This is a genomic window from Sulfuritalea sp. (genome assembly GCF_031426875.1).
Taxonomy (GTDB): domain Bacteria; phylum Pseudomonadota; class Gammaproteobacteria; order Burkholderiales; family Rhodocyclaceae; genus Sulfuritalea.
The window spans coordinates 112495-169168 of the sequence record NZ_JASJPC010000003.1; the positions used below are offsets into that span (position 1 = coordinate 112495).

The 56674-nt window shown below is 65.2% G+C and carries 47 protein-coding genes and 1 tRNA gene (1 of these 48 cut by a window edge); 26 read left to right on the top strand and 22 right to left on the bottom strand.

All coding sequences use genetic code 11. From position 1 onward, the window contains the following. Positions 1–279: 279 nt before the first annotated feature. The 5 genes from RMO95_RS01490 to RMO95_RS01510 all read right to left on the bottom strand — a co-directional run bounded on the left by RMO95_RS01490 (position 280) and on the right by RMO95_RS01510 (position 5516). Positions 280–1074: a thioesterase family protein gene (locus RMO95_RS01490; RefSeq protein WP_310448812.1), complete on the bottom strand. Its 795-nt coding sequence runs from the start codon at positions 1072–1074 to the stop codon at positions 280–282. A gap of 257 nt (positions 1075–1331) precedes the next feature. Continuing rightward, positions 1332–2810, bottom strand: coding sequence for an AMP-binding protein (locus RMO95_RS01495; RefSeq protein ID WP_310448813.1), 1479 nt, complete (start codon positions 2808–2810; stop codon positions 1332–1334). Beyond that, positions 2807–3904: an acyl-CoA dehydrogenase gene (locus RMO95_RS01500; RefSeq protein ID WP_310448814.1), complete on the bottom strand. Its 1098-nt coding sequence runs from the start codon at positions 3902–3904 to the stop codon at positions 2807–2809. Before RMO95_RS01500 ends, RMO95_RS01495 begins: the two co-directional genes overlap by 4 nt. Before the next feature lie 10 nt (positions 3905–3914). After that, complete coding sequence (locus RMO95_RS01505; protein ID WP_310448815.1) at positions 3915–5081, bottom strand: acyl-CoA dehydrogenase family protein; 1167 nt, start codon at positions 5079–5081, stop codon at positions 3915–3917. A 9-nt stretch (positions 5082–5090) separates the two neighbouring features. Then, complete coding sequence (locus RMO95_RS01510) at positions 5091–5516, bottom strand: PaaI family thioesterase (RefSeq protein WP_310448816.1); 426 nt, start codon at positions 5514–5516, stop codon at positions 5091–5093. Between the two features lie 348 nt (positions 5517–5864). Here RMO95_RS01510 and RMO95_RS01515 point away from each other — a divergent pair, with 348 nt between their 5' ends. The 10 genes from RMO95_RS01515 to RMO95_RS01560 all read left to right on the top strand — a co-directional run bounded on the left by RMO95_RS01515 (position 5865) and on the right by RMO95_RS01560 (position 13393). Further along, entirely contained in the window at positions 5865–7298 is a 1434-nt protein-coding gene (locus RMO95_RS01515; RefSeq protein ID WP_310448817.1) for a DHA2 family efflux MFS transporter permease subunit, read from the top strand. An 8-nt stretch (positions 7299–7306) separates the two neighbouring features. After that, positions 7307–8269, top strand: coding sequence for a nitronate monooxygenase family protein (locus tag RMO95_RS01520; RefSeq protein WP_310448818.1), 963 nt, complete (start codon positions 7307–7309; stop codon positions 8267–8269). A gap of 1 nt (position 8270) precedes the next feature. Further along, the gene (locus RMO95_RS01525) at positions 8271–9104 is read left to right on the top strand and encodes an IclR family transcriptional regulator (RefSeq protein WP_310448819.1); all 834 of its coding nucleotides are present in this window, start codon (positions 8271–8273) and stop codon (positions 9102–9104) included. A 27-nt stretch (positions 9105–9131) separates the two neighbouring features. Beyond that, positions 9132–9569, top strand: coding sequence for an LIC_13387 family protein (locus tag RMO95_RS01530; RefSeq protein ID WP_310448820.1), 438 nt, complete (start codon positions 9132–9134; stop codon positions 9567–9569). Next, positions 9566–10114, top strand: a complete 549-nt coding sequence (locus tag RMO95_RS01535; protein WP_310448821.1) for a cysteine hydrolase family protein — start codon at positions 9566–9568, stop codon at positions 10112–10114. Before RMO95_RS01530 ends, RMO95_RS01535 begins: the two co-directional genes overlap by 4 nt. 57 nt (positions 10115–10171) lie before the next feature. Next, on the top strand, positions 10172–10795 hold the full coding sequence (gene pssA / locus RMO95_RS01540) for a CDP-diacylglycerol--serine O-phosphatidyltransferase (protein WP_310448822.1): 624 nt from the start codon (positions 10172–10174) through the stop codon (positions 10793–10795). A gap of 63 nt (positions 10796–10858) precedes the next feature. Then, positions 10859–11650 (top strand): hypothetical protein, encoded by a 792-nt coding sequence (locus tag RMO95_RS01545; protein ID WP_310448823.1) that lies wholly within the window; start codon positions 10859–10861, stop codon positions 11648–11650. A gap of 56 nt (positions 11651–11706) precedes the next feature. Next, positions 11707–12177: an OsmC family protein gene (locus RMO95_RS01550; protein WP_310448824.1), complete on the top strand. Its 471-nt coding sequence runs from the start codon at positions 11707–11709 to the stop codon at positions 12175–12177. 42 nt (positions 12178–12219) lie between these two features. Further along, positions 12220–12624 (top strand): DUF2784 domain-containing protein, encoded by a 405-nt coding sequence (locus tag RMO95_RS01555; protein WP_310448825.1) that lies wholly within the window; start codon positions 12220–12222, stop codon positions 12622–12624. A gap of 130 nt (positions 12625–12754) precedes the next feature. Continuing rightward, positions 12755–13393: a bacteriohemerythrin gene (locus tag RMO95_RS01560; RefSeq protein ID WP_310448826.1), complete on the top strand. Its 639-nt coding sequence runs from the start codon at positions 12755–12757 to the stop codon at positions 13391–13393. On the opposite strand, the gene RMO95_RS01565 is transcribed toward RMO95_RS01560, so the two are convergent. From RMO95_RS01565 to RMO95_RS01610, 10 genes are all read right to left on the bottom strand, one after another. Further along, complete coding sequence (locus RMO95_RS01565) at positions 13390–14310, bottom strand: alpha/beta hydrolase (protein ID WP_310448827.1); 921 nt, start codon at positions 14308–14310, stop codon at positions 13390–13392. The genes RMO95_RS01560 and RMO95_RS01565 overlap by 4 nt on opposite strands. A 152-nt stretch (positions 14311–14462) precedes the next feature. Then, positions 14463–15275, bottom strand: coding sequence for a crotonase/enoyl-CoA hydratase family protein (locus RMO95_RS01570; RefSeq protein ID WP_310448828.1), 813 nt, complete (start codon positions 15273–15275; stop codon positions 14463–14465). 11 nt (positions 15276–15286) lie between these two features. Further along, complete coding sequence (locus tag RMO95_RS01575; protein WP_310448829.1) at positions 15287–16882, bottom strand: class I adenylate-forming enzyme family protein; 1596 nt, start codon at positions 16880–16882, stop codon at positions 15287–15289. After that, complete coding sequence (locus RMO95_RS01580) at positions 16882–17364, bottom strand: MaoC family dehydratase (RefSeq protein WP_310448830.1); 483 nt, start codon at positions 17362–17364, stop codon at positions 16882–16884. Before RMO95_RS01580 ends, RMO95_RS01575 begins: the two co-directional genes overlap by 1 nt. An 18-nt stretch (positions 17365–17382) precedes the next feature. Beyond that, positions 17383–18114 (bottom strand): 2-phosphosulfolactate phosphatase, encoded by a 732-nt coding sequence (locus RMO95_RS01585; RefSeq protein WP_310448831.1) that lies wholly within the window; start codon positions 18112–18114, stop codon positions 17383–17385. A gap of 7 nt (positions 18115–18121) precedes the next feature. After that, positions 18122–18574, bottom strand: a complete 453-nt coding sequence (locus tag RMO95_RS01590) for a PaaI family thioesterase (protein ID WP_310448832.1) — start codon at positions 18572–18574, stop codon at positions 18122–18124. Next, entirely contained in the window at positions 18571–19353 is a 783-nt protein-coding gene (locus RMO95_RS01595) for an enoyl-CoA hydratase (protein WP_310448833.1), read from the bottom strand. The genes RMO95_RS01590 and RMO95_RS01595 overlap by 4 nt, the downstream gene beginning before the upstream one ends. 178 nt (positions 19354–19531) lie before the next feature. Then, positions 19532–21328 (bottom strand): acyl-CoA dehydrogenase, encoded by a 1797-nt coding sequence (locus tag RMO95_RS01600; protein WP_310448834.1) that lies wholly within the window; start codon positions 21326–21328, stop codon positions 19532–19534. 2 nt (positions 21329–21330) lie between these two features. Continuing rightward, on the bottom strand, positions 21331–22455 hold the full coding sequence (locus tag RMO95_RS01605; RefSeq protein WP_310448835.1) for an acyl-CoA dehydrogenase family protein: 1125 nt from the start codon (positions 22453–22455) through the stop codon (positions 21331–21333). Between the two features lie 12 nt (positions 22456–22467). Further along, positions 22468–23688 (bottom strand): acyl-CoA dehydrogenase family protein, encoded by a 1221-nt coding sequence (locus tag RMO95_RS01610; protein ID WP_310448836.1) that lies wholly within the window; start codon positions 23686–23688, stop codon positions 22468–22470. Between the two features lie 353 nt (positions 23689–24041). Between RMO95_RS01610 and RMO95_RS01615 the strand changes: the two genes are divergently transcribed. Beyond that, a tRNA-His gene (locus tag RMO95_RS01615) sits at positions 24042–24117 on the top strand. 413 nt (positions 24118–24530) lie between these two features. Further along, on the top strand, positions 24531–26774 hold the full coding sequence (locus RMO95_RS01620) for a cyclic nucleotide-binding domain-containing protein (protein WP_310448837.1): 2244 nt from the start codon (positions 24531–24533) through the stop codon (positions 26772–26774). Here RMO95_RS01620 and putA read toward each other — a convergent pair. After that, positions 26771–30400: a bifunctional proline dehydrogenase/L-glutamate gamma-semialdehyde dehydrogenase PutA gene (putA, locus tag RMO95_RS01625; protein WP_310448838.1), complete on the bottom strand. Its 3630-nt coding sequence runs from the start codon at positions 30398–30400 to the stop codon at positions 26771–26773. The two genes, RMO95_RS01620 and putA, sit on opposite strands and share 4 nt — an antisense overlap. 197 nt (positions 30401–30597) lie before the next feature. Between putA and rocD the strand changes: the two genes are divergently transcribed. The 5 genes from rocD (at position 30598) to RMO95_RS01650 (ending at position 39124) form a co-directional block, all read left to right on the top strand. Beyond that, entirely contained in the window at positions 30598–32706 is a 2109-nt protein-coding gene (gene rocD / locus RMO95_RS01630; RefSeq protein WP_310448839.1) for an ornithine--oxo-acid transaminase, read from the top strand. A 9-nt stretch (positions 32707–32715) separates the two neighbouring features. Further along, complete coding sequence (locus RMO95_RS01635) at positions 32716–34236, top strand: aldehyde dehydrogenase family protein (RefSeq protein ID WP_310448840.1); 1521 nt, start codon at positions 32716–32718, stop codon at positions 34234–34236. A 112-nt stretch (positions 34237–34348) separates the two neighbouring features. Further along, positions 34349–36271, top strand: coding sequence for a PrkA family serine protein kinase (locus RMO95_RS01640; protein ID WP_310448841.1), 1923 nt, complete (start codon positions 34349–34351; stop codon positions 36269–36271). Positions 36272–36324: 53 nt separating this feature from the next. Further along, positions 36325–37590, top strand: coding sequence for a YeaH/YhbH family protein (locus tag RMO95_RS01645; RefSeq protein ID WP_310448842.1), 1266 nt, complete (start codon positions 36325–36327; stop codon positions 37588–37590). A gap of 7 nt (positions 37591–37597) precedes the next feature. Continuing rightward, positions 37598–39124, top strand: a complete 1527-nt coding sequence (locus RMO95_RS01650) for a SpoVR family protein (RefSeq protein WP_310448843.1) — start codon at positions 37598–37600, stop codon at positions 39122–39124. Between the two features lie 115 nt (positions 39125–39239). Here the strand turns inward: RMO95_RS01650 and RMO95_RS01655 are convergent, their stop codons facing one another. After that, positions 39240–40010 carry a zinc-dependent peptidase gene (locus RMO95_RS01655; RefSeq protein ID WP_310448844.1) on the bottom strand — a complete coding sequence of 257 codons (771 nt, stop codon included), beginning with the start codon at positions 40008–40010 and terminating at the stop codon, positions 39240–39242. Then, positions 40007–40936: a DMT family transporter gene (locus tag RMO95_RS01660; RefSeq protein ID WP_310448845.1), complete on the bottom strand. Its 930-nt coding sequence runs from the start codon at positions 40934–40936 to the stop codon at positions 40007–40009. Before RMO95_RS01660 ends, RMO95_RS01655 begins: the two co-directional genes overlap by 4 nt. Here RMO95_RS01660 and RMO95_RS01665 point away from each other — a divergent pair. Both RMO95_RS01665 and RMO95_RS01670 read left to right on the top strand, forming a co-directional pair. Further along, entirely contained in the window at positions 40935–43151 is a 2217-nt protein-coding gene (locus RMO95_RS01665) for a bifunctional (p)ppGpp synthetase/guanosine-3',5'-bis(diphosphate) 3'-pyrophosphohydrolase (RefSeq protein ID WP_310448846.1), read from the top strand. The two genes, RMO95_RS01660 and RMO95_RS01665, sit on opposite strands and share 2 nt — an antisense overlap. A gap of 62 nt (positions 43152–43213) precedes the next feature. Continuing rightward, the gene (locus tag RMO95_RS01670) at positions 43214–44353 is read left to right on the top strand and encodes a diguanylate cyclase (protein ID WP_310448847.1); all 1140 of its coding nucleotides are present in this window, start codon (positions 43214–43216) and stop codon (positions 44351–44353) included. Here the strand turns inward: RMO95_RS01670 and RMO95_RS01675 are convergent. Both RMO95_RS01675 and murI read right to left on the bottom strand, forming a co-directional pair. Further along, on the bottom strand, positions 44350–45120 hold the full coding sequence (locus tag RMO95_RS01675) for a metallophosphoesterase family protein (RefSeq protein WP_310448848.1): 771 nt from the start codon (positions 45118–45120) through the stop codon (positions 44350–44352). The genes RMO95_RS01670 and RMO95_RS01675 overlap by 4 nt on opposite strands. A gap of 15 nt (positions 45121–45135) precedes the next feature. After that, a complete protein-coding gene (gene murI, locus RMO95_RS01680; protein ID WP_310448849.1) occupies positions 45136–45897 on the bottom strand; it encodes a glutamate racemase in 762 nt (253 codons plus the stop codon). Positions 45898–46088: 191 nt separating this feature from the next. Here murI and RMO95_RS01685 point away from each other — a divergent pair, with 191 nt between their 5' ends. From RMO95_RS01685 to RMO95_RS01710, 6 genes are all read left to right on the top strand, one after another. Next, a complete protein-coding gene (locus RMO95_RS01685) occupies positions 46089–46253 on the top strand; it encodes a hypothetical protein (protein ID WP_310448850.1) in 165 nt (54 codons plus the stop codon). Between the two features lie 31 nt (positions 46254–46284). Further along, entirely contained in the window at positions 46285–47193 is a 909-nt protein-coding gene (locus RMO95_RS01690; RefSeq protein ID WP_310448851.1) for a cation diffusion facilitator family transporter, read from the top strand. A 288-nt stretch (positions 47194–47481) separates the two neighbouring features. After that, entirely contained in the window at positions 47482–48507 is a 1026-nt protein-coding gene (locus RMO95_RS01695; RefSeq protein ID WP_310448852.1) for a TRAP transporter substrate-binding protein DctP, read from the top strand. A gap of 71 nt (positions 48508–48578) precedes the next feature. Next, entirely contained in the window at positions 48579–50552 is a 1974-nt protein-coding gene (locus tag RMO95_RS01700) for a TRAP transporter large permease subunit (RefSeq protein WP_310448853.1), read from the top strand. Then, positions 50549–51685, top strand: a complete 1137-nt coding sequence (locus tag RMO95_RS01705) for a serine hydrolase domain-containing protein (protein ID WP_310448854.1) — start codon at positions 50549–50551, stop codon at positions 51683–51685. The genes RMO95_RS01700 and RMO95_RS01705 overlap by 4 nt, the downstream gene beginning before the upstream one ends. A gap of 95 nt (positions 51686–51780) precedes the next feature. Then, complete coding sequence (locus RMO95_RS01710) at positions 51781–52788, top strand: helix-turn-helix domain-containing protein (protein WP_310448855.1); 1008 nt, start codon at positions 51781–51783, stop codon at positions 52786–52788. A gap of 200 nt (positions 52789–52988) precedes the next feature. On the opposite strand, the gene RMO95_RS01715 is transcribed toward RMO95_RS01710, so the two are convergent. Continuing rightward, positions 52989–54509 (bottom strand): fumarate hydratase, encoded by a 1521-nt coding sequence (locus RMO95_RS01715; protein WP_310448856.1) that lies wholly within the window; start codon positions 54507–54509, stop codon positions 52989–52991. Between the two features lie 10 nt (positions 54510–54519). Next, on the bottom strand, positions 54520–55038 hold the full coding sequence (locus RMO95_RS01720) for a TIGR00645 family protein (protein ID WP_310448857.1): 519 nt from the start codon (positions 55036–55038) through the stop codon (positions 54520–54522). A gap of 273 nt (positions 55039–55311) precedes the next feature. Between RMO95_RS01720 and acs the strand changes: the two genes are divergently transcribed. After that, positions 55312–56674 carry the 5' portion of an acetate--CoA ligase gene (gene acs / locus RMO95_RS01725; RefSeq protein WP_310448858.1) on the top strand. It continues 620 nt past the right edge of the window, so the window shows 1363 of its 1983 coding nt (coding positions 1–1363); its start codon is at positions 55312–55314; the stop codon falls past the right edge of the window.

Here is a 56674-nt window from a genome sequence, read left to right on the forward strand (position 1 = left end):
ATGGGTTACGGATTATTCGGAAAACTTTTTAGCCACAGAGGACACAGAGCACACAGAGCACACAGAGAGAATCAAAGCTCAAAAATTGGAATCGGAACACTAGTACGCAGACATGTTGAAACCGATGGATGTAGGAGCGAGCTTGCTCGCGATAGCGGCTTATCGCGAGCAAGCTCGCTCCTACAGGGAATGCGCCTTTTCCTTGTTGACTGACTACTAGCTGCTGTTTTTCCTCTGTGATCTCTGTGTCCTCTGTGGCAAATGCCTTGGCCTTTGATTTCATTCCTTGTACCAGACCAGTTGCTGGGTGGTGGCGAGCAGTGTGCCATCGGCGCTCCAGACGTGGCCGTGGTGGTCGAAGTGGCCGTCGCTGAAGGCCTGGGCCTGGGCCACGGTCAGCACCGGTGCGGCGCCGTGGCGGGTCAGAGCTGCTTCGCCGGCATGGAAGTAGATGTTGATCGAGACCGTGCCGATCGGCACGAAGTCCGGCCGGCGCAGGAAGATGCGCGGCAGGAAGGAATCGCACAGCGCGGTCAGCGAAGCGAAGTCGAGCGGGCGCGGCGGCACGTCGGAAACCCAGACATGGGAGAGGCTGTCTTCGTTCACCGCGAAGGGTGTGCCGCGCACGATGCGGAACTCATAGCGCTGGAGGAAGCCCGTGGCCTTGCGCGGCGGCGCCGGCGGGCATTGCTCGGGCGGCGGCACCTCGGGCGGCGCGGCTTCGACCAGGCTCCAGGTTTCTCGGCGCAGGGCGCAGATGGCGATGGCCTGGGCCAGCACGCGGCCGGCCTGCGAGAGGCGGATGGCCCAGTGCTGGCTATTGCGGTTGGCGCGCACCAGTTCGGTGTCGATCGCGTAGTCGCCGGCGTTGATCGGCGCCAGGAAATTCAGCGTAAAGGCCAGCGGCGTGCCGCGCCGCTCGGGATGGTCGAGCATGGCCTGCATCATGGCGCCGGCCGTGACGCCGCCATAGGGGCTGACCATGTTCCAGTAGTCGTCGCTGGTGCGGCCCCGCCAGCGGTCGGGCGGCTCGTGTGTCAGCGCGATGGCGGTGTCGAAGGGATGCGGATTCATGCCGTCACCTGATCCCCCTCTCCCTTGACGGGCGTGTGCGCTAACCTAACCGTGCCGATGCACGTCTCCCTCCCCTTCAAGGGGAGGGCTGGGGTGGGGATGGGGGAAAATGTTGTGGATACTTGCCCCATCCTCCACCTAACCTCCCCCTTGAAGGGGGAGGAACAGGATAAGGTAGCGCTTATGCCTTTACGGGAAGGGCTGGAAAGGGAAGCATTGGCAGGCGTTGGGCGGCTTGTCTTCATGGTCAATCAGGCTCATATCCTGCGCGAACGGCCGCCCCAATAGACATCGCGGATCTTGCGCTTCTGCACCTTGCCGTTGTCGTCGCGCGGCAGGGCGTCCACGATGTCGATGCGGCGCGGCACCTTGTAGCCGGCGATGCGCTCGCTGAGTGCCATGCGGATGGCTTCGGCATCGAGCGTGGCACCGGCTTCGGCCACCACCTGCGCCGCCAGCGACTCGCCGAATTCGTCGTCGGGGATGCCGACCACGGCGCAGTCGATGATGCCGGGCAGAGTGATCAGCACGTGTTCGATCTCGGCCGGGTAGATATTCACGCCGCCCGAGATCACCATGTCCGCGGCGCGATCGCAAACGTAGAGAAAGCCGTCGGCATCGAGATAGCCCATGTCGCCGACGCTGATCAGGCCTTCGCGCTCGATGGCGCGGCGCGCGGCGTCGTTGCCGTGGTAGCTGAAGTCGGAATAGGCCGGTTGGTGCGCGTAGATGGTGCCGATTTCGCCGTTGGGCAGGGTATGGCCGTTGTCATCGAAGATACGGATTTCGGCGCGACCGACGGCGCGGCCCGCGCTGCCGGGTTTGCGCGCCGCGTCCTGCGGGGGCATCACGGTGATGTAGCCGGTTTCGCTCGACGCATAGGCCTCGTAGATCACCGGGCCGAGCCATTCGATCATGGCGCGCTTGACCTCGGGCGCGCAGGGCGAGCCGGTCGAGGCGACGAACTTGAGCGAGGACAGGTCGTAGCGCGAGCGGACTTCGGCCGGCAGGCGCAAGAGGCGCACGTACATCGTCGGCACCAGGTAGACGGTGTCGATGCGGTGGCGCGCGATCAGGGCCAGCGTGGCCTCGGCGTCGAACTTTTCCTCCAGCACGAACAGCGAACCCTGCAGCAGCGATTGCTGGGCGAAGGAACTCGGTGCGCTGTGGTAGAGCGGCGCGGAGACCAGGCTGCGCACGCTGGGGTAGATGCCCAGCGCATCCTTCACGACCTGTGCGGCCAGGGCCTGCTGCTGCGGCGTGGGCGGCAGGCGGCGCACGCCCTTGGGCCGGCCGGTGGTGCCCGAGGTGTAGGCCATGTGGCCGCGCGGCGTGCGCGGCGCTCCGGCGTAAGGCGCCTGCGCGGCGAGCCAGGATTCGTATTCGCCTGCGGCGTGATCCGGATCGATGACGATCACCTGCACCTCGGCCGGGATCGCGCCGGCTATGGCGGCCAGCAGTTCGGGCTGGATGAACAGCACGTTCGCGCCGCAGTCGTTGAGGATGAAGCCGGCCTCGTCGCGCTTGAAGTGCCAGTTGATCTGGCAGTAATAGGCGCCGGCGATGCGGCAGCCCTGGATGATGTCGACGTAGGCCGGATGGTTCTTCAGCATCACGGCGACGGTGCCGCCATCCTCGACGCCGAGGCGGGCCAGCGCGCCGGCCAGTCTTGCCGCGCGCCGGTCGATTTCGGCGCCGGCGCGTTCGAGCGTGCCGCAGACCAGCGTTGCGGTCATGCGGCGGGCGACGCCTGTGACAGGTTCGTGGCGAAGCGCTGCAGATGGAAATCGGTATCGCCGAATGTCATTTCGATGACGGTCAGGCGCTTGAACCAGTGGCTCAGGATCAGCTCGTCGCTCATGCCCATGCCGCCGTGCAGTTGCACCGCGTTTTGCGCGATGAAGCGACAGGCCTGGCCGATGGTCACCTTGGCGGCCGAGAGCGTGCGCTGGCGTGCGGCGGTATCTTCGTCGGTGCAATGCATCGCGGCAAGATAGCTCATCGAGCGCGCCTGTTCCAGATGCAGCAGCATGTCGGCCATGCGGTGCTGCAGCGCCTGGAAGCGGCCGATGGGCTGGCCGAACTGCTGGCGCGTCTTGAGGTAGTCGGTGGTGGCGGTGATGGTTGCGTCCATGATGCCGACCGCCTCCGCACACAGCGCGGCGAGGCCGATGTCGAGCGCCGCCTCGATGGCATGCGCCGTGTCGCCAGCGCCAACTCTTGTGGCCGGCGCATTGCTCAGCACCAGATCCGCGGCGCGCTGGCCGTCGAGCGTCGGGTAGTCGCGCAGGTGCACGCTCTCGGCGCCCGAGGTCACGGCAAAGAGTCCCGTACCGCCGTCGGCGGTGCGCGCCGACACCAGCAGCAGGTCGGCGCAGCCGCCGTGGGCGACCACCGCCTTGCGCCCCGACAGGTTGCCGCCGATTTCCGTGACCGGCTCGTTGCGCGCATCGGCATGGGCCAGCACGACGATGGATTCGCCGGTGGCGATGTTCGGCAGCCATCGCTCCTGAAAGTTGGCGCTGGCGGTACGGCGAATCAGCGCCGGTGCGATCACGGCGCCGGCCAGATAGGGCTCCAGCAGCAGGCCGGCGCCGAAAGCACCCATCACCAGCCCGGTTTCCTGCGGTCCGTAGCCGAGCCCGCCGTAATCCTCGTCGATGTTGAGCGCCAGCACGCCGAGGTCGGCCAGCCCCTGCCAGACCTCGCGGCTCCAGCCGGGTTCGGCATCGCGGATGGCGCGGCGCTTCTCGAACGTGTATTCCCTGGCGACGAAGCGCTGCACGGTGTCGGCCAGCGCGCGTTGGTCTTCGCTGTAGTCGAAGTTCATGCCCGGTTCCTCACAGCCCCAGGATCATCTGCGAGATGATGTTCTTCTGGATTTCGTTGGAGCCGCCGAAGATCGACAGCTTGCGCAGATTGCAGTAGCCGGCGCCGAGGTTGGCGGCATAGTCCGGGCCGACGTCCTGCTGGCCGAAGGGCAGGGCGTAGGGACCGACGGCCTGCATCATGAGTTCGGCGATGGCCTGCTGGATTTCCGTGCCCTTGATCTTGAGGATCGATGCTTCCGGGCCCGGCGCCTTCTTCGCACGTTCCGCGGAGAGCACGCGCAGATTGGTGATTTCCAGCGCCATCAGGTCGATCTCGATCTGTGCCACGCGCGCCGCGAACAGCGCATCGGCCAGCCGCCCCTCGGCTTCGGCGATGCGCTTGAGGCGCGCCAGCTCGCGCTTGGCGATGCCGATGCCGGCGATGTTGGTGCGTTCGTGGCCGAGCAGGAATTTGGCGTAGGTCCAGCCCTTGTTCTCCTCGCCGATCAGGTTCGCCGCCGGCACCCTGACCTCTTCGAGCCAGACTTCGTTCACTTCGTGCGCGCCGTCCAGGGTGATGATCGGCCGCACCGTGACGCCCGGCGATTTCATGTCGATCAGCAGGAAGGAAATGCCGCTTTGTTTCTTCGCCGCGGGATCGGTGCGGACCAGGCAGAAGATCCAGTCGGCGTACTGGCCCAGCGTGGTCCAGGTCTTCTGGCCATTGACGACGTAGTGGTCGCCTTCAGGCGAGTTAACCCTTACCGCCCGCGTTTTCACCGAGGCGAGATCGGAGCCGGCGCCGGGTTCGGAATAGCCCTGGCACCACCATTCCTCGCCGGCCATGATCTTCGGCAGGAATCTGGCTTGCTGCGCCGGCGTGCCGAAGGCCATCAGCACCGGCGCGATCATCTTGAGGCCGAAGGAAATCAGGCGCGGCGCACCGGCGGCGGCGCATTCCTCCTCGAAGATGTATTGCTCGGTCGGCGTCCAGCCGGGGCCGCCGAATTCCCTGGGCCAGCCGGGGCCGCCCCAGCCGCGCTGGTGCAGGGTGCGCTGCCAGAGTATGTGGTCGACGCGATTCAGATGCACGCCGTTCATCACCTTGTCGCGGATGTGCGCGGGCAGTTTTTCGCCGACGAAGTTGCGGACTTCGGCGCGGAAGGCGCTTTCTTCGGGACTGAAGTTCAGATCCATGGGCTGGCCCTATTCCGGCGCAGCGCCGAGCGGCACGATGGTGCCCTGCGCCGTGGCGCAAAGTTTCTCCTCGCCCTGATTGACGGCAAACACATCGCAGCGGCAAACGGCCTGCGTCCGGCCGGCGTATTGCACGCTGGCACGGGCGACCAGGGTTTGGCCGATGGCGGGACGCAGGTAATTGATCTTGTATTCCGAGGTCACCACGCCCTGTTGCGGCAGGACGCTGCCGCCGGCATAGGTCAGGGCGTTGTCGGCCAGGTAGCTGACCACGCCGCCGTGTACAAAACCGTGCTGCTGCTGGTGCTCGCGGCGTACGGCCAGAGTCAGTTCGGCGCGGCCCGGTGCGAAGGCCGTGAGTTCGGTGCCCAGCAGGACGCTGAAGGGTTGTTCGGCGAGGATGCGGCGGCCGAATTGCAGAAGGTCAGCGTTCATCCCGGAACTTCTTGAAGGTCTGCATAGCGGAACAATGTTCTGTTAGATGTGGCAAGGTGTGGATTCTTCCCGCAAGGGCAAAAAAAGTCAATGATTCCCATCAATCTGGTTCTTTATGCGCTGTTGCCGGGGTGCGCGGAACGCTGGCGGACCCCGTTGCGGCTTGACGCTGCTTTGAATGCTGTGCCACTATCCGGAACAAGATACTGAATATTGACCCTATTCATAAAGACTCATGAGCGCCCCCGCCGGGCCGCCCCAAGGGGGCGCAGCTAACACATGGAGCCGCGCAGCGGCGAACCGCCGTCACCCCCTGCCTTGGGCAGGGGGCCGGGGGGAGGGCGGTGCATGAGCGCCGAAACCGAAGCCCGGCAGCGGGAAGTCGCGGCGATGTTCGACCGCCACGGCCCCGGCTATCGCTGGTGGGTGGTGGTCACGGTGATGCTCGGCACGGTCTCGGCGATCATGGAAGCCACCGTGGTGAATGTCGCGCTGCCGGAAATCATTCGCGCCTTCCATGTCGGCCACGACCAGGTGCAGCTCCTGTCCACCGGTTTTCTGGCCGCCACCACGGCCTCGATGCTGGTCGCCACCTGGGCCATGCAGCGCTTCGGCCTGCGCCGCACCTATGTCGTTGCACTGCTGCTGCTGGTCATGTTTTCCATCCTTGCCACGCTGACCGACCGCTTCGAACTGCTGGCGCTGTGCCGCATCGGCCAGGGCAGCATCGCCGGCCTGATCCAGCCGCTGGCCATGGTGGCGATCATCGACGTGTTTCCCATGCACGAACGCGGCCGGGCGATGGGCGCCTATGGCCTCGGCATCGTGCTGTCGCCGGCGGTGGGGCCGGTGGCGGGCGGACTGCTGGTCGATCACTTCGGCTGGCGCGCGGTGTTCCTCGTCACGGTGCCGCTGTGCCTGGCGGCGATTGCGCTGGCGCCGCGTTTCGTCGTCCCCGGCCGTCCGCTGCCCGGAGCCCACAAGCGGCCATTCGATGCGATCGGCATGGTGCTGGTGGTGGCCGCGCTGTGCGCCGTGCTCGGCGGCCTGGCGGCGCTGATCCGGGCGCCGCTGGCGGGCGCCGCAGGGCTTGGGCTCGGCGTCGCGCTGGCTTATGGCTTCGTCGTCTGGGAACGCAACACCCTGCATCCGCTGCTGGATTTCCGCATCTTTCGCGAACCGGGGTTCAGTGCGGCGGTGCTGGTCGCCGCGGCCTATGGCGTCGGCATTTACGGCTCGACCTATCTGGCGCCGATCTTCGCTCAGATCGGCGCCGGCTTTTCGGCCTACGAGGCGGGTGTCATGCTGCTGCCGGGCGGCGCCGTGCTGGCCGTGGTACTGCTGCTTTCGGGACGGCTGGCCGATCGCTTTCCGCCCAACCGGGTGGCGATGGCGGGACTGGCCTTCTTCGCCGTCGCGGCCATCCTGATGGGATTTTCCTCGCGCGCCACGGGCTTCTGGCTGCTGGCCCTGTGGGTTGCGATCGGCCGCGTCGGCCTCGGCCTGATCATCCCGGGGCTCAATGCCGGCGCCTTGCGCCTGCTGCCCCACGGCACCGAGGCAGCCGGTTCGGCTTCGATCAATTTCTTTCGCCAGCTCGGCGGCGCGCTCGGCGTGACCATGTTGGCCTTGTTCCTCGAAGCTCGCGAGCGCCAGCTGGATGCCGTGCATGGCTTGCAGCCGATGCAGGAAGGCTTCTTCCTGATCGCCTTCGTCTATTGCCTCGCACTGATTCCCGCCGGCTTGATGACCGGCCGGGCGCAACGTGCCCAATCCGTTTAGGAGAGCCCATGTCCCTGCCCAAAGTCCTGCAAGACAATCTCGCGCTGCCGGTGATCGGCGCGCCGATGTTCATCGTCTCCCAGCCGCCGCTGGTGCTGGCGCAATGCCTGGCCGGCATCGTCGGTTCCTTCCCGGCGCTCAACGCGCGGCCGAAGGAGAGCCTTGACGAATGGCTGACCCTGCTGACCGCGGAACTCGCCGCCGCGCGGCGCGCCGAGCCGGCGAGGAAGATCGCGCCCTTTGCCGTGAACCAGATCGTGCATCACTCCAACGACCGGCTCGATCACGACGTCGCGCTGTGCGTCAAGCACCGGGTGCCGATGATCATCACCAGCCTGCGCGCGCCGGGCGACGTGGTCAAGGAAGTGCATGCCTACGGCGGCCTGGTGTTCCACGACGTGATCAGCGTGCGCCACGCGCAAAAGGCGCTGGAAGCCGGCGTCGACGGCCTGATTCTGGTCGCGGCCGGCGCCGGGGGGCACGCCGGCATGCTCAGCCCCTTCGCGCTGGTGTCGGAGGTGCGGCGCTTCTGGGACGGGCCGATCGCCCTGTCCGGGGCTATCGCGCGCGGCGAGCAGATACTCGCCGCGCAGGCCATGGGCGCCGACCTGGCCTACATCGGCACGCGCTTCATCCCGACGCCGGAAGCCAACGCGATCGATGGCTACAAGCAGATGATCGTGGACAGCAGCGCGGCGGACGTCGTCTATACTCCCTACTTCACTGGCGTGCATGGCAATTACCTGCGCCCGAGCATCACGGCGCAGGGGCTCGATCCCGACAACCTGCCGCTGCGCGACAAGACCAGCATGAGCTTCGGCTCCGATCGCACCAAGGCCTGGCGCGACATCTGGGGCGTCGGCCAGGGCGTTGGTTCGATCGACGAGATTCTTCCCGTAAATGAAGTGGTGGCGCGACTCGGACGCGAATACCGGGCCGCCCGAGACGCGCTGTGCGCGCTGAAGGACTGACATGAGCAAACAGAACAAGGACACCGTCGCTGCCGCCCCCGAAGCCGTTGCGGAAAAGTCCGCCGGCAAGGAGGATCGCCATTTCGTCACCGCCCTGGCGCGCGGGCTTTCGGTGCTTTCCTGCTTCAGCTCCGGCGAAAAGATGCTGGGCAATCTCGATATCGCCAAGCGCTGCAAGCTGCCCAAATCCACCGTCTCGCGCCTGACCTACACGCTGACCAAGCTCGGTTACCTGGTCTTCGTCGAGGAGACCGGCAAGTACCGGCTGGGCACCTCGACGCTGGCGCTGGGCAGCGCGATGCTGGCGCGGCTGGACGTGCGCGACCTGTCGCGACCCCTGATGCAGGAACTCGCCGACTTCTCCAAGGCCATGGTGTCGCTCGGCAGCCGCGACCGCCTATCGATGATCTATGTCGGCAATGCGCGCAGCACGGCGGCGCTGACGCTCTCGCTCGACGTCGGTTCGCGCATCCCGATCGCCACCACGGCGATGGGCCGCGCCTACCTGGCGATGATTCCAGAGCGCGAACGCGAGGACATCATGGAACGCGTCAAGGAGCTCGACGAGGTGGCCTGGCCGGCGATCCGCGACGGCATCGAACGCGCGCTGCACGAATACCGGGAGACCGGCTGCGTCAGTTCCTTCGGCGAATGGCAGTCCGATGTCAATGCGATTGCCGTGCCGCTGCGTCCCGGCGGCGGACTGCCGCCGATGGCCATCAACTGCGGCGGTCCGGCGTTTACGCTGTCGAAGGAATTCCTGCTCGGCGAAGTGCGCCCGCGCCTGCTGATACTGGTCAAGCAGCTGGAGGCGTCGCTGGGCTTGCGGGGTTAAGTCGCGCGGTCGCGAGGAGAGACGCACATGATCACAATTGCATCGGCGCTGCTGGCTGCGAGCTCAGCCATCGTCCTGCTGCTCGGCCTGGCCCATCTCCTGCTCACATTTCGCGGGCCGCAGCTGCATCCGCGGGACTCCGCGCTGGAAGCGGGAATGAAGCAAGTCTCCCCCGTACTCACGCGCCAGACGACGATGTGGAAAGCCTGGGTCGGCTTCAACGCGAGCCACAGCAATGGCGCCATCCTCTTCGGCCTGGTGTATGGCTATCTGGCACTGGCCCATGCTTCCTTCCTGTTCCAGTCGCGCTTCCTGCTGCTGGTGGGGCTGGCCATGCTGGTCGGCTATGTCTTCCTTGCCAAACTCTATTGGTTCAGCATTCCGTTGCGCGGCATCGCGCTGGCGACAGCGCTGTATTTCGCCGCACTGGTGGTCAATCAGGCATCGACAGGAGGTCTTCAATGAGTACGGCACTGCTGGTTATCGACATTCAGAACGATTACTTTCCGGGCGGCGCCATGGAGCTGGTGGGCAGCGCCGAAGCCGGCGCCCGGGCCGGGAAGCTGCTCGAAGCCTTCCGTGGCAAGGGCTTGCCGGTGATTCACGTCCAGCATATTTCGACGCGTCCCGGCGCCAGCTTCTTCGTGCCCGGAACCAGCGGCGTTGAAATTCATCCATCGGTGTCGCCGCAGACGGGCGAAACCATCATTCAGAAAAACTTCCCCAACAGCTTCCGCGGTACGCCTTTGCTGCAGCATCTGCGCGACAAGGACATTACCCGTCTGGTCGTTGCCGGCATGATGACCCAGATGTGCGTCGATTCCACCGTGCGTGCCGCGGCCGACCTCGGCTTCGAATGCCTGCTGGCACATGACGCCTGCGCGACCAAGGACTTGTCCTTCGGCGGCGTGACGGTTCCCGCCGCGAGCGTGCACGCCGCCTTCCTCGCGGCGCTCAGCGGGCTGTTCGCCCGAGTGCAGGCCGTCGATGAGGTGCGCGGCGGGCTCTAGTCTTTCGCCCGGAGCCGGTACCGTCACCACCCGCTGCGGTGGCGTATCCTGTCCGCCATGACGCTACCTGGATTCAAGAAATCCTTCTCGATGATTCGGGAGTTCCACCTGGCCGACTGGTTCACGCTGGGCAACGCGGTCTGCGGCATGGGGGCGCTGTTTTCGGTGATGACCTACCTGCAGACGGGCGAGGTCATGCATGTCTACTTCGCCTGCGGCATGGTGTTGGCGGCTTTTATTTTCGATGTCCTCGATGGACGGATTGCGCGCTGGCGACAGCAGACGTCTGCGATGGGCCGCGAGCTTGATTCCCTCGCTGATGTCATTTCCTTCGGCGTGGCGCCGGCGGCGATCGCTTACGGTTGTGGCATGCAGGGTCTGTACGACCGGATCGTGCTGGTCTATTTCGTCGCCTGCGGCGTATCTCGCCTGGCGCGCTACAACATTACGGCCGAGTCGCTGTCCGTCGGCGGCAAGGTGAAGTACTTCGAGGGCACGCCCATCCCGACGTCGCTGCTGCTGGTTGCACTGCTGTTCGTCGCGGCCTTGCAGGGTGGGTTGCGCGAGTCGCTCTGGTTCGGCGTGGTCGAAATCGCCGGCTTCATGTTCCATCCGCTGGTTTTGGTTTTCGCGGTTTCCGGCTCGCTGATGGTCAGTCGCATACGCGTCCCAAAGTTCTGAGTCGGCGCCAAGCGCCGGATGGCGTGATATCTTCCGGGCATTTCCCCCGACAGGAGCAATCCTATGCCTTGCATGCCCAAGCTGATGCTGACCTTCCTGTGTGCGTCGCTGCTGCCGACGATGGGCCTGGCCCAGGTCGAAGTCAAGGAGATCGGCACGCGACCCGGCGTCACGCTTCGCTTCGTCTATGCCAGGGCGGAAAATCCCGTCGCCAGCGCGGTGCTGTTCCAGGGCGGCGGCGGCAATATCGGCATCTTTCCCAATGGCTCCATGCGCAACGAGAACTTCCTTTCCGGCGGTGCGCAGCGCTTCGTCCGCAACGGCATCAGCGTGGTGATCCCGGACGTGCCCTCGGATCGGCGCAGCCTCGACGAGTTCCGCGATGGCGCCGAGCATGCGCAGGACAATGCGGCGCTGATCGAATTCCTCAGGCAACAGGCCAAGGTTCCGGTATGGGCGGTCGGCACCAGCAACGGCTCGCTGTCGGCTGCGGCGGCCTCGACCCATCTGAAAGACAAAGGCCCGGACGGTCTGGTGCTGACCTCGTCGGTCACCAAGGCGCCGTTTGCGGCATTGCATCTGGTCAGCCTGGCGCCGCTGCGTGAAATCAAGGTGCCGGTGCTGGTGGTGCATCACAAGCAGGACGGTTGCAGGTTTACGCCCTGGGACGCCATGCCGGAACTGGTCGCCGCATTCAAGGCGGCAAAAAAAGTCGACCTGATGCCGGTGGAAGGCGGCAGGGAGGGCGGCAACCCCTGCCACAGCGGCTACCATCAGTTCCTTGGCATCGAAGCGGCCGTGACGGACGACATCGCGGCCTGGATCAAGCGCTACCAGGCGGAAGCCGGGCGCTGACATGGCGCTTAGCGTCAGCGAGCCGCAGCCAGGACCGAAACGAACGGAGCCATCCTATGCCTCACGACCACCGTTACGCCACCCGCACCGAATGGACCGGCAACCTGGGTGAGGGTAGCGCCAGCTACCGCGCCTACTCGCGTGAGCACGTGATTTCGGCGCCGGGCAAGCCGGACCTGCCCGGCTCGTCCGATGCGGCCTTCCGCGGCGATGCGTCGCGCTGGAATCCCGAGGATCTACTGGTCGCCTCGCTGTCGTCCTGCCACATGTTGTGGTATCTGCACCTCTGCGCCGAGGCGAAGATCGTGGTGCTGGCCTACCGCGACGATGCGCAGGGAACGATGGTCGAGGACGCCGGCGGCGGGCGCTTTACCGAAGCGGTGCTGCGGCCGGTGGCGACGCTGGCGGCGGGTGCCGACGCGGCGCGGGCGACGGCGCTGCACGAAGAGGCGCACCGCCAGTGCTTCATCGCCAATTCGGTGAGTTTTCCGGTGCGCGTCGAGCCGATCGTGCTGGTCGCGGACTGAGCGGTCAGGGCGGGTCGCCTCGAAACCGGAGCCTGTCTGCGCATGATCGAACGCATCGCGGCAGACCTCGTCGTTGTCCTGCACCTGGCCTTCATTCTTTTCGTCGGCCTCGGCGCCCTGCTGTCGCTGCGCTGGAAAGCGGCCGCCTGGCTGCACCTGCCCGCGCTCGCCTGGGGCGTGGCCATCGAGTTAACCCACGGCGTCTGTCCGCTGACGCCGATCGAGCAGCGGCTGCGGGTGGCAGCGGGAGACGCGGGCTACTCGGGCAGCTTCATCGGGCACTACCTGCTGCCGCTGATCTATCCGACCGGGCTGGATGAACGGTCCCAGTACGCGCTCGGCATTGTGCTGATCATCTTCAATCTGGCTGTGTACGCCTGGGTGCTGTTGCGTCGTTCGGCTCGCGGACCCGGCAAGTCGCGGGGCCAGCGGGGCCAGCGGCTTTGACCATCCGGCGATGGCGTAGTAGGCTTGCCTGCAGTCGCCCACCTGTGGTTCGGGGCCGGGAGACGGGGCCTACAATAAAATCGGCCGACGGCATCGGGCAAGGCGCCAGTCGGGCAACAGGAGATTGAAATTGCATATCATCGAGTGGACCAGCGACTTTGCGCTCGGCATCGACGAGATCGACGAGCAGCATCGCGCCCTGGTCGGCATGATCAACGCGCTCGATTCGAGCACGCATGAGAAATACAGTCCGGAAAAAATGCGCAAGTTGCTGGCCGACCTGAGCGACTACGTGCGGGACCACTTCGGTTTCGAGGAACGCCTGATGGCCGGCAGTGGCTGCACCCAGGAGTTTGTCACGCGGCATTGCGGCGAGCACGCCTATTTCCGCAGCGTGCTGAGGGATCTGACCTCGGACTTCGAAAGCGGACGGCGCAGCATCACCGTTCCCCTGATCGAATACCTGGTGCATTGGCTGTTGCACCACATCGCGGTGGTCGACCGGGCGATGGCGCACCAGCTCAATGCCACGGAGCCCGAACTCGGTGCTCGCGTGGCGGCGGCACTGATGCAGGAAGTCACCGACGACCTGACCGAATCGGAACGGCACCTGCTCGCCGAACTGCGCCGTGCCAATGACCAGGTCGAACTGCAGGTGCAGGAACGCACGCGGGCCTTGAGCGAGAAAAACCGCCAGTTGGAAGCGGAACTGCGCGAACTGAAGGCGCAGGTCGAACGACTGAGCGCGCAGCGGATCGCGGGCGGCTAGGCCTTTTCGGCAGGGGCTGTATTGCCTTCCTGAAGAAACTCGCGGATTGCCGCGCTGACCCGTCGCGGCTGTTCGTGGATCACCCAGTGGCTGCCTTCGGCAATGCGCCGGATGCGCAGGTCGGGGACGACTTCTTCGAGGCCTTCGAGCAGCACGGTGCCCAGCGCGGTATCGGCCTCGCCCCAGATCACCAGCGTTGGCACGCGCACCGTGAGCGCCGCGCAATCGAGCTTGAGCGCCGCGGCGCCGGGATCTTCCGGTGTCGGTGGATAGAGCGGCGAGGCGCGGTAGAGATTCAGCGCGCAGGTCAGCGCGCCGGGCCGGGCCCAGGCTTCCAGATACAGCGGGATTTCGTCGTCGGTCAGCGCGCAATGGCCGTCGGCCGTGCGGCTGAACATCTTCAGCAGGCGCTCGTAGTTGTTGGCTTGCAGCACGCGCTCGGCCTTGGCGTGGCGCAGCAGCAGCATGTAATTGCTGGCTTCCTGCTGTACCGGGTCGCTGGCCAGTGCACGGGCGAAGGGTACGGTGTGCGGCGCGTTGATGATGACCAGCTTGTTCACATACTGCGGGTAGGCGGCGGCGAAGGTCCAGGCGATCGCGCCGCCCCAGTCGTGGGCGACCAGGATGCAGGACTTGTCCTCCTTGCCGGCCTGCAGGTGCTCGATCAGCTGCTTCAGGTCTTCCAGCAGCGGCTTGTGACGATAGGCCGCGACGCCCTCGGGCTTGTCGGAAAGATTGTGGCCGCGCAGGTCGAAGGCCACGGCGCGGTGGTCCTTGCCGAATTCTTCGAGCTGGCTTTTCCACGCATACCAGAACTCGGGAAAACCATGGACGAAGAGCATCAGCGGTGCGTCGGCCGCGCCCTCGGATACGCAGTGCAGGCGAATCCCGTTGACCGGAGCGAAGAAGTGTTCCATGCGGCTCATAGGTTGTGAAGAAATCGTAGCGAGCGGGCCGCAGCGGGGTGCGGCCGGAGCGCAGCTACCGGAATGTACGTTTCTGTACATGAGGATAGCGAGCACCGCCCAAGCCCCGATCCGGCACGCGCAGTAGATTTATTCATAAGCTATCAGTCTTTGAACACCGGATTGCGCTTCTGCATGGCAGCCGCGCCGGCTTCGAACAAGTCCTTCGACAACAGCATCGCGGCATTCCAGGTGGCGATGTAGTTCAAGCCGTCGGCCACGCTATGGTCGCGGCCGTAGGTGATCATTTCCTTGCAGCCGCGGATGGCCAGCGGCGACTTGGCGGCGATGGTTCGCGCGATTTCCATGACGCCGGCTTCGAGCGCCTCGGGGGTTTCGAAGCAGCGGTTGACCAGGTGAACTTTCTGCGCTTCGATGCCGTCCACCTTGCGGCCGGTGTAGGCCAGTTCGCGCGCCATGCCTTCGCCGATCAGGCGCGGCAGGCGCTGCAGGGTGCCGACATCGGCCGTCATGCCGACGTCGATTTCCTTGACCGCGAACCAGGCATTGGACGAGCAGTAGCGCATGTCGCAGGCCGTGACCAGGTCGATGCCGCCGCCGATGCAGGCGCCGTTTACGGCGGCCAGCACCGGCTTGCGGCAGCGTTCGATGGAGGTCAGGGTGTCCTGCAGGCGCAGGATCAGGCGGCGCAGCTTTTCGTGGCGGCGGCCGTCGTCTTCGTCCTCGATCTTGGCGCCGAGACTCATCAAGAGCGAGAGGTCTATCCCTGATGTGAAGTACTTGCCGCGCCCGGTGAGGACGCCGACGCGGGCTTCGGGTGTTTCATCCAGCCATTGCATGGCCTGTTCGATTTCGTACCACATCGGCTCGCTCATCGCATTGGCCTTGTCCGGCCGGTTCAGCGCGATGGTGGCCACATTGGCGTCGAGCGAGACTGCGAGGGTGCTGAATTCCATGGCGCTTCCTTTCAGAGGTCGGCGGGCGGGACGAAGGTGTCGCGCAGTTCGCGTTTCAATACCTTGCCGATGGCGCTGCGCGGCAGGGCGTCGACGATCTCGACGGCGGCGAGGCGCTGGGTCTTGCCGAGGCGCTGGTTGGCCCATTCGCGAATCTCGGTTGCCATATCCGGTAGGAGCGAGCTTGCTCGCGATGGCGGGTGTTTCGCGAGCAAGCTCGCTCCTACGACGACAAAAGCCACCGGCGTTTCGCCCCAGCGCTCCGAGGCGACGCCGACCACGGCCGCCTCGCTGACAGACGGATGCTGGATCAGCACGGCTTCGAGGTCGCTCGGATAGACGTTGAAGCCGCCCGAAATGACCATGTCCTTCTTGCGATCCATCAGGGTCAGGAAGCCGTCGGCATCGAAGCTGCCGACGTCGCCGGTGCGGATGAAGCGCTTGCCGTCGGGCGCGTACCACTCGGCCTCGCGGGTCTTCTCGGGCTGGCGATGGTAGCCGCTCATCATGGCCGGCGAATGGCCCACCACTTCACCGATCTCGCCGCGGGCGACTTCACGGCCGGCTTCGTCGATCAGGCGGATGTCGTGGCCTTCGGCCGGCGCGCCGACCGTGGCGAGCTTGTCCGGGTGTTCGTGGGCGGCGAGGATGCAGGTGCCGCCGCCTTCGGTCATGCCGTAGTACTCGACCAGGCCGCCGGGCCAGCGCCTGAGGATGTCGGCCTTGAGCGCCGCCGCGAAGGGCGCGCTGGTGCATAGCTTCATGCGGAAGCATGAGAGGTCGTGACGATCGAAATCCGGGTGGGTCATCAGGCGCTGGTACTGCACGGGCACCAGCATGGTGTGGGTGGCGCGGTGCTGCTCGGCCAGCGCCAGGTACTTCGCGGCGTCGAACTTCGCCATCAGCACCACGCTGCCGCCCAGCGTAACAGTGGGGAAGAAGCTGACCAGCGTGGTGTTGGAGTAGAGCGGGGTCGCGATCAGGGTCACGGCATCGGGTCCATAGCCCTGCAGGCGTGCACGCTGGATGTGGGACCAGCGCATGCCGTGCGGCTGGACGATGCCCTTGGGTGCGCCCGTGGTGCCCGAGGAATAGATGATGTTGAAGGGCCAGTCGGGGCGGATGGTCACTTGTTTCGGCACGCTGCCGGCCGGCATCAGCCAGCGCGAAAAGGCTATGCCGTCGGCGCTGTCGTCGAGCGCGACGAAGTGCGCCGCGATGTCGCCGCGCAGGGCAGCCAGTTCCTGCGCGGTCGCGGCGTCGACGAACAGCAGTTTTGCGTCGGCATTTGCCGCCATGTCGGCCAGGCTTTGCGCGGTCGAGGAGGGCGCCAGCGGCGCCACGGCGACGCCGGCGCGCAAGGCGCCGAGGAACACCGCGGCGTATTCGAGCGAGGTGGCGGCGCAGATCGCCACGGCCTCGGTGGGGCGGATGCCTTCGCGCTGCAGCGTGGCGGCGACGCGATCCATCATCGCGTCGAGCGTGGCAAAGGAAACCTGACGTGCGTCCTGGATCAGCGCCGGATGGTCGGGGCGCGCCAGCGCGTGCTCGTGTATCAGTTCGGCGTAGGTGCCGAAGGGCTGCTCGATCGCTTCGGCGGGACTCATTATTCCTTCGGTGCCCCCGGGTTGCGCCGCCGATACATGCCGTAGCCCTCCATCTGCATGACTTCCTCGTTGTTCTGGTTCAGCACCTCGGTGCGCACGCGCAGCAGGCCGACGTGGGGCTTGCTGTCCATCGGCCGCGCTTCGAGCACCACCGAACGCACATGCAGGGTGTCGCCGGGGCGTACCGGCTTCAGCCAGCGGATGTTCTCCAGGCCCGGCGAACCGAGGCTGGCCGATTCAAGGATGTAGCCGTCGCACATCATGCGCATGGCCATGGCGCAGGTATGCCAGCCGCTGGCGCACAGCCCGCCGAACAGGCTGTTTTTGCCGCCTTCCTCGGAGAGGTGGAATGGCTGGGGATCGAATTTGCCGGCGAAGTCGATGATCTCCTCGGCGCTTACCGTCATGTTGCCGAATTCGCTGACCTTGCCGACGGGAAAATCTTCCCAGTAGTACTTGTAGGTTTTCTGTGGGGCGTTCATGTTTGACCTTGTTTGGGTTTACACGGGGCGTAGCGCACCGTCCTGCAGCAGCGGCACCACGTCAAAACAGCTTTCCTGCGCGGCGAAGGCGACTTCGGCATCGAGCCGGCGCGCCAGCATCATGCGCCCGACACGGGCGCGGCGCAGGGCGTCGAGGCCGTCGCAATGGTCGTGCAGCAGTTCCGCGGCGAGCGCGGCATCGGAATAGTCGGCGCTGGCCGCGTTGGCCAATAAGCGGTGACGAAACAAGGACACCAGGTAGCCGGCGCCGTAGAAGTCTTCCAGATTGAAGTTGTCGGCCGAGCCCGAGCAGACGATCAGGATGGTGCTGTCCGGATGCTGCTTGACGATGTGCTCAACCACGGCGCGGCCGTTGAGCAGGGCCGCGGCATAGACGTGGGCGGCGCCCTGCGACTTGGCCAGCGCCACGGTGCCGTTGGTGGTGCAGTAGATCAGCAGGCGGCCACTGACGCCTTCGGCCAGCAGGGCCTTCGGTGTCGGATGGACAAAGCCGGGCAGGGTGTCGGCATTGAGTTCGCCGGAGAGCACGTAGGAACCGGCGGGAAACTCCTTGGCCGCTTCCTGCGCGGCGCGGCCGTCGAGGGTCGGGATGACTTCCGTGGCGCCGTGGGCCAGCGCCGTGACGATGGACGAGGTGGCGAACAGGATGTCGAGCACCACCACCACCTTGCCTTCGAGGCGCTGGGCGTCGAGTTCTTCCTTTTTCAGGAGTACATGGATTTTCTGCATGTCGTCTTCAGCCGTCCGGTTGCTCGCGCGGCGTGGCGGGCTTCATCAGGGCGAAGACGCCGGTGCCGGTCATGATGGTGCGCTCTCCGGTCCGCAGCGTGCAGCTGGCATAGGCCAGGCGGCCGCCCATGCGGTCGATGTCGACATGGGCCTCGACCCAGTCGCCGGGCTCGGCGGCGGTGATGAAGTTGGTGGTGAGGCTGACCGTGACGATGGGCTGCGGCGGCTCGCGCGAACTGGAAACGACGATGCCCAGCGCCGTGTCCACCATGGTGACGAGAAAGCCGCCGTGGGCGATGTGGCGGATGTTGGTGTGGCGGTCCTCGATGCGGATGGCGAGAACGATCTGGCCGTTCTCGCCTTTCGTTTCGTCGATCCGGTAGTACCAGGGGCCGAGGCTGGTCAGGTAGCCGCCGCCGCGCTTGAGCGGCTTGAAGCCATCGGGGATGTCGGTGCTCATGTCTTGTGTCCGTGGATTTTGGTGGGGTCGGGTGGGCGTTTTTCGAGGAAGGCGGCGAAGATTTCCTTCGCGGCCGGAGCGGCAACCAGGTCGGAGAAGAAGACCACCTCTTCGTCCATGGCCTCGCGCGCGCTGCGCTCTGGCGGACGCTTCATCAGCGCCTTGGTCACGGCCAGGGATTGCGCCGGCCGCGCGGCGAGTTTGCGTGCCGCGGCCATGGCGGTTTCCATCAAGGCTGCGGCCGGCACAACGCGATTGACGAAGCCCGCAGCGCAGGCCATCGCGGCGTCGAAGGGTTCGCCCAGCAGCAGCAGTTCGGCCGCGCGCTGGTGGCCGGCGACGCGCGGCAGCAGCAGGCTGGAACCAGCCTCGGGACACAGCGCGAGATTGACGAAGGGCAGTTGGAATTTCGAGTTGTCGGCCGCATAGACCAGGTCGCAATGCAGCAGCAGCGTCGTGCCGATGCCCACCGCATTGCCGGCGACGGCGGCGACCAGCGGCTTTTCGAAGGCCGACAGCAGGTGCAGGAAGGGAATCGCCGCGCTGGGGTCATTGGCCTTGCGCTGCAGGAAGTCGGTCAGGTCGTTGCCGGCGGTGAACAGATCGTCCTGGCCGCGAAGCAGCACAGCCCGGACATGGGGCTGTTCGCGGGCGCGGCTGAGCGCCGCGCTCATGGCGCGGTACATGTCGCCGGTGATGGCGTTCTTCTTGTCGCGGCGGCTGATCTCGATGCTGACGATGCCGTCGCTGTCGCTGACGAGGATGTTGGGGTGGCTCATGATGTTCCGTCGAAGATATGTCGTTGGGCGAACTGTAGGGCGGACTGTAGGGCGGACTTCAGTCCGCCATCCACGCCCGGCCGGCTGAAGCCGGCCCTACACCGCCATCCACGCTGGCCGGCTGAAGCCGGCCCTACAAGGTTTGCGGAAAGGTTTGCAGAATATCCGAAGCTGCGCACTAGAAGCTCTCCGGCTTCATGTTCAGGGTGGTGTCGTCGAGGCTGCGCAGCAGTTCATGCCACTGGCGGGTCTTGGGCAGTTCCCAGCGATAGAACCAACGGCAGGCCGCCAGTTTGCCACGATAGAAGTCCGCATCGGCGGCGATGCCGTCGGCCACGCCGCGCTGTGCCGCCAGCGCCTGGCGCAGCCAGATCCAGGCGATCACCGTATGGCCGAAGGCTTCGAGGAAGAGCACGGCATTGGCCAGCGCCAGCGTCGGATTTGTCGCCAGCACGGGGCCGAGGGCCTGCAGCGTGGCTGCGACGTCGCCCAGCGCCGCGTCGAGTTCGGCGGCGTAGCCCGCAAGCGTGGCGTCGCGTAGCGCCTCGGCGATGGTCTGCTGTGCCTCGCGGACGAACAGCTTCATCGCCGCGCCGCCGTTCATCACCGCCTTGCGTCCGAGCAGGTCCAGCGCCTGGATGCCATGGGTGCCTTCGTGGATCGGATTGAGCCGGTTGTCGCGGTAGAACTGCTCGACCGGGTATTCGCGCGTGTAGCCGTAGCCGCCGTGAATCTGGATCGCCAGGCTGTTGGCTTCGAGGCACCACTGCGAGGGCCAGGACTTGGCGATCGGCGTCAGCAGGTCGAGCAGCAATGACGCCTCCATCTTCGCCGTGTCCCCAGCACCAACTCTCTGTTCATCGACCAGCCGCGCGCAATACAGGCACAGCCCGTAACCGCCCTCGACGTAGGCCTTCTGCGCCAGCAGCATGCGCCGCACGTCGGCGTGCTCGATGATCTTCACTTGCGGTTCGGCCGGATTCTTGTTGTTCGGCGCGCGGCCCTGCGGGCGTTCGCGGGCGTAGTCGAGCGAGGCCAGGTAGCCGCGGTAGCCGAGCATCACGGCACCCATGCCGACGCCGATGCGCGCCTCGTTCATCATGTGGAACATGTAGGACAGGCCCCGGTGCGCCTCGCCCACCAGTTCGCCGACGCACTGGTTCTGCTCGCCGAAGGAGAGCATGGTCGAGGTGGTGCCGCGGTAGCCCATCTTGTGGATCAGGCCGGCCAGGTTGACGTCGTTTCTTTGCCCGAGCGTGCCGTCGTCATTGACGCGAAACTTGGGCACGATGAACAGCGAGATGCCCTTGACGCCCGGCGGCCCGCCGGGAATCTTGGCCAGCACCAGATGCACGATGTTTTCCGAGAGCTCGTGGTCGCCGCCGGAAATGAATATCTTGTTGCCGCGCAGCGAATACGTGCCGTCCGCATTCGGCGTCGCGGTGGTGGTGATGTCGGACAGGCTCGACCCGGCCTGAGGCTCGGTCAGCGCCATGGTGCCGAAGAAGCGGCCTGCCAGCAGCGGCGCCAGGTATTTCTCTTTCTGCGCCTCGCTGCCGAAGCGGTGGATGACGTTGGCGTTGCCGATGGTGAGGAAGGGATAGGCCGCGGTGCCGACGTTGGCGCTCTTGAACAGCGAGAACGCCGCCTGGGTCATGACTACCGGCAGCTGCATGCCGCCGCGTTCGAAGTCGTGCGCGGCGGCGATGAAGCCGGCCTCGCTGAAAGCCTTCAGCGCCTCCTTGACCTCGGGAATCATGCTCACACTGCGGCCGTCGAAGGTCGGCTCGTTGGCGTCGGCCTTGTGGTTGTGCGGCGCGAACTTTTCCGTGGCCATCGCCTCGGCCGTGTCGAGCACGGCGAGGAAGGTTTCCTTGCTGTGCTCGGCGTAGCGTGGGCGGGCGGTCAGGCTTTCGGTATCGAGGACTTCGAAGAGCTGGAATTCCAGGTCGCGGCGATTGATGATTCCAGCCATTTTCAAGCGGCCAGAAGCGTGTCGCTGAAGCGGCCGAGATGGTAGTCCGTGTCGCCGAAGCTCAGGCCGATCACCGTCAGGCGCTTGAAATAATGGCCGACGTTGAGTTCATCGACCACGCCCATGCCGCCGTGCAGCTGCACCGCCTGCTGGCCGACCAGGCGGGCCTGGGCGCCGATGTAGGCCCGCGCGGCGGCTACGGCGCGGCTGCGCTCTGCCGCATCGGTCGAGTCGACCCGCACCGCAGCGAGCGTGGCCATGGAGCGGGCCTGCTCGGTAGCGATCACCATGTCGGCCATGCGGTGCTGCAGCGCCTGGAACTTGCCGATAGGCACGCCGAACTGCTTGCGTGTCTTCAGGTATTCCAGCGTGACTTCATTGAGCGCCGACATGATGCCGACGGCTTCGGCGCAGAGTGCGGCATTGGCATAGTCGACAGCGCGCTCGATGACCGGCAGCGCATCGCCGGCCGTGCCGAGCAGCGCCTCGGCGCCGAGCTTGACGCCGGCCAGTTTCACGTCGGCGGCGCGGGCGCCGTCCTGCGTCGGATAGGCGCGCAAGCTGACGCCTGGAGCCTTGGCGTCGACCAGGAACAGCGATATTCCCGTGCCATTCCGCGCCGAGACGATCAGTTTATCGGCCGATGGGGCACCGAGCACCACGACCTTGGCGCCGTCGAGCCGCCAGCCGCCGCCCACGGCTGTGGCGGTGGTGGCGACCCGGTCGAGCGCATATCGGCCGCCGGCTTCGTAGTGCGCCAGCGCCAGCATCAGTTCGCCGCCGGCAATCGCCGGCAACAGTTCTTCCTTCTGCGCGGCGCTGCCGGCATCGCGGATCAGCCCGCCGCAGAGCACGACGGTCGAGACATAGGGTTCCAGCGCCAGGCCGCGGCCGAGCATTTCCATGACCAGCATGCTGTCGACGGCATTGCCGTTGAGGCCGCCGAAATCTTCGTGAAAAGGCAGGGCGAGGATGCCGAAATCGGCGAAGGTCTTCCATGCCGCGCGATCGAAGCCGTCGGCGGACTTCGCCAGCGCGCGGCGGTGCTCGAAGGGGTAGTCCTTGGCAATGAAGCGGCGCAGGGTGTCCTGCAGGGCGAGTTGTTCTTCGGTGTAGTTGAAGTCCATGAAGTCGTGTCCTTACAGTCCCAGGATCATCTGCGAGATGATGTTTTTCTGGATTTCGTTGGAACCGCCGTAGATGGTGGTCTTGCGCATGTTGAAATACTGTCCGGACAGCGGCGGTGCGTGGTCGGCATAGGCGGGCATTGCTGCGTCGCCGCTCCAGTCGGCGTCGAGGCCCTCGTCGAGCCAGGGCAGGGCGTAATGACCCAGGGCCTGCATCTTGAGTTCGGTCAGCATCTGCTGGATTTCGGAACCCTTGACCTTGAGGATCGAGGCTTCCGGGCCGGGTGCGCGCTTCTTCTCGCCTTCGGTAGCGCTGTCAGACGATATGACGCGCAGGTTGGTGATCTCCAGCGCCATGAGTTCGAGCTCGACCTGGGCGATGCGGTCGCGGAAGCGCTGATCCTCGATCAGCGGGCGGCCAGCCGAAGTTTCCTTGCGCGCGATCTCCTTGAGCTTCTTCAGTTCGCGCTTCGAGCGGCCGACGCCGGCAATCCCCGTGCGTTCGTGGCCGAGCAGGAACTTGGCATAGGTCCAGCCCTTGTTCTCCTCGCCGATCAGGTTTTCGGCCGGCACTTTGACCTCCTCGAACCAGACTTCGTTGATCTCGTGTTCGCCGTCCAGCATGATGATCGGCCGCACCGTGATGCCCGGGGTCTTCATGTCGATCAGCAGGAAGGAAATGCCTTCCTGCTGGCGACCTTCGGTCGAGGTGCGGACCAGGCAGAAAATCCAGTCGGCGTGCTGGCCGAGTGTGGTCCAGGTCTTCTGGCCATTCACCACGTATTGGTCGCCTTCCCGCACCGCCCGCATTTTGAGAGACGCCAAGTCGGAGCCCGAACCCGGCTCGGAATAGCCCTGGCACCACCAGTCCGTGCCGTCGATGATGCGCGGCAGGAAGCGCTGCTGCTGTGCCGGATTGCCGAAGGCCATGATCACCGGCGCCACCATCTTGAGGCCGAAGGGCAGTTGCATTGGCGCCCCGGCGTCGGCGCATTCCTCATCGAAGATATGCTGCTGCACGGCATTCCAGCCGGTGCCGCCAAAGGCCGCGGGCCAGCCCGCCGCGCCCCAGCCCTGGGCGTGCAGCAGTTTTTGCCAGCGCACGAAATCGTCCTTCGCCAGGCGTTTGCCGCCAAGCACCTTGCGGCTGATTTCAGGGGGCAGTTTGGCGCGCAGAAAGCCGCGCACTTCTTCCCGGAAGGACTGCTCCTCGGCAGTGAAATTGAGATCCATCGGTAGTCGGTCCTTTGCTGTGCGCCTTATTGGAGTTGGGATACTGCAGAGTGGAACAAGATTCTGCAAATATGGTACGCGAGATGAAGGTCGCTGACAAGCTCGGGATAGCGGATTCAGCCTGCAAAAAACCGGCAGCTTCCTGGGGCAGGCGCCGCTTTGCCATGCGCGGACCGGCGCGGATCGCCCTGTGGGATCGGCTGTGCCGCCGGCGCCGCGCTATCGCCGTGCCGTCAGCGCCAACTTTTGCTCGCTTCAAGCTTAAGGCCAAGGCTTGATTCTTTTCCGCCCTTCTCCCATAATTCGCCCCCTGCCCAACCGGGACCTGGTTCCGGGCGGCATGTTTTTCGGTGGTGGCTGTAGCTCAGTTGGTAGAGTCCTGGATTGTGATTCCAGTTGTCGTGGGTTCGAGTCCCATCAGCCACCCCACCCGAATCGAGAACGGAGCCCGCGGGCTCCGTTTTTTATGTCTGCGGCGCATAGCCGCAGACGGTATCCCCCGGTGGGATATGTCTGCGGCGCCCTGCCGCGGACGGTGCTTTGCACGCCTGGGATTCCGCTTTGCGGGCAGGCGTCCCCCGGTGGGATTCGCCCTCAGGTCGTTCCCGGTCCCATCGGCACGTAGCGGAATCCCCCGAATCGCCCTGCGCCACTGGTCTTGACGCCGAGGACGCGCGAGTTCTGGCGGCATTGTTGATCGTGTCATACAATTGAAACCTGATATATCGATTGCTGCGATTCGTCGCCTGGCATTTTCGCAAGCGGTCAGGAGGGCACCCGACGCAGTGTCTGCCCGATAGACTGCAATCTCGAACAAGCAACGAAGCAAAGGATCATTGGCCATGTCGATACGTAAACTCGTGGTTGCCAACGGAATCTGCTTTGTCGAGATACCGGCTGCCGGTATCTATCTGCTGTGCGGTTCGCCGGCCGACAGCGTCAAGCATCTGTTGCGGCGGGGCATCATCCAGACCACCGAACGCAACGGCGTGGCCTTCGAGAACGGCCCCAATGCGATCCTGCTGTCGGACTCGATGATCCAGAACGGACACCTGTGCAATCTGGCCGAGTTCCCCATCCTGCAGATGCTCTACCGGCAGGGCATGCTGATCCCGAACCATCCCAACAATACCGGCATGAAGCCGAAGCTGATCGGCACGCCGGAGCAGCTGGCGGCCCAGTTGCGCTACATCCATCGCGGCAACTACGGCCTGATCTCCGCCGAGGAAATGATGAAGGCGGGTGTCGAGGAGGCCGCGGCCGACGAACTGATGCGCGTCAAGCTCAAGTTCGCCTTCGGCCAGATCGCGCGTCCCGAAGCTTTCGTCGAATGCCATCCCCTGACCGCGGGCAGCATCGATATCGGCAACGGCGTCAGCATCAAGCGCCTCGCCCATAATGTCTTCGACATACGCCATGGCGAGGATTTCGTCGAGGTGGATCTCAACCTCGAACCGCATCAGATCTATCCCTGCCCCTATCCGCTGAGCCATGTCGCGATCGACCGCCACTATTTCGCCGTGGTGCATGCCGGCGACGGCGACGGCTGGGACTTCAACCGCCCGGCCATGGGCAGCGTGCTGATCCATCAGGGCCGCGTGTACCTGATCGACGCGGGCCCCAACATCCACTACAGTCTCGACGCACTGGGCATAGGCAAGAAGGAAGTGGCGGGGATTTTCCACACGCATTGCCACGACGATCATTTCGCCGGGCTGACGACGCTGCTCCAGTGCGACCGGCCGCTGCAGTATTTCGCCACGCCGCTGGTGCGGGCGTCGGTGACGCGGAAGTTCTGCGCGCTGCTGTCGATACCGGAAAGCGAGTTCGCCCGATACTTCGACATCTGCGACCTGGTGGAAGGGGAGTGGAACGACATCATGGGCCTGGAAGTGCGGCCGACCATTTCGCCGCATCCGGTGGAGACCACGATATTCAATTTCCGCGTGCTCTGGGAAGGCGGCTACCGCACCTATGCCCACCTCGCCGACGTCGCCTCGTTCCGCGTCATCGACGCCATGGTCAGCGCCGACGCGACTGCGCCCGGCCTGAGCCCGGAGCGCGCGCAGGCGATCAAGGCGTCCTACCTGGAAGCGGTGGACCTGAAGAAGATCGACATCGGCGGCGGCATGATCCACGGCTGCGCCGAGGACTTCGCCACCGACGCCACGCCCCGGCTGTTGCTCGCGCATACCTCGCGCGATCTGACGCAGGAGGAGCGACGCATCGGTTCGGGCGCGCCCTTCGGCACCCTGGACGTGATGATTCCGGGGGAGCAGAACTTCCTGCTGCGCGATGCCAGCGAATTTCTCAAGAGCTATTTTCCGACGGTGCCGGTCGAGCGCCTGCACATGCTGCTGAACAACCGCATCGTCACCTTCAATCCGGAAACCATCATCACCTCGGCGGGGACGGTGCCGCAGGAGATCTATCTGCTGCTGGCCGGCAAGGTCGAAATCCTGACCCAGGATCCGAACAGCGCCCATTTCCTGTTCAGCGGTTCGCTGCTGGCCGAATCGGCCGCGATTCACAACCGGCAGAGCGAAGATACCTATCGCTCGGTGGGTTTCGTCCAGGCCTTGCGCCTGCCGGCAGACCTCTACCGCAATTTTGTCGAGCGCTTCTTTTCCAGCGCCGAACTGCTCAAGGTGCGCACGGTCGAGGAGCGCCTGCGGCGCACCTTCCTGTTCAGCGATGCGGTGACCAACACCACGCTGTTTTCACTGGCCAAGAATTGCACCATCACCCGCCTGCACGCCGGCCGGCATTTCATCGGCGATCCGCATCAACTGCACCTGATCGGCAAGGGACGGCTGGCCAAGGGCAATGACGAGAAGGCGCCGGTGCTCGGCAAGGGCGAGTTCTGGGGCGCGGACAGCCTGTTTGCCGCGGTGTCCAAGGGCGCCGGCGAACCGGCCACAGCGGCCGAGCCGGAACCCAGCCTGGTGGCGCTGGACAGTTGCGAGGTCTATTCGGTGCCGCTGAAACTGGTGTCGCGGATTCCGGTGGTGCGCTGGAAGCTGTTCGAGGCCTTCCGCAACGCCCATCCCTACGCCGCGCCGCGTTATCGCGGCACGGCACGCTAAGCCGCGCGGGTTGCCTGCTCTCCATCCGGACCTTCGTCGCCGAGGGCCATCAAGCCGGCATTGCCGCCCGTCGCCGCCGTATTGACGCTGACCAGGCGCTCGACCAGCATGCGGTACAGCGGGTAGAGCGCGCTTCTTGCGCCGGGCTGGAACACGGGTATCAGGGGTCCCGGCGTATCGGCCAGGCGCGGCCGCCTGGCCGATACGCCGAGGTCGCGGGTCAGCAGCACGCCCGCCAGGCCAAGGCAGTCCACCTGCGGTAGGAATTCGATCCGCATCACCAGTTCCCGGGGCAGCGCGGCCCTGATGCTCCTGGCCGGCGCGCCGTCGACCATCACGGCGCTGCCGTCGACCGCGAGCACCGCCGCAAGCTGTTCGAGCAGCGCGTCTGCGTCGCACGCCAGGCAAAGCAGGCGGCCGCGCGGCACGAAGCTCAGGGTGTTGCGTTCGCCGGTGGCGCCCGGCAGTTCGAGCCGGACCTCACGCAGCGACAGTTCGCCATAGCGCGCGCAGCATTGGGCCAGGGCGCTTCGTCCGTTGCCGGCGGCCCATGCCGCCAGCGTGTGCAGCGCGGGTAGAGGATCGGCGGCAGCGCAGCCGAGGTCCGCCGGCGCGACCTGCTCGCTGCCCGCCAGCGCATGCAGATACAGCGGCCCGCCGGATTTCGGTCCGGTGCCGGACAGGCCCTCGCCGCCGAAGGGCTGCACGCCGACCACGGCGCCGATCATGTTTCGATTGACGTAGATGTTGCCGACGCGCGCCGCCTTCACTACTTTCCCGACCGTTTCGTCGATGCGGCTATGCACGCCCAGGGTCAGGCCGTAGCCGGTGGCATTGATGGCCGCCACCAGGCCTTCGAGGTCGTCGGCGGCGAAGCGCAGCACGTGTAGCACCGGGCCGAAGACCTCGCCCTGCAGCTCGGCCAGCGCATCGATCTCGATCAGCGTCGGCGCCACGAAGCAGCCGCTGCGGCAGGCCGCCGGCAGGCTGGCCTGCCACACCGGCCGGCCTTTTTCGCACATCCGCGCGACGTGGTCGAGCAGTGCGTCGCGGGCCTTGCCGTCGATCACCGGGCCGATGTCGGTCGCCAGGTGCGCCGGACTGCCGATCTGCAGTTCTCCCGCCGCGGCCTTCAGCAGCGGCAGCACGCGGTCGGCAATCTCGTGCTGCAGGCACAGTACCCGCAAGGCCGAGCAGCGTTGGCCGGCGCTGTCGAAGGCCGAGCTCAGCACGTCCTGTACCACCTGTTCGGGCAGGGCCGAGGAATCGACGATCATTGCGTTTTGGCCGCCGGTTTCCGCAATCAGGCGCACCTCTTCGCGTACGGCGATGCGCTGGTTGATCAACTGCGCCACCTCGGTGGAGCCCGTGAATAGCACGCCGCGCACGCGCGGATCGGCGACCAGCGCGGCGCCCACGGTTTCACCGCGCCCGGGCAGCAGTTGCAGGGCTTGCGGCGGAATGCCGGCCTGGCGCAGCAGTTCCACGGCAAGACAAGCGATCAGCGGCGTCTGTTCGGCCGGCTTGGCGATCACCGGGCTGCCGGCAGCCAGGGCCGCGCTGATCTGGCCGACGAATATCGCCAGCGGAAAATTCCAGGGGCTGATGCAGACCACCGGCCCCGGGATCGCGTCCGCCGGCTGATAGCGGCCGCTGCCGAGCTGCGCGGCGTAGTAGCGACAGAAATCCACGGCTTCGCGAATTTCGGCCAGGCCATTGCTCCAGGTCTTGCCGGCCTCGCGGATGCACAGACTCAGCAGTTGCATGCGCTGCGCTTCGAGCAGGTCGGCGGCGCGCAGCAGTGCCGCCGCGCGCGTGGCCGGCGGCGTGCGCCCCCAGTCCGCGGCGCAGGATGCCGCGGTCGCCAGCGCCAGTTCAAGCATCGCGGCATCGGCCTCGGTCACTTCGCCGACCCTGTCTCCATGGTCGGCCGGATTCAGCACCGGCAGGGGCTGGCCGGTGGCTGCGGTGGCCGCGCCCGGCAACGGCCGCGCCGACCACTGTCGGGCGGCAAGCTGCGCCAGGCCGGATTCGAGTTCGGCAATGCGCGCTTCGTCGGTCAGGTCGACCCCGGCCGAGTTGAGCCGCTCGGCGCCGAAAATCCGCGCCGGCAGGGGGATCGCCGGGTGCGGCGCGCCGCCCTGCTGCCTGACCCGGCTCAGCGGATCGGCGAGCAGTTCGTCGATCGACACCGATTCATCGACGATGCGATTGACGAAGGAACTGTTGGCGCCGTTTTCCAGCAGCCGGCGCACCAGGTAAGGCAGCAGGGTCTCGTGGCTGCCGACCGGGGCATAGATGCGGCAGCGCCTGCCGCCGTTTTCGGCGCCCACCAGGTGGTCGTAGAGCGCCTCGCCCATGCCGTGCAGGCACTGGAATTCGTAGTCCTCGATGCCGCGTCGGCGCGCCAACTGCATCACGGCGGCGACGGTCTGCGCATTGTGGGTGGCGAACTGGGGATAGATCGCGTCTGGCGCCGCCAGCATGCGGCCGGCGCAGGCAAGATAGGACAGATCGGTATGGAACTTGCGCGTGAACACCGGGTAGTCGGCGAGGCCGTCGACCTGGGCGCGCCGGATTTCGCTGTCCCAATAGGCGCCCTTGACCAGGCGCAGCATGATGCGCCGCCGCTGTCGCCGCGCCAGCCCGATCAGCCAGTCGACGACGTGGATGCCGCGCTTCTGGTAGGCCTGGATCACGAAACCGAGACCGTCCCAGCCGGCCAGGTCGCGGTCGGCGGCGAGGGATTCGAGAAGGTCGAGCGAAAGTTCGAGGCGCTCGGCTTCTTCCGCATCGATGCTGAGCCCGATGCCGTAGCGCTTCGCCAGCAGCATCAGGGATTTCAGTGCCGGTCCGAGTTCCGCCATCACGCGCGCCTTCTGGCTGTACTGGTAGCGCGGGTGCAGGGCCGAGAGCTTGACCGAGACGCCGGCCCCGGCCACCACGCCGCGCCCGCCGGCGGCAGTGCCGATGGCATGGATCGCGCTTTCATAGGCGCGCCGGTAGCGCTCGGCATCGGCGGCGCTCAAGGCCGCCTCGCCGAGCATGTCGAAGGAGTGGGTATAGCCGTCGGCTTCCTTGGCGGCGGCCTGCGTCAGCGCCTCGGCTATGGTCGTGCCGGCAACGAATTGCCTTGCCAGCAGAGTCATCGCATAAGCCACCCCGCGGCGCACCAGGGGTTCGCCACCGCGGCTCAACAGGCCGCCCAGCGCCTGGCCCAGGACGCCGTGCGAGGGCGCGGCGACCAGCTTGCCGCTGAGCAGCAAAGCCCAACTGGCGGCATTGACGAACAGCGAACGCTGGCCGCCGAGGTGCGCTTGCCAGTCGCCGTGGCTCAGCTTGTCGCGGATCAGGCGATCCGCCGTGGCCGCATCGGGAACGCGCAGCAAGGCCTCGGCCAGGCACATCAGGGCAATGCCTTCGGGTGTCGATAACGAAAACTCGTGCATCAGGTGGTCTGCGCCGCCGGCGCCGCGCCGCCGGCTACGCACCGCCTCGACCAGGGCTCGCGCCTGCGCCTTGATCGCCGGCGCGGCGAGTTCCATGCCTTCCAGTTCGGTCACCAGCGCCGCCACACAAACGGCTTCGGCGCTTCGACAGGCTTCCCTGATTGCGTGTCGCGACATATGCGACTCCCTTAGACCGGCATGGACATGCAAGGCGACATTCGGCTGGCGCGATTTGGCCGGCGCGGTTTCCCCGCATCGAACGTCCCGCAGCGATTGCTGTCTACATAGTTTAGTAGAACCCGCCGTCCGCACGCAGCGATCGACGAATGCAAGCGCCGGGCGAGGATTGGCCGGCAGCATCCTGGGAGATGGTCATGAACGACAAGGTCATCGCTAAGCAGCGCCCGGTGCGTCTGATCGGCGTGGTCAGCGGGCTGGGGGTGCCGCCGCGGACCTGCGCCGGCAGCATGCGCGCGGCGGCGGCCCTGGAGCTCGCCGACGCCGGCGGCGGGATGCGCAGGAACGGCATCGATTGCGCATGGGACGGGCTCATCGCGCCGACGACCGAGCGGGATCTGCCGCGGGATGTCGCATTGCGCCGGCTCTGCGGCCAGGTCGCCGAGCGCGTCGCGGCCTGCGTCGACAGTGGCGCCCTGCCGGTCGTGGTCAGCGGCGATCATGCGCTGGCGGTCGGCACCTGGCAGGGGGTGGCGCGGGCGCTCGGCAAGTCACCCGGCATGCTCTGGATCGATGCCCATCTCGATGCGCATACCGAAACCACGAGTCCCAGCGGCAATCCGCACGGCATGCCGCTGGCGGCGCTGCTGGGGCGCGGCCCCAATCCCTGGCAAAGCCCGCAGGCGGCGCTGGACGCGGCGCGCTGCTGCGTGTTCGGCGCGCGCAGTTACGAGGATTCCGAAATGCGCCTGCTGCAGGAACTTGGCGTACGCGTCGTGGATAGGGAGGAAATACGCCGGCGCGGCCTGCGGTCGGCGCTGGACGAAGCGCTGGCCCATGTCGGCGGCGGCAGCTTCGGCATTTCGATCGATCTCGACGCGGTCGATCCGGGCGATGCGCCCGGGGTCAATACGCCCAGCGCGGGCGGCCTGGACGGCGCCGACCTGGCCGATGCCCTGCGCAGCCTGGCCCGCAAGCCGGAACTCGCCGCGCTCGAAATCGCCGAGTACAACCCGGAACGCGACGTTGCGGGCCGCACCGCGCGGCTGGTGGCGCGCCTGCTCGAATCGCTGAGTGCGCCGGACGGCGACGAGTGCCGGCGGATCGAGGCCGCCAGCGGCGCGCACAACTATGCGCCGCTGCCGGTGGTGTTGGCGCGCGGCGAGGGCATCCACGTCTGGGATACGGCGGGCAAACGCTACATCGACATGATGTCGGCCTATTCGGCGGTGAGCCTGGGGCACGGCCATCCGCAACTGGTGGCCGCGCTGACGGAACAGGCGCAGCGTCTGGCCGTCACCTCGCGGGCCTTTTACAACGACCGTTTGCCGCTGCTGCTGGCGCGCCTGTGCGCGGTCTTCGGCTATGAGGCGGCGCTGCCGGTCAATACCGGGCTGGAGGCAGTGGAAACCGCGCTCAAGGCGGTGCGCAAATGGGGTTACCGGCATAAGGGCGTTGCCGCCGATCAGGCCGAGATCATCGCCTGCGAGGGCAATTTCCATGGACGCTCGATCGCGATCATCGGTATGTCCTCGGAGGCCCAGTACCGCGACGGCTTCGGCCCGTTTGCGCCGGGCTTCAGGCGGATCGCCTACGGCGACGCCGCCGCGCTCGAAGCCGCGATTGGGCCCAATACCGTGGCCTTCCTGGTGGAACCGGTGCAGGGCGAGGGCGGCATCGTCGTGCCGCCCGACGGCTATTTGCGCCGCTGCGCCGAAATCTGCCGGCGTCACGGCGTGCTGCTGATCTGCGACGAGGTGCAGACCGGCCTCGGCCGCACCGGCAAGCTGCTGGCCTCCTGGCACGAGAAGGTGCGGCCCGATGGGGTGATCCTGGGCAAGGCACTGGGCGGTGGCCTGCTGCCGGTATCGGCCTTTCTCGCCGACCGCGAGCTCATGGATGTGTTCACCCCAGGCGACCATGGCAGCACCTTCGGCGGCAATGCGCTGGCCGCGGCGGTGGCCCTGGTCGCCCTCGACCTGATCGTCGAGCTGGATCTGTCGGCGCATTCGGCGCTGCTCGGCGAGCATCTGCTGGCGCGGCTGCGCGCCTTGCGCCATCCGGCGATACGCGCCGTGCGCGGGCGCGGACTGTTTGCCGGGATCGAACTCGATCCCGCCATTCTCGACGCGCACACCGCCTGCCTCAGGCTGCTCGATGCCGGCGTGCTGACAAAGGATACCCATGGCACGGTGATCCGGATCGCGCCGCCGCTGATCATCGACATGGCCCAGCTCGACGACGCGATCGACCGCATCGCCGCCGTCCTGCAGCAGATGCCGGTCGACCAGGCCCTCGCCGCCTGACGGGACGCCATGGCTACCCTCGACAAGAATGACATTCTGGAACGCCTGGGCATCGTCGGCAGCCTGGCCCGGGCCGGGGCCGGATTCGCCTCGGAAAACCCGGCGACAGGTGAGCCGATTGCCTGGGTTCGCCGTGCCGCCAGCGGCAACTATCAAGCGACCGTGACGGCGGCCGAGGCCGCTTTCGTGAAATGGCGCGAGGTGCCGGCGCCGCAACGCGGCGCGCTGGTGCGTGCCCTGGGTGAGGAACTGCGGCGGCAAAAGGGCCTGCTCGGCAGCCTGATCTCGCTCGAAATCGGGAAGATCAAGGCCGAAGGCGACGGCGAGGTGCAGGAAATGATCGACATCGCCGATTTCGCCGTCGGCCTTTCGCGCCAGTTGTACGGTCGCAGCATGCAATCGGAGCGCCGGCAGCACCGGATGTTCGAGCAGTGGCAGCCGCTGGGCCCGGTCGGCGTGATTACCGCATTCAATTTCCCCGCCGCGGTGTGGGCGTGGAACGCGCTGATCGCGGCGGTCTGTGGCGACACGGTGGTATGGAAGCCGAGTCCGAAGGCGCCATTGACGGCGCTGGCCATTCATCGGCTGGTCTGCGAAGTGGCGCGGCAGCACGATGCCGCAGATGTCTTCGGCCTGCTGCTGTCCGACCGGCCGCAGCTCGGCGAACGGATGGCCGGCGACCCGCGCCTGCGCTTGCTCTCCTTCACCGGATCCTCCGCCGTCGGGCGTCGGGTGGCGCAAACCGTGGCGGGGCGCTTCGGCCGCAGCCTGCTCGAATGCTCGGGCAACAACGCGGTGATCGTCGATGAAACCGCCGATCTCGATCTGGCGCTGCGTGCCATTCTGTTCGGTGCGGTGGGCACCGCCGGTCAGCGCTGCACCTCGACGCGCCGCCTGATCGTGCACGAGTCGCGCTACGCCGAAATCGTCCGCCGCCTGCTGGATGCCTACAGCGAGGTGTGCGTCGGCGATCCGCTGGCTGCCAGCACTCTGATGGGGCCGCTGATTGACGAAGCCGCGCGCATCGACTTTGTCGCCGCGGTGGCCGAAGCCGAAGCCTGCGGCGGCACTGTGCTGTGTGGCGGCTGCGTTCTGGCGCGGCCCGGCTACTTCGTGCGGCCGACGCTGATCGAGGCCGAGAACGACTGGCCGGTGGTGCAACGCGAAACCTTCGGCCCCATTCTTTACGTCATGCGCTACCGGGACTTCGAGCAGGCACTGGCCATGCAGAATGCCGTGCCGCAAGGTCTGTCCTCGGCCTTGTTCACGCTCGACCTGCGCCATGCGGAAAAATTCCTCGCCGCATCCGGCAGCGATTGCGGCATCGCCAACATCAATCTCGGCACTTCGGGCGCCGAAATCGGCGGCGCCTTCGGCGGCGAAAAGGAAACCGGCGGCGGCCGCGAGGCTGGCTCGGACGCCTGGAAGGCTTATATGCGCCGGCAGACCAATACGATCAATTGGGGTAGCGATCTGCCGCTTGCTCAGGGAATTGAATTTCTCCCCGGCGGAGTACAACGGAGCCGATAGTAAATTTGGCCGACAAAAAGAGTCAACCTTTGAAATCTTTTGGCCGTTGAGCTATCTAAGAAGAGAAATGGAGTTTACAGGCAACCGCGAATAATCAGAGAGGAGGCGTGTCATGTCGATCTTTGACCGTTATCAGGGCCGCTACGAATCCGCGCTGGAAGAAGACATGTCGGTTCAGGAGTACCTGGATCTGTGCCGCAACGAACCCGCGGCCTATGTCAGTGTCGCCGAGCGCATGCTCACCGCGATCGGCGAACCCGAACTGGTGGATACGCGGCTCGATCCGCGACTTTCCCGCCTGTTTGCCAACAAGATCATCAAGATCTACCCGGCGTTCCGCGACTTCTACGGCATGGAAGACGTGATCGAGAACATCGTCGCCTTCATCCGTCACGCGGCCCAGGGTCTGGAGGAGAAGAAGCAGATTCTGTATCTGCTCGGTCCGGTCGGCGGTGGCAAATCGTCTCTCGCGGAAAAATTGAAGTCCCTGATCGAGAAAGAATCTTTCTACGCGATCAAGGATTCGCCGGTGCATGAATCGCCGCTGGGTCTGTTCAAACCCGAAGAGGATGGCCCTATCCTCGAAGAGGACTTCGGCATCCCGCGGCGCTACCTGAATTCGATCATGTCGCCTTGGGCCGTCAAGCGTCTGCACGAGTTCAACGGCGATATCACCAAGTTCCGCGTTGTCAAGCTGCGGCCCTCGGTGCTGCGCCAGATCGCGGTGTCGAAAACCGAGCCGGGCGACGAGAACAATCAGGACATCTCGTCCCTGGTGGGCAAGATCGATATCCGCAAACTCGAAGAGTATTCGCAGAACGACCCCGATGCCTACAGCTACTCGGGCGGGCTGTGCCTGGCCAACCGCGGCCTGCTGGAATTCGTCGAGATGTTCAAGGCGCCGATCAAGGTGCTGCATCCGCTGCTGACGGCGACCCAGGAAGCCAACTACAAGGGTACCGAGGGCTTCGGCGCGATTCCCTTCGACGGCATGATCCTCGCCCACTCCAACGAGGCCGAGTGGATGGCGTTCAAGAACAACCGCAACAACGAGGCCTTCCTCGACCGCATCTACATCGTCAAGGTACCCTACTGCCTGCGCGTTTCCGAAGAGGTCAAGATCTACGAGAAGCTGCTGGTGAACTCTTCGCTGTCGAAGGCGCCCTGCGCGCCGGACACGCTCCTGATGATGGCGCAGTTCGCCGTGCTGTCGCGCCTCAAGGAGCCGGAAAACTCGGCGATCTACTCGAAGATGCGCGTCTATGACGGCGAGAACCTCAAGGACACCGACCCCAAGGCCAAGTCCTACCAGGAGTACCGCGACTACGCCGGGGTCGACGAGGGCATGACCGGCTTGTCCACGCGCTTCGCCTTCAAGATTCTGTCCAAGGTGTTCAACTTCGATCACCGCGAGGTGGCCGCCAATCCGGTGCACCTGATGTACGTGCTGGAGCAGCAGATCGAGCAGGAGCAGTTTCCGCCCGAGCTGGAACAGCGCTACCTGGGTTTCATCAAGGAGTTCCTCGCCCCGCGCTATGCCGAATTCATCGGCAAGGAAATCCAGACCGCCTACCTGGAGTCCTACTCGGAGTACGGCCAGAACATCTTCGACCGTTACGTCACCTATGCCGACTTCTGGATCCAGGACCAGGAATTCCGCGATCCGAATACCGGCGAAATTCTCGATCGCAGCGCCCTCAACGACGAGTTGGAGAAGATCGAGAAGCCCGCCGGCATCAGCAATCCGAAGGACTTCCGCAACGAGGTGGTGAATTTCGTGCTGCGCGCCCGCGCCAAGAACGACGGCATGAATCCGGCCTGGACCTCGTATGAAAAACTGCGCGCCGTGATCGAGAAGAAGATGTTCTCCAACACCGAGGAACTGCTGCCGGTGATCTCCTTCAACAACAAGGCCAGCGCGGACGACCAGCGCAAGCACCAGGATTTCGTCAATCGCATGAAGGCCAAGGGCTACACGGAGAAACAGGTCCGCCTGCTGGCCGAATGGTATCTCCGGGTGCGCAAATCTTCCTGAGTGTCCGGTTTGGCGCGCCCTGGGTGGCGCAAAGATAGCGAACGGGGGGCAGCATGCTGCAGATCATCGATCGGCGCAACGACAGCAAGAACAAGAGCGCCGTCAATCGCAACCGCTTCATCCGGCGCTTCAAGGGCCAGATCAGGAAGGCGGTGCAGGACGCGATTGCCCGGCGCAAGATCGCCGATATCGACAACGGCGAGAAGGTCGGCATCCCGTCCAAGGATATTTCGGAACCGCAATTCCATCATGGCCGGGGCGGGCGCTGGAGCGTGGTGCAGCCGGGCAACGACCGCTATCTGACGGGTGACGAGATCGAGCGGCCGGAGGAAGGTGCGGGGGGGCGCGGCAGCGGCGCCAGCCTGGACGGCGAGGGCCTTGACGATTTCGTGTTCACGCTGTCGCGCGAGGAGTTTCTCGATATTTTCTTCGACGACCTGGCCCTGCCGCACCTGATCAAGACGCAGTTGGCACGCATCACCGAATACAAGCGCGTGCGCGCCGGCTTCACCTCGACCGGGGTTCCGGCCAATATCAATGTGGTGCGTTCGCTGCGCGGCGCGACGGGGCGCCGACTGGCCGCCGGCGGACCCTACCGCAAGACGCTGCGCGCCCTGCACGCCGAGCTGGCCGAACTGGAAGAGTGCGGCGCGGGCGATGGCGAGCGGGCCACGGAACTGCGCGCCGAGATTGCCCGCCTGCTGCGCCGGATCGAGACCCTGCCCTTCATCGACACCTTCGATTTGCGCTACAACAGCCGCATCCGCGTGCCGGCGCCCTCGACGCAGGCCGTGATGTTCTGCGTCATGGACGTCTCCGGCTCCATGGACGAACAGAAGAAGCGCATCGCCAAGCGCTTCTTCATGCTGCTCTACCTGTTCCTGACCCGCACTTACGAGCACATCGAGATCGTTTTCATCCGCCACCACACACTGGCGCTGGAAGTCGACGAGGACGACTTCTTCCGCTCACGCGAGACCGGCGGCACCGTGGTGTCCTCCGCGCTCGAACTGATGCTGCGCATCGTGCGCCAGCGCTATGCCTCGAATATCTGGAACATTTACTGCGCCCAGGCCTCCGACGGCGACAACTGGGAGGCCGATTCGCCAAAATGCCGGGAGCTGCTCGAATCCAGCATCGTGCCGCTGATCCAGTATTACGCCTACATCGAGATTTCGGAGGGAGAACAACAGAACCTCTGGCGCGAGTACGCCAGGGTCATGGCCAGCCACCCGCAGCGCTTCGCCATGCAGCAGATCGGTGGTCCGGAGGACATCTACCCGGTGTTCCGCGAACTGTTCCGCAAGAGCCTGGCGTGAGTCGCCGATGAGCGAAATACCGCAGCCGCTGCCGACCGGATCCGAATGGAGCTTCGAGTCCATCGAGCTCTACGATCGCGAGATCGGACGTGTCGCCCGGGAATACGGGCTCGACGTCTATCGCCACCAGCTCGAAGTCATCACCGCCGAGCAGATGATGGATGCCTATGCCTCGATCGGCATGCCTGTGTATTATCACCACTGGTCCTTCGGCAAGCATTTCCTGAGTACCGAGAAGGGCTACAAGCGCGGCCAGATGGGGCTGGCCTACGAGATCGTGATCAACTCCGATCCCTGCATCGTGTACCTGATGGAGGAGAACACGATGCCGATGCAGGCGCTGGTCATCGCCCATGCCGCCTACGGCCACAACTCCTTCTTCAAGGGCAACTACCTGTTTCGCACCTGGACTTCGGCCGAGGCGATCGTCGACTACCTGGTGTTTGCGCGCAACGTCATCGCCGAGTGCGAGGAACGCTACGGCGAAGACGAGGTCGAGCAGCTGCTCGACGCCTGTCATGCCTTGATGAGCGTCGGCGTGGACCGCTACAAGAGGCCGCCCAAACTGTCCCTGAGCAAGGAAAAGGAACGGCGCAAGGAACGCGAAAGCTACCTGCAGTCGCAGGTCAACGACCTGTGGCGCACCCTGCCCCAGGGCCTGGAGCGGGAAGCCACCCAGAGCGAGCGTCGCTTTCCCGCGGAACCGGAAGAGAACCTGTTGTATTTCATCGAGAAGAACGCGCCCCTGCTGGAACCCTGGCAACGCGAAATCGTGCGCATCGTGCGCAAGATCGGGCAGTATTTCTACCCGCAGCGGCAAACCCAGCTGATGAACGAAGGCTGGGCCTGTTTCTGGCACTACACCATGCTTTACCATCTCTATGACCAGCGCCAGCTCACCGACGGCTTCATGCTGGAATTCCTCCAGCATCACACCAATGTCGTGTTCCAGCCGCCGTTCAACAGCCGCCGCTTCGGCGGCATCAATCCCTATGCGCTGGGTTTTGCCATGTGGCGCGATATCCAGCGCATCTGCCAGGAACCGACCGCCGAGGATCGCGAGTGGTTTCCCGAGCTGGCGGGCAGCGACTGGCGCGAGTCGATGGACTTCGCCATGCGCAATTTCAAGGATGAAAGCTTCGTCGCCCAGTACTTGTCGCCTCGGCTGATGCGGGAATTCAGGCTGTTCAACATTCTCGACGACCCGCGCGAGCCCACGCTGCGCGTGCGGGCGATCCACGACGAACAGGGCTACCGTACCCTGCGCCAGTGCCTCGCCGAGCAGTACAACCTCGGCAGCCGCGAGCCCGACATCCAGGTCTGGAACGTCGATCTGCGCGGCGAGCGTTCCCTCACGCTGCGGCATTTCAAGTACCAGGGACGGGATCTGGGAGAGTCCCGCGACGCGGTGCTGAAGCACGTTGCGACGCTATGGGGCTTTCCGGTCAGGCTGGAGGAGCAGGACGACGATGGCGAGGTTCGGCACCTGACCGAGGTCAGGATCGACCGGCGCAAGGAGAATCACCAGCCTTGACCGCGGCGGCGCTGCGTAGGGCGGACCGTAGGGCGGACTTCAGTCCGCCATCCACCCCTGGCCGACTGAAGTCGGCCCTACAGCGTCATCCACCCCCGGCCGGCTGAAGCCGGCCCTACGGGCGGGCCGGTCCGGCGGCGGCAGGGTCCTGGCGATAGAACTGCGTGAACTGGCGATACACCTCCGGGTACTCGTCGGCCAGCAACTGCGGCGTCTCGAAGAAGGCTTCGCTGGCGACGGCGAAGAACTCGGCGGGCCACTCGGCGCCATAGGGATCGAGCGGTGTTTCCTCACCGTCATCGACGCGCCGCCGGAAGTCCTCGAAGGCCTGGCTCATGACCGCGATCCAGCGCTGTCGCGACATGCCGGCATGCAGCGGCGGCATGCCATCGGCGTCGCCGCTCTTCATGTCCAGCTTGTGGGCGAATTCGTGGATCACCACATTGATGCCGTCGGCTTCCTCGGCATGGTCGAACCAGGAGATCAGCACCGGGCCGCCGTACCAGGCCTCGCCCATCACGTCGTCGTCGAACTCATGCACCACGCCGTCCTCGTCGATCATCCGCCGCGGAATCAGGAAATCGCCGGGATAGACCACGATGCCGACCCAGCCGGCATACCAGTCGAGGCCGAGGTGCAGGATCGGCAGGCAGGCCTGCAGTGCAATCGTCAGCTGGATGCGCGGCGTCAGCGGCAGCCCCTGCGCGCCGCTCCATTGCTTTTCGGCAATGAAGCGGCGTGCCAGTTGGCGCAGCCGGCTGCGTTCATCGGGCGTCAAACGGTGAAGAAAGGGCAGGCCGGCCTCGACCTCATGCCACAGCGATTCGCGGATGTCGAGCCGTTCAGCGCGGCGCTGCCGCCACCATGCCAGCAGCTTGCGTATCATCCGATGCGCCGCGTGTTGAGCCAGATCCCGGCGAAGATCAGGCCGATGCCGGCAGCGTGATAGGGGGCCGGCGTCTCGTCGAGAAAAATCATCGACAGCACGATGCCGAAGGCCGGCACCAGATGCATGAACAGCCCGGCACGCGCCGCGCCGACTTCGGCGACACCGCGATTCCACAGGATGTAGCCGAGGAAGGCGGGGAATACCCCCGTATAGACTATGCCGGCAATGGCGCCCGGCGTTGGGATCACATGGCGGCCCTGAGCCATTTCCCAGAGATAGAAGGGCAGCAGGAAAATCAGGCCGGTGACGCTGATCGCGGTGAGAAAGGACAGCGGGTGCACCGGCGGCCGGCGCGACAGCAGCAGGGTATAGGCCGACCAGGCCAGCACCGAGGCGAGGATCCAGAGGTCGCCGACGTTCAGCGTGAGTTCCCGCAGGCGCTGCAGTTCGCCGTGGGCGACGATGGCGAGCACGCCGACGAAGGAAACCAGGATGCCGGCCAGCTCGCGGCCGTGCAGGCGCTTGCCGGTCAGCAACCAGGAGATCAGCACGATCATGATGGGGATGAAGGAATTCAGCAGCGTGCCGTTGATCGCGGTGGTGTATTGCAGGCCGCCGTAGACCAGCACGTTGTAGCCGCCGGTGCCCAGTGCGCCGAAGAACAGCAGCCAGGGCCAGGCGGCGCACAGTTGCGGCCAGTCGCGCCGCACCTGGGGCAGGGACAGCGGCAGCAGGCAGAGCAGGGCCACTGCCCAGCGCCAGAAGGACAGGGCGACCGGCGGCAGCTCGCCGCGAAAGGCGCGGCTGACGATCCAGTTGCCGGCCCAGAACAGGTTGGCCAGGGTCAGCAGCAGGTAGGGGGAAAGTTGCGGCAGCTTCTTCATGGAATCGGGATTATGCACGGCGTGGGATAATTGCCCCATGGTCTCCGTAGTGCATTCCCTGCAGCCGTCGAGCGGCGAAGCCGAAACGCTGTCGCGCCTCTGTGTCGGCCTTCCCGTCGAAGCGGCGGCGCGCGCCGCCGCGGCGCTGGCGCTGGCCCGCGACGTTTATGGCGACAAGGAGCTGGGTACCGGCGAGGCCATCCTCCAGCATGCGCTGGGCATGGCCCTGATCGTGGCGTCGCTCGACCTCGATGCCGATGCGCGCATCGCCGCCCTGCTGTTTGCCGCCAGCGATCATGTGCCGGATAGCGACGAACGCCTGAAAGTTGGCTTTGGCGACACGGTGGCCGGACTGGTGGCGGGGCTGCACCGGCTGGGCAGCCTGCGTCCGCTGACGCGCGCGGCGGCGGGCGGCGGCGCGGCAGGCGAGGGCGCGGCCGAGCCGCGGGTCGACGTCAAGGCCCAGGCCGAGATCCTGCGCAAGATGCTGCTGGCCATGGTCGATGACATCCGCGTGGTCATGCTGCGGCTGGCGAGCCGGGTGCAGACGCTGCGCTTCCTCAACGTGCGGCCCGGCCCGCTGCGCGACGAAATGGCCAGGGAGAGCCAACTGATCTACGCGCCGCTGGCCAACCGGCTCGGCATCTGGCACGTCAAGTGGGAACTCGAAGACCTGGCCTTTCGCTACCTGGAGGCGGATACCTACAAGCGCATCGCCCGAATGCTCGATGAAAAGCGCACCGAGCGCGAAGGCTTCATCGACCAGGCCGTGGCGCGCCTGCAGGCAGAGCTGGCGGCTTCCGGCGTGCGCGCCGAAATCTACGGCCGGCCCAAGCACATCTACAGCATCTGGAACAAGATGCGCGGCAAGGACATCGACTTTTCCGAAGTCTATGACGTGCGCGCAGTGCGCATCATCGTCGATGAAGTCAAGGACTGCTACACGGCGCTGGGCATCGTGCACCACCTGTGGCAGCCGATTCACGGCGAGTTCGACGACTACATTTCCCATCCCAAGGGAAATTTCTATCGCTCGCTGCACACCGCCGTGGTGGTCGAGGACGGCCGTTCGCTGGAGGTGCAGATACGCACCCGCGAGATGCACGAGCATGCCGAACTGGGCGTCGCCGCCCACTGGCGCTACAAGGAATCCGGCAAGTCGGTGAAGGCCGGCGGCGCCTATGAGGACAAGATTTCCTGGCTGCGGCAGTTGTTGTCGTGGCGCGACGAAATCGCCGATTCGGCGGAGTGGGTGCAGCAGTTCAAGCGCGCGGCGCTGGACGACACGATCTATGTGCTGACGCCGCAGGACAAGGTCATCGACCTGCCGCGCGGCGCCACGGCGCTGGACTTTGCCTATCGGCTGCACACCGATCTCGGCCATCGCTGCCGGGGCGCGAAGATCGACGGCCACATGGTGCCGCTCAACACCGCGCTCGCCAACGGCCAGCGTGTGGAAATCGTCACGGTCAAGAGCGGCGGGCCGTCGCGCGACTGGCTGAACCCGGCGCAGGCTTACCTGGCCACGCCGCGCGCGCGGTCCAAGGTCAAGCAGTGGTTTGCGGCCCAGGATGAAGCCGAACTGCTGGCACAGGGCCGCAGCCTGGTGACGCGGGAACTGCAGCGCGAGGGACAGACCCAGTCCAATCTCGACGAACTGGCGGTCAAGCTCGGACTGAAGAGCGCCGAGGCGCTGTTCCTTGCCGCGGCGCGCGGCGAGATCGGCATGCGGGCGATCGACACGGCCTTGCGCGGTGGCGCCGAGCCTTTGCCGCCCGAGCCGGAAATCCAGACCAAGAAGAGCCGCGCCGGCGACAGCCGGATCCTGGTGGTCGGCGTGGACAAGCTGCTGACCCAGGTCGGCACCTGCTGCAAGCCGATGCCGCCGGACGCCATCGTCGGCTTTGTCACGCGCGGCAAGGGCATCTCGATCCACCGTGTCGAATGCATCAACTTCCGCAACATGGCGGCACGCAATCCGGAGCGCGTCATCGGCGCGGAGTGGGGCGAGCAGTCCGGCGCGGTCTATCCGGTCGACCTGGTGGTCGATGCGGGGGACAGGCAAGGACTGCTGCGCGACATTTCCGACGTGCTGTCGCGCGAGAAAATCAATGTGACGGCGGTCAGGACGCAATCCCGGGGAGGCATTGCCCACATGAGCTTTGTGGTTGAATTATCAGAGAAAGGCATTCTCCAGAGAGTGTTATCCTTGCTGCGCGAGGTGCCAGGTGTCATTCGCGCCGAACGACGCTGAGAAATCGCCAGCACGAGCCGGGTGTCTGTGATCTTGGAGAGGGTCGGAATCTGAATTCGAGCATGTTCGTCAACGCAAGGCCGCATCGCTGGGCAGTGGCCAGCGGATACCGGGTACGCATTGCCGCCTTTGTCCTGATCGGCGCGCCGATCGGTCTGCAGCTGTATTCGCAAGGCCATGGCGCGGTGCTCTGGGCCTTGTTCGTGCTGCAATTCCTGGCCTATCCGCATGTGCTGCACTGGCTGACGCGCAAGGCCTGGATCCGCGGCTGGACCGAGTTCAACAACATGCTGGTCGACTCCGTGTTGTGCGGCGCATGGGCGGCGGGCCTCGGCTTTCCGCTGTGGATCAGCGTGGTCCTGTTCGTCGCCAACCTGCTGAACCACACCATAACGCGCGGGATCTCCGGCGTCCTGACCTGCTCCGCGACCTTTGTCGGCGGCGCGCTGGCGTCCACCGCGGTGATTGCATTCCATGTGTCAACGGATACCGGCGGCCTGGTGACGCTGGCATCGATCATCGGGCTGGCCGTTTACCTGTCGCTGATCGGTGTCGAGTTCTTCGCTTATGTCGACCAACTGCACCAGGTCCAGGACACGCTGGATAGCCAGAAGCAGACGCTCGAAAATGCCAACGCGATGCTGCACGCGCAGATCGGCAAGATCAACGACTTGCAGGAAAAGCTCCACGACCAGGCCAATCGCGATTCGCTGACCGGTCTCTTCAATCGCCGCTACCTCGAAGGCACGCTCGAGCGCGAACTGGCGCGCTGCAAGCGGGAAGCCGTGCCGCTGTCGATGCTGATGATCGACATCGATCATTTCAAGAGCGTGAACGACACCCATGGACATCAGGCCGGCGACGAGGTGTTGCGGGTTTTCAGCCTGCTGCTGCTGGAGAATGCCCGCGCCGAGGACATCGTATGCCGCTACGGCGGCGAGGAGTTTCTGCTGGTGTTGCCGAAGATGCCGCTGGACATCGCCCGCGACCGCGCGGCGCAGTTGCTGCAGCTGTTTCAGGAGCAGGTGGTGTCGTTCGGCGACTTGCGGCTGCAGACCACCATCTCGATGGGGATTGCCGCAACGCCGGAGCATGCGGACACGGCAGACGGGCTGATCCGCTGCGCGGACGACGCGCTGTATCAGGCGAAGCGGGCGGGCCGCAACCGGGTGATGGTGTTCGACGCCATGCCGACCGACTAGGTCGGCATGGCCGCTGCGATACCGGCATGCGGCGCAACGTAGCCGTGGCACAGCAGGTGTTCCCAGTCGGGACGCCCGTGCGTTCGAGCCACGGCGGCCATGCTGCGGTGATCGTAGGGAAGCGCAATCAGTTGCGCATTCCAGCGGCCCTCCCGGTTTTCGATGATGGCATAGCGCGCGTCCGGGGCTCCGTTCTCGACGGCGTGATATACCGGCAGCTCGTCGTCCCAGGCCGGCTGGCCGACGCTGCCGGGATTCACCAGCATCTGTCCGTTGGCCGTGCGCAGCATGCGTGGCACATGGGTATGCCCGCAGAGGACGACGTCGGCGGTGTTTGCGCCGAGGCGGCGACGGATTTCATCCTCGGCCGCCATGCGCAGCCGGCCCGGCTCCAATGATTCGAGGAAATATTCGGCGTCGAGGGCCGGCGTGCCATGGCAGATGAAGACCTCGTCGCTCCATGCGCGGCAGTGGGGCAGGGAGGCTATCCAGGCCAGTTCCGCGGCGCCGAGCTGGGCGCGGGCATAGGCATCCGACGGATCGGCGCCTTGCGGGCTCAGCGTGAGGATCTGCCGTTCGTGGTTTCCCGCCAGTTGCACCCAGTCCTGCGCCATCAGGAAGCGCGCGGTTTCCAGCGGTAGCAGCGGCCCCGAAAGGCTGTCGCCGAGATTGACCACGGCGTCGACCGCGCGCCGCCTGAAATCCTCTACAACAGCCTCCAGTGCGGCGAGGTTGCCGTGGATGTCGGAGAGCACCGCGAGGCGCATGGCGGCCAAGCTATCCTAGGCGATCCGGCTTGCGAGCCGGCCCAGATGCAGGCGCGGCAGGGCGGCGCGCAGGCGTTCCGGATGCGCCGAGGCGTGCAGTTGCAGGCGGCCGTCGCCCTGGGCGAGGCGGCCGGCCAGACGTTGCGTCTGACGCGCCACCGCCGCCGCGACATCGACCAGTTGCGCGCGCGTGCCGACGACCTCGCGCAGCAGCGGCGCCAGAAAGCTGTAGTGCGTGCAGCCCAGCACGATGCGGTCGACCCCCTGTTCCAGCAGCGGCTCGACACGGGCGCGGACGTCCGTCGCCAGCGCCGGATCGTCGAGCTGCAGCATTTCGACATGCGTGGCCCAGCCGGGGCAGGGCTCGACGAAGACCTCGACCTGGCCGGCATGGTCGCGAATCAAGTGCCTCAGGCGCTGGCTGTTGGCGGTCGCCTCGGTGACCAGCACGGCGATACGGCCGCTTATGCTGTCCTGCGCCGCCGGTTTGATGCCGGGTTCGACACCGACCACGGGAATGCCCGGATGGGCGGCGCGCAAGGCCTGCACTGCGGCGGCGGTGGCGGTATTGCATGCCACCACCAGCAGTTCGCAGCCCTGCGTCGCAAGATAGTCGCCGATGGCCAGCACGCGGCACTGGATCTGCGCTTCGCTCTTGTTGCCGTAAGGGACGTGGGCGGTGTCGGCGAAATAGGCGAAGTCGGCCTGCGGCAAGGCCTCGACCAGCGCCGCCAGCACCGAGAGGCCGCCCAGGCCGGAATCGAAGACGCCGATCATGATGTTCTGGGAGGGAAAGGTTTGGCAGTTCGCGGGACGGTGGCGATCATCGGTGGGCAATCGAGTAGTTACAGGGGGTAGTTTCAGCAAGGGCGCGTGCAGTTTACCGTGGTCGGCCTGGCTGCGCGGTTAAGCGCCCCTTAAGCGCAAGCGGGCATACTGATTGTCGTCAACCCACAGGAGTCATTCAAATGTCCCGATCCCCGAACTTCGCCAGGAGACTGGTCGCCGTCATTGGCGGCGTGTTGCTCGTCGTCGCAAGCGTGGCTTTCATCACCATTCCCTATGCGCTCGGCGCTCATCCCGGGGAAGCCGTTGTGATGGGAGCAAACCAGCCTTATTTCCATGCCAGCTGATTCGCATCAAGGCTAGAATCGCAGCCAACCCGTGCTGCCGGAATCCCTGAAACGCTACGCCTGGCTGTCCATCGCGGCGGCGCTGGCCACCATACTGCTGAAAGGCGTGGCGTGGCGGCTGACCGGCTCGGTCGGGCTGTTGTCGGATGCCATCGAGTCCTTCGTGAACCTTGCCGGGGCGCTCATGGCGCTCTGGATGCTGATTGTCGCCGCATTGCCGGCCGACGAAGATCATCCTCACGGCCACGGCAAGGCCGAATATTTCTCCAGCGCCTTCGAGGGCTTCCTGATCCTGCTGGCGGCCCTCAGCATCGCTTATACGGCGCTCGCGCGCCTGCTGAGTCCCCAGCCGCTCGAAGCGGTCGGTATCGGGTTGGCGGTGTCGATGGCCGCCTCCGTCATCAATTTCGCCACGGCCCGCGTTCTGATGCGCGTCGGGTGCGAGCACCGCTCGATCACGCTTGAGGCCGACGCCCATCACCTGATGACCGACGTGTGGACCTCCGTCGGGGTCATTGCGGGTGTTGGCCTGGTCTGGCTGAGCGGCTGGCTCTGGCTCGATCCGGCGATTGCGCTGCTGGTTGCCGCGAACATCGTCTGGACCGGCTGGCAACTCATGCGGCGTTCCGCCGCCGGCCTGATGGACGCCTCGCTGCCGGTCGCAACGCTGGATCAGATCGAGGCGCTGCTGGCCGGGTATCGCCGCCAGGGCCTGGACTTCCATGCCCTGCGCACGCGCCAGGCAGGCAGCCGCACTTTCGTGACCCTGCATGTCCTGGTGCCTGGAAACTGGACGGTGCAGCAGGGTCACGACTGGGCGGAGCGCATCGAAGCGGACATCTGCGGCGTACTGCACAACGCGCATGTCACCACGCATCTGGAGCCCATCGAAGATCCGCTGTCCATGAAAGACCAGGCGCTCGACCGACCGCCGTCCTGAATTCCGATTCGACGCACCGGCGACCGGGCGAATGTCTGCCGCGTCCCACCAGAGGACGCCTGCCACAAAGCGGCTCGCATCAATGGCTATTTGGGCAGCAGCGCATCCGCAACCTCGGTCGAGGAATAGTCCGACTGTCCGACCTGATCCACGTTCAGTGGACGAAATGGTCGAAAGCAATCCAATCCATGGCTGTGTCAAGAGATGGCAGCGGCAGGGTTAAGCGGCACCCGCGGCCGCTGCCTACACTGCACTTGGATGTTTTCACCAACCAAAGGAGACACTGTGATGAAACGCTGGATTCAACACATCAAGACAGTCGCCGCCGCGGGTGCGGTAGGCCTGCTGATGAGCACCTTGACGGCGCATGCCGCGCCCGACGTCAAGTGGACGCTGGCCTACCTGCCGGTGCCAGGCTCAACCTACCACGAGATCGCCAACCATGTGTCGCAGCGCATCGCCAAGGCCACGCAAGGCCGCATGGAGATCACCGCCAACGGCTCGCTCATCGCCGGAAACCGCATGCTCGAAGCCATACGCGATGGTGAAGTGCAGCTGTCCATGCCGCTGTTGGGCTACTACACCGCGTCGCAGCCGCTGTTCGCACTGCTCACGCTGCCAGGTATCTCGGAAAGCCTGGAGTCCATGAACCGCATGATGGCGGGCGAATACGGCGCAGCTATCACCGCCACGTTGGCCAAAGACTACAAAGCCCAGCCCGTGTTCACTGGCGCGTTCTGTCCGCAGACCCTGTTTTCCACCGTGCCCATTCGCACCACGGACGACTGGAAGGGCAAGCGCATTCGCGTCAATAATTCAGGCACCGCCTTGATCGCAAATGAACTGGGGGCCAAGCCGACCTCGCTGGCCGCCGGTGAGGTGCTGCCGGGCCTCCAGCGTGGTGTGATCGACGGCGTGATCACCGACAGTTGCTGGGCCTACCAGGCGGGTTTCCACACCGCCGTCAAGTACGCTGCCGACTGGCAGCTCGGCTCCGTGACACCGTTCCAGATCGTGGTCTCGCAAGAAGCCTGGGCGCAGTTGCCGAAGGACTTGCAAGCGCAGGTCGCTGGCGAACTCAAGGCCATGGAAAAAGAGCTCAATGCCGACTGGAGTGCCAAAACAGCCAAGATGCCCAAGCTCTGGCGTGACAAAGGCGTAGATTTCCACAGTGTGGACGCGGCGGAGAAAAAGCGCGCGCAGTCCGACCAGTACTCCAGGCCCGCGTTCGAGGTCTGGTACAAGGCTGCGCAGGCCAAAGGCATTGATGCACGCCAATGGGAAGCCAACGTACGCAAACAGTTGGGCCAGTGATGGCCGGGGCGCAGGACGCCACAGCGTCCGGCGCTCGCCCCGCGTTCGGCGCGCATGCGCTGGTGAGGGGCGTGTCGCGCTGGCTGGGTATCGGCGCGGTGCTCGCAATGCTGCTCATAATGGTCCGGGAGATCGTCGGGCGCACGCTGTTTAACCTGCCCACCACCTGGGCCACCGAGTATTCGGGCTACCTGGTGGTGGCCATCACCTTCCTGGGCGCCGCAGCGGTGCAACTGGCCGGCGCCCATATCCGCGTTACGCTCTGGCTGGACTGCCTGGTCACGCCTCGACGCGAGCGCGTCGAGGCCAGCATCGCCTGGGCCGCGCTGCTGGTTTACAACATCGTAGGCTGGCGCGTGGTGGACTTCGTTCACCGCGAATTCACCGCCGGTACCCGCGACTGGGGGCTGGACAGCACACCCTTGTGGATACCGCAAAGTATCATGGCCGCGGGTAGTCTGGGCTGGACGCTGGCGTTGGCGATTCAGGCCATGGCGCACGGGCGCGCGACGGCAGGCCGGCGACTCGCCGCCGCTCTGGTGCTTTGGCTGCCGTTGCTGGCGCTGCACGCGGCCACGCTGGGCTGGTTGCCGCTCAAGCTGTCTGCCGCCCACGGTGTGTGGCTGCTGGCCGGCAGCACCGTACTGGCCGGCGCGCTGTGCTCGGGTGCTCGCTTGGCAATCGGGTTGCTGGCGGTGCTGGCGCCGCCGGCGCTGGCCTTCGCTGCATCGGCTGGTGCAGCGCTGGCGGTCAAGGGCCTGGTGCTGATACTCGGCATGCTCTACCTGCTATTCGCCGGCCTGGGTGTGGCCCACGTCATGGGCCTCCTGGCCACAATTGGGCTGATGGGCTGGCTGCCAGTGCCGCTGCTGCGCGTGCTCGGCGAACGCTCGTGGAATGCGACCAACTCGTTCGAGATGTCGGCCATTCCCATGTTCGTGCTGATGGGAGCTCTGCTGGTCAAGAGCGAGGTCTCGAGTGAAATGTTCCATGCCATGCGCGTGCTTTTCGGCCGCGTGCGCGGGGGGCTTGCCTATGCCGCCATCGGCGCGGCCGGGCTGTTCGCCGCCGTCTCCGGCTCCAGCCTGGCCACCGCCGCGACGATGGGCAAGGTTGCCGGCCCTCATATGCAGTCCGAGGGCTATGACAAGCGCCTGACCTACGGCGTGCTGGCCGCCGGCGGCACGCTCGGCATCATGATCCCGCCCAGCGTGGCGATGATTGTCTACGGCTCGCTGGCGAGCGTACCGATTACCCATTTGTTCATTGCCGGCGTTGTTCCGGGCCTGACGCTGATGGCGCTGTTCGCGCTGGTGACCTGGCTGTGGCTGCTGCGCTACCCGCAGGCCGCGCCGACCGGGCGCAGCTATACGTTCGCCGAGAAATTCTCGGCGTCAAGAGGCGTCTTGTCCTTTGCGGTTCTAATGGTCGCCGTGCTGGGTTCGCTCTACGCAGGCTGGGCCACTCCGACCGAAGCCGGAGCGCTCGGAGCACTGGTGGCGCTGCTACTGTGCAAACTTCGCGGCGCGCTGAGCCGCCAGATCGTCGTCGAAGCGCTGGAGGAGGCGGTGCTGGTCACGAGTTTTCTGCTGGTGATTGCCGCTGGGGTATCGCAGTTGAGCTATGTGATGGATTCCCAGAACATGGCCGGCAGCCTGGTGCAGTCCATCCGCGGACTGAACCTTCCAGCACCCTTGCTCATGGCCATGATCGTGCTGTTCTACCTGGTGCTGGGCATGTTCGTCGAATCGATGTCCATGGTGCTCATGACGCTGCCCGTGATGCTGCCGCTGATCGCGGCCGTAGGCTGGGATCCGCTGTGGTTCGGCGTGGTGCTGGTCCTGATGGTCGAGATCGGCCTCATCACTCCACCCGTGGGCATGATCCTGTTTATCCTGGAAGGCGTGTCTGGCGGCAAGGCCAATCTGCGCGACATCTCGGCGGGTGCCATGCCTTTCGTCGTCATCATGCTGCTGGCGACGGCGCTGTTCTACGCCGCACCGTCGCTCGTGACCTGGCTGCCTGGCCTGATGGTGCGGCAATGACGGCCTCTGCCGCGCTCGCCGGCCGGCGGCTGCGGAACCTGGGCGACTTCATCGAAGGCGAGGTCAACCAAGGCCTCGTCCCCGGCGCCGTGGTGCTGGTGACACAGGCCGGCCAGACCATATATGAAGCGGTGATCGGCTACAGTCAGCCAGTCGAGCGCACCCCGATGCGGCGCGACGCGGTGTTCTGGCTGGCGTCAATGACCAAGCCGGTCACCTCGGTGGCGGCCATGATGCTGATCGAGGCCGGTCAGCTCGGTCTGCACGATCTGGTACGGGACTATCTGCCGGCTCTGCGCCACCGGCCCGAAGAGCCACCTATCAAGGTACTCGACCTGCTGCGCCACACCTCTGGTCTGCCCTACGGCGCCCCCGATGTGTCGCCGCTGCACGCTCTGTACCACCAGGCGAAGCTGTTCGACATGACGCAGGACAACGCCGAACTGGCGGAAAAGATTGCCCGGCTGCCGCTCCTGAGCCCACCGGGGACGATGTTCGAGTACGGAATGTCCACCGATGTGCTCGGTCGTCTGATAGAGGTCGTCTCTGGCCAATCGCTGGCTGACTTCATCGGTCAGCACATCAGCGGACCGCTGGGGCTGGCAAGTTTCGGTTTCTCGGTAGGCGAAACGGACCGTGAGCGAATCGCCTGGCCGCTGCCCGGTGACGACACGACGCTGGCGCCGCCGCCTTTTCCGGCGGTGCGCTGGTGTGCGGGCGGCTCTGGCCTGTGGGCTACGGCGCAGGACTACACTCGCTTTGCCCGCATGCTGCTCGGAGAAGGCGAACTCGACCGGGTTCGCCTGCTCGCGCCGCTGACGGTACGTCTGATGACGCGCAATCACCTGCCCGAGGGCGTGCGCTTCGGACCTAGCGTAGAGGCGCTGGAAGCTACTGCACCCTTGCCCGAGCTTGGTCAAGGCTTTGGACTGGGCGTCATGGTCCGGACCAAGGCAGACGCAAATCCCGTTCCGGGCGCCGTGGGCGATTTCGGCTGGCCCGGCCTCTCCGGCACCACGTTTTGGGTCGACCCATCGCGGCAGCTCGTTGCGGTGCTGATGATGCGCTCCACCCGCCACCGGCTACGCTATCGCACCTTGTTTCGGGAATACGTATACGGCGCGTTGGAATAGACGGGCGCCCCGGCACCGACAAGGATATCCCCGCGGTGTTGCGATCCGGACTCTGGCTCTGCTACAGTGGGCACGCAGTTCAATTCGGCGCGCCCATGACCATCATAAACTTCGAAACTAGCCACCTCGCACCCCAGCGCCGTTTTGCCGCATGGCAGGACACGATGATCGTGGCCTTCGGCCCGATAGCAGTGACCTCGACCGACAGCAACTTCTACGGCCGGCTGCGTTCCGAGAACCGCGGCACTTGGTGCTCGCATCTGCTGCACTACAAGGGCCAGCAACTGCAGCGCAGCCGTTACGACGTCGAGCGACTCGAAACCGATTACTACACCCTGACTTGCCCTTTTAGCGGCCGGCTGCGCGTGCGCCAAGATAACCGGGAACACGTGCTCGACCCAGGTCATATCTACCTGTTCAACCATGCCGTACCTTACAGCGGCGTGCCCGACAACGAATACGGCACCGTCAGCGTTGCGTTCCCGGCTGCCGCGCTGCGCCAGCGAGAACGTCGTCCCCAGCCGCTGTACGCGCTGCGCCGCGACGACCCGCGCCAGACAGGCAGCATAGCGCTGCTCGAATCCTTCTGTCAGGCGTTTGTCAGCGGCTTTTCAAGCTGGAGCGAAATCCAGTTCAACTGCCTGAGCGAGCAGATGCTCGATCTGATCGCGTTGTTGGTTCTGGAGCCCACGCACGCAACGCAGGGGGAGGGCGACACCCGTTTCCGGCATCTGTGCCGGGCGCGCCATTTCATTGCCGGCCATCTGCACGACCTGTCGCTGACGCCGGCCAGCGTGGCTGGCGGTTGCGGACTGTCTTTGAGTTACCTGTACGAGGTGTTCCGCGCGCACGACCTGTCGGTGGAGCAGCACATCCTGCAACTGCGTCTGGAGCGTTGCCACGCTATGCTGCAAGCGCCTCGGCACAGCCATTTGTCGATCACCAGCGTGGCCTATATGTGCGGCTTCTCGCACCCCTCGCATCTCAGTCGAAGCTTTCGCAAGCGCTACGGCGTGAGTCCGAGTGACGTACGCGCGCGGGCGACTTCATTGTCAAGCCCTGGAATCCGGATACCTTCCGTGCCACCCCGCTGCAACAGCTAAGCAAGGACTTTGGGAAGGGGAATGTCCTTGTTCCGAGAGCTTGCAACGGACGGGTGAACGGCAATTCAGTATGCAAATAACAATAGACGGCTCGCGGTCGGCAGCGGTGGCCCGCGATAAACCCGAGGCCGAATATCCGCTGCCCCCGAGGGCATCCCTTGGATGATTAAGAGAAGGTTCTTTCGCGGCCTTCCAGGCGCTCAGGCGACCTTGACCGGAATCTTCCCGATCTTCGCCTGCCATTCCTTCGGCCCGGTGATATGCACCGAAGTCCCCAGCGAATCGACGGCGACGGTGACCGGCATGTCCTTGACGTCGAACTCGTAAATGGCTTCCATGCCGAGGTCGGCGAAGCCGACCACCTTGGCCGACTGGATCGCCTTGGCGACGAGGTAGGCGGCGCCGCCGACGGCCATCAGGTAGGCCGATTTATTGTCCTTGATGGCCTCGATCGCGGTCGGGCCGCGCTCGGACTTGCCGATCATCGAGATCAGGCCGGTCTGTTCCAGCATCATGCGGGTGAACTTGTCCATCCGCGTCGCCGTGGTGGGGCCGGCGGGGCCGACCACTTCGTCACGCACCGGGTCCACAGGGCCGACGTAGTAGATGACGCGGTTGGTGAAATCGACCGGCAGCTTTTCGCCCTTGGCCAGCATGTCGGCGATGCGCTTGTGCGCGGCGTCGCGGCCGGTCAGCATCTTGCCGTTGAGCAGCAGCTTCTGGCCCGGCTTCCAGGCGGCGACCTGGGCCTTGGTCAAGGTGTTCAGGTCGACGCGGGTGGCGGTGGCGGCATCGGCTTGCCAGGTCACCTTGGGCCAGTCTTCGAGGCTGGGCGGCTGCAGTTTGGCAGGGCCGGAGCCGTCGAGGTGGAAGTGGCAGTGGCGCGTCGCGGCGCAGTTGGGAATCAGCGCCACCGGCAGGTTGGCGGCGTGCGTCGGGTAGTCGAGTACCTTGACGTCGAGTACGGTGGTGAGGCCGCCGAGGCCTTGCGCGCCGATGCCCAGGGCGTTGATTTTCTCGTGCAGTTCGAGGCGCAGTTCCTCAGCCCTTGTTTTGGCCCCACGAGCCTTCAGTTCGTGGATGTCCACCGGCGCCATGATGGCTTCCTTGGCCAGCAGCATGGCCTTTTCCGGCGTACCGCCAATGCCGACTCCCAGGATGCCGGGCGGGCACCAGCCGGCGCCCATGGTCGGTATCGTCTTGAGGACCCACTCGACCAGGTCGTCGGAGGGATTCAGCATGGCGAACTTGGCCTTGGCCTCCGAGCCGCCGCCCTTGGCCGCGCAGATCACTTCGACGTGATCGCCGGGAACGATTTCGTAATGCACCACGGCCGGGGTGTTGTCCTTGGTGTTCTTGCGCGTGCCGGCAGGGTCGGCCAGTACCGAGGCGCGCAGGGGGTTGTCGGCATTGCCGTAGGCGCGGCGCACGCCTTCATTGACCATCTCCTGGACCGAAAGCGTCGCATCCCATTGCACCTGCATGCCGACCTTGAGGAATACCAGTGCGATGCCGGTGTCCTGGCAGATGGGGCGATGGCCTTCGGCGGACATGCGGCTGTTGGTCAGGATTTGGGCAATGGCGTCCTTGGCCGCGGGCGACTCCTCGCGCTCGTAGGCTTCGCCCAGCGCCGTGATGTAGTCAAGCGGGTGGTAGTAGCTGATGAACTGGAAGGCATCGGCGATGGACTGGACGAAATCGTCCTGGCGGATGGTGGTCATGGTGGAGTCCTTAGTGTTTGCCCACGGACAAAGTCTGCATCATGATCTTGTCGGTGTAGGCGATGGCTATCGCCGAAAAAAGGAAGGAAACGTGGATAGCGATCTGGGCGATGATGACGCGGTCTTCGGTATGCCCGGCGTTGATGAAGGTACGCAGCAGGTGGATCGAGGAAATGCTGATCAGGGCCACCGCCAGCTTGACCTTGAGCACGCCGGCATTGACGTGGGACAGCCATTCCGGCTGGTCGGGGTGGCCTTCGAGGTCGAGCCTTGATACGAAAGTCTCGTAGCCGCCGATGATGACCATGATCAGCAGGTTGGCGATCATGACCACGTCGATCAGGCCGAGGACGATCAGCATCACCTCGTTTTCGCTGAGGCTGCCGGCCTTGGTCACCAGCAGCGCCAGTTCGTGCATGAACTGATACACATAGACGCCCTGGGCGATGATCAGCCCGAGATACAGGGGCGCCTGCAGCCAGCGGCTCCAGAAGATGAAGAACTCCATGGGTTTGATGATCTGATTCATAGGGGCGGGCAAGGTTGGTGCGGGGCAGCAATATTACCTCAGGAGCCGGGCCGCAATGCCGGACGGGCAGCGTAAGTCGCATGTAAGGCTCTTTCGCTTTAATATGTAAGCACTTAAAATCTATGGCTGCGACAAGCAGCAGAGCCGGTCGGCAGCAGCGTTGTCTTCCAAAAGCGAATACCAGCATGGTCGCCTGACCCCAGGTACGGCCAGCTTGGCGGAAATTCTTTTCATCCGGATTCCATCCGGCTACATGCGAGAGGAGAGGTGTCAATGTCCAGCATCGAATCAAATGTCACGGAAAGTCGTGTATTCCCCCCGGCGGACGCTGTGGTCAAGAAGGCCACCATTTCCGGGATGGCGGCCTACGAGGCGCTGTGCAAGGAGGCCGAGCAGGATTACGCCGGTTACTGGGCGCGACTGGCGCGTGAGCATGTGACCTGGAAGCAGCCTTTCACCAAATCGCTGGACGAATCCAAGGCACCCTTTTACGAGTGGTTTGCCGATGGCAAGCTGAACGTTTCCTACAACTGCCTCGATCGCAACATCGAGGCCGGTCTGGGCGACAAGGTCGCGATCATTTTTGAAGCCGACGGCGGCGAGGTCACCAAGGTGACCTACAAGGATCTGTTGACCCGCGTCGCCAGGTTCGCCAATGCGCTGAAGGCGCACGACATCAAGAAGGGCGATCGCGTCCTGATCTACATGCCGATGTCGATCGAAGGCGTGGTGGCGATGCAGGCCTGCGCCCGCATCGGCGCGATCCACTCGGTGGTGTTCGGCGGCTTCTCCGCCAAGAGCGTGCAGGAGCGCATCCAGGATGCCGGCGCGGTCGCCGTGATCACCGCCGACGAGCAATGCCGCGGCGGCAAGAACATTCCGCTGAAACCCGCGGTCGACGACGGCATCGCCATGGGCGGCTGCGAGTCGATCAAGACCGTGATCGTTTTCAAGCGCACCGGCGGTCCCTGCAACATGGTGGCCGACCGTGACATCTGGTGGGACGACGCCATCGCCGGCCAGTCCGACACTTGCGAGCCGGAGTGGGTCGGTGCCGAGCATCCGCTGTTCCTGCTCTACACCTCGGGTTCCACCGGCAAGCCGAAGGGCGTCCAGCACAGCTCCGGCGGCTATCTGCTGCACGCGATCCTGACCATGAAGTGGACCTTCGACATCAAGACCGACGATGTCTTCTGGTGCACCGCCGACATCGGCTGGGTCACCGGCCACACCTACATCACCTATGGTCCGCTGGCCTGCGGCGCCACCGAGATCGTGTTCGAAGGCGTGCCGACCTACCCTGATGCCGGCCGTTTCTGGAAGACCATCGAAAAGCACAAGGTCAACATCTTCTACACCGCGCCGACGGCGATCCGCTCGCTGATCAAGGCCGGCGAGAACACACCGACCACGCATCCGAAGAACTATGACCTGACCAGCCTGCGCATCCTCGGTTCGGTCGGCGAGCCGATCAATCCGGAAGCCTGGATGTGGTACTACAACAATGTCGGCGGCGGCCGCTGCCCGATCGTCGACACCTTCTGGCAGACCGAAACCGGCGGCCACATGATCACCCCGCTGCCCGGCGCCACGCCGCTGGTACCGGGTTCCTGCACCCTGCCTTTCCCCGGTATCG

What these genes read in the sequence shown, in the direction of transcription:
- RMO95_RS01610 (WP_310448836.1), bottom strand. Translation starts at nt 23,688, where the DNA reads ATGGATCTCAATTTCACTGCCGAGGAGCAGTCCTTCCGGGAAGAAGTG.
- RMO95_RS01495 (WP_310448813.1), bottom strand. Translation starts at nt 2,810, where the DNA reads ATGACCGCAACGCTGGTCTGCGGCACGCTCGAACGCGCCGGCGCCGAA.
- rocD (WP_310448839.1), top strand. Translation starts at nt 30,598, where the DNA reads ATGAACGACAAGGTCATCGCTAAGCAGCGCCCGGTGCGTCTGATCGGC.
- RMO95_RS01525 (WP_310448819.1), top strand. Translation starts at nt 8,271, where the DNA reads ATGAGCAAACAGAACAAGGACACCGTCGCTGCCGCCCCCGAAGCCGTT.
- RMO95_RS01705 (WP_310448854.1), top strand. Translation starts at nt 50,549, where the DNA reads ATGACGGCCTCTGCCGCGCTCGCCGGCCGGCGGCTGCGGAACCTGGGC.
- RMO95_RS01520 (WP_310448818.1), top strand. Translation starts at nt 7,307, where the DNA reads ATGTCCCTGCCCAAAGTCCTGCAAGACAATCTCGCGCTGCCGGTGATC.
- RMO95_RS01605 (WP_310448835.1), bottom strand. Translation starts at nt 22,455, where the DNA reads ATGGACTTCAACTACACCGAAGAACAACTCGCCCTGCAGGACACCCTG.
- RMO95_RS01670 (WP_310448847.1), top strand. Translation starts at nt 43,214, where the DNA reads ATGTTCGTCAACGCAAGGCCGCATCGCTGGGCAGTGGCCAGCGGATAC.
- RMO95_RS01490 (WP_310448812.1), bottom strand. Translation starts at nt 1,074, where the DNA reads ATGAATCCGCATCCCTTCGACACCGCCATCGCGCTGACACACGAGCCG.
- RMO95_RS01555 (WP_310448825.1), top strand. Translation starts at nt 12,220, where the DNA reads ATGATCGAACGCATCGCGGCAGACCTCGTCGTTGTCCTGCACCTGGCC.
- RMO95_RS01505 (WP_310448815.1), bottom strand. Translation starts at nt 5,081, where the DNA reads ATGGATCTGAACTTCAGTCCCGAAGAAAGCGCCTTCCGCGCCGAAGTC.
- RMO95_RS01655 (WP_310448844.1), bottom strand. Translation starts at nt 40,010, where the DNA reads ATGATACGCAAGCTGCTGGCATGGTGGCGGCAGCGCCGCGCTGAACGG.
- RMO95_RS01635 (WP_310448840.1), top strand. Translation starts at nt 32,716, where the DNA reads ATGGCTACCCTCGACAAGAATGACATTCTGGAACGCCTGGGCATCGTC.
- RMO95_RS01600 (WP_310448834.1), bottom strand. Translation starts at nt 21,328, where the DNA reads ATGGCTGGAATCATCAATCGCCGCGACCTGGAATTCCAGCTCTTCGAA.
- RMO95_RS01515 (WP_310448817.1), top strand. Translation starts at nt 5,865, where the DNA reads ATGAGCGCCGAAACCGAAGCCCGGCAGCGGGAAGTCGCGGCGATGTTC.
- RMO95_RS01545 (WP_310448823.1), top strand. Translation starts at nt 10,859, where the DNA reads ATGCCTTGCATGCCCAAGCTGATGCTGACCTTCCTGTGTGCGTCGCTG.
- RMO95_RS01640 (WP_310448841.1), top strand. Translation starts at nt 34,349, where the DNA reads ATGTCGATCTTTGACCGTTATCAGGGCCGCTACGAATCCGCGCTGGAA.
- RMO95_RS01530 (WP_310448820.1), top strand. Translation starts at nt 9,132, where the DNA reads ATGATCACAATTGCATCGGCGCTGCTGGCTGCGAGCTCAGCCATCGTC.
- RMO95_RS01510 (WP_310448816.1), bottom strand. Translation starts at nt 5,516, where the DNA reads ATGAACGCTGACCTTCTGCAATTCGGCCGCCGCATCCTCGCCGAACAA.
- murI (WP_310448849.1), bottom strand. Translation starts at nt 45,897, where the DNA reads ATGATCGGCGTCTTCGATTCCGGCCTGGGCGGCCTCTCGGTGCTGGCG.
- RMO95_RS01715 (WP_310448856.1), bottom strand. Translation starts at nt 54,509, where the DNA reads ATGACCACCATCCGCCAGGACGATTTCGTCCAGTCCATCGCCGATGCC.
- RMO95_RS01550 (WP_310448824.1), top strand. Translation starts at nt 11,707, where the DNA reads ATGCCTCACGACCACCGTTACGCCACCCGCACCGAATGGACCGGCAAC.
- RMO95_RS01675 (WP_310448848.1), bottom strand. Translation starts at nt 45,120, where the DNA reads ATGCGCCTCGCGGTGCTCTCCGACATCCACGGCAACCTCGCCGCACTG.
- RMO95_RS01570 (WP_310448828.1), bottom strand. Translation starts at nt 15,275, where the DNA reads ATGGAATTCAGCACCCTCGCAGTCTCGCTCGACGCCAATGTGGCCACC.
- RMO95_RS01695 (WP_310448852.1), top strand. Translation starts at nt 47,482, where the DNA reads ATGAAACGCTGGATTCAACACATCAAGACAGTCGCCGCCGCGGGTGCG.
- putA (WP_310448838.1), bottom strand. Translation starts at nt 30,400, where the DNA reads ATGTCGCGACACGCAATCAGGGAAGCCTGTCGAAGCGCCGAAGCCGTT.
- RMO95_RS01685 (WP_310448850.1), top strand. Translation starts at nt 46,089, where the DNA reads ATGTCCCGATCCCCGAACTTCGCCAGGAGACTGGTCGCCGTCATTGGC.
- RMO95_RS01580 (WP_310448830.1), bottom strand. Translation starts at nt 17,364, where the DNA reads ATGAACGCCCCACAGAAAACCTACAAGTACTACTGGGAAGATTTTCCC.
- RMO95_RS01665 (WP_310448846.1), top strand. Translation starts at nt 40,935, where the DNA reads ATGGTCTCCGTAGTGCATTCCCTGCAGCCGTCGAGCGGCGAAGCCGAA.
- RMO95_RS01585 (WP_310448831.1), bottom strand. Translation starts at nt 18,114, where the DNA reads ATGCAGAAAATCCATGTACTCCTGAAAAAGGAAGAACTCGACGCCCAG.
- RMO95_RS01720 (WP_310448857.1), bottom strand. Translation starts at nt 55,038, where the DNA reads ATGAATCAGATCATCAAACCCATGGAGTTCTTCATCTTCTGGAGCCGC.
- RMO95_RS01590 (WP_310448832.1), bottom strand. Translation starts at nt 18,574, where the DNA reads ATGAGCACCGACATCCCCGATGGCTTCAAGCCGCTCAAGCGCGGCGGC.
- RMO95_RS01500 (WP_310448814.1), bottom strand. Translation starts at nt 3,904, where the DNA reads ATGAACTTCGACTACAGCGAAGACCAACGCGCGCTGGCCGACACCGTG.
- RMO95_RS01650 (WP_310448843.1), top strand. Translation starts at nt 37,598, where the DNA reads ATGAGCGAAATACCGCAGCCGCTGCCGACCGGATCCGAATGGAGCTTC.
- RMO95_RS01535 (WP_310448821.1), top strand. Translation starts at nt 9,566, where the DNA reads ATGAGTACGGCACTGCTGGTTATCGACATTCAGAACGATTACTTTCCG.
- RMO95_RS01595 (WP_310448833.1), bottom strand. Translation starts at nt 19,353, where the DNA reads ATGAGCCACCCCAACATCCTCGTCAGCGACAGCGACGGCATCGTCAGC.
- RMO95_RS01660 (WP_310448845.1), bottom strand. Translation starts at nt 40,936, where the DNA reads ATGGGGCAATTATCCCACGCCGTGCATAATCCCGATTCCATGAAGAAG.
- pssA (WP_310448822.1), top strand. Translation starts at nt 10,172, where the DNA reads ATGACGCTACCTGGATTCAAGAAATCCTTCTCGATGATTCGGGAGTTC.
- RMO95_RS01710 (WP_310448855.1), top strand. Translation starts at nt 51,781, where the DNA reads ATGACCATCATAAACTTCGAAACTAGCCACCTCGCACCCCAGCGCCGT.
- RMO95_RS01645 (WP_310448842.1), top strand. Translation starts at nt 36,325, where the DNA reads ATGCTGCAGATCATCGATCGGCGCAACGACAGCAAGAACAAGAGCGCC.
- RMO95_RS01565 (WP_310448827.1), bottom strand. Translation starts at nt 14,310, where the DNA reads ATGGAACACTTCTTCGCTCCGGTCAACGGGATTCGCCTGCACTGCGTA.
- RMO95_RS01575 (WP_310448829.1), bottom strand. Translation starts at nt 16,882, where the DNA reads ATGAGTCCCGCCGAAGCGATCGAGCAGCCCTTCGGCACCTACGCCGAA.
- RMO95_RS01620 (WP_310448837.1), top strand. Translation starts at nt 24,531, where the DNA reads ATGTCGATACGTAAACTCGTGGTTGCCAACGGAATCTGCTTTGTCGAG.